Origin of the sequence: Hamadaea sp. NPDC051192, from assembly GCF_040682475.1 — a bacterium.
GTDB lineage: Bacteria > Actinomycetota > Actinomycetes > Mycobacteriales > Micromonosporaceae > Hamadaea > Hamadaea flava.
In genome coordinates this window covers 1-41,166 of sequence record NZ_JBFBAZ010000066.1, presented here as the reverse complement: position 1 = coordinate 41,166, position 41,166 = coordinate 1, and the positions used below count along the sequence as shown (strand labels likewise).

The following is a 41,166-nucleotide window of genomic DNA, read 5'->3' as shown; positions in this document are numbered from 1 at the left end:
TGGGGTTGGTCCCGCCGAGGCCGCCGTCGCCGTATGCGTTGCTGCCGGATCGCCACGAGCGGATGCTCAAAGGCGCCTTGAGGCATTCGAAGGGCGAGGGCGGGCCGGGCGGCCGCGTACAGGTCGAGGTCGACGGAGAAGAGCGTCCCGCGCCGTTCCAGGCGTACTTCGGCGACGTCGACGTGGTGCAGTTCGAAGCCGCGTCCGACGTCCAGCAGGTCGCTGACCGGGTTCACGGAGGCGAATTCCAGCGCCGCCTCTCGCGCTGCCGTGTCGCAGAGGCGGTGGGACCAGCCCGAGAGCCAGACCCGTTCGCCGTGCGCCTCGACGCAGAGCACCACGGCGACGTCGTCAGCGCCGAGGGCGCCATCACAAGAGGTCGACAGGGCGCGGGAGAGTCCGCCGCCCGCGCGGCACAGCAGGATCGGGTTGCCGTCGGAGTCCAGCGCGTGGCGTACGCGGAAGGGGGCAGCGGTCCAGGCCACCTGCGCGGTGCCGGGGTGGCGTCCGTCGGCGACTGTCCGGGCCACCACTTCCGAAGCGAGCATCACGAGCCTCCTGGGATCAGGTTAGGGTATCCTTGGTTAGGTTAGCCTAAGCAAGGAGGAAGTGTGAACCAGTCCCGCCCGAAGGCGCGCCGCTCGCGTGCGCTGGGCATCGCGCTCACGCCGAAGGACGTGAAGTACTTCGAGCGCCGGCCGTTCCCGCCCGGCGTACACGGTCGTGCCCGGAAGAAGCCCAGCGACTACCAGGTACGGCTGCTGGAGAAGCAGCGGCTCAAGGCGCAGTACAACGTGAGCGAGAAGCAGATGCGCAAGGCGTTCGACCTGGCTCACCGCAAGGCCGGTAAGACCGGCGAGCTGATGGTGACGCTGCTGGAGGTCCGCCTCGACGCGCTCGTGCTCCGGGCCGGTTTCGCCCGCACCATCTACCAGGCGCGGCAGATGGTGGCGCACGGCCACATCGCCGTGGACGGCCACAAGGTCGACATTCCCAGCTACCGGCTCCAGCCGTACCAGACCATCACGGTCCGCTCGAAGAGCCGCGAGAAGACCCCCTTCCTCGTCGCCGCGGCCGGCGCGCACGTCGGCGCGCGGACCGCCCCGTACTTGTCGGTCGACGTCGCCGGCCTCAAGGCGACCCTGCTGCGCGCGCCCGAGCGCGCCGAGGTCCCGGTCATCTGTGACGAACAGCTGGTGGTCGAGTTCTACTCACGCTGACGATCACGGCACACCCCGCGGCCGCCGCGCCCGCCAGCGCGACGGCCGCGGTCGCGCCGGTGGCCAGCGCGACCGCCCCGAACACCGCCGGTCCCAGGCCCTGCGCGGTCATCAGGCCCGAGGACAGCATCCCGAACGCCTGACCCCGCATCGCTTCCGGCAACGCGTCGACGAAGCTCCGCTGAAGCCCCAACGTGTACGCGAAGCCGGCGCCGGACAGGAAGAGCAAAGCGGCGGCGACCGCCACGGACACCTCGAAGCCGAGCAGAGCCAGGGGCAGTCCCAGCAGCAGAACGAGCGGCGCGGCCAGCCGTTCGCGCGTACGCGGGGCGACGAACCGCCCGACGACGAGGTCGCCGGCGAACATCCCGACGGGCAGGCAGGCCAGCAGATACCCGGCCGTCCCGGCCGGGAAGTCCCGCTCAGCCGCGTACGCGACGAGCAGTCCCTCGGCGCCGACCGAGAACGCGGGCGGGAGCCATTGCGCGAACATCAACCGGCGTACCGCGCGATCCCCGAGCAGGGTGCGGTTGGCCTGCCAGCTGTGCTTCATCACGCTGCCCGCGGCGGCGGGGACGGCGGCCAGGTTCGGCATCCGCAGCCGGATCACGATCGCGGCGATCGCGTGGAGCACCACGCTGACCAGCAGCGCGTGCTGCGGGCTGCCGAGCGCGGCGATCGCCGCCCCACCGCCGGCCAGGCCGACGAGCTGCGCCGCCGAGCCCGACATCGACGACAGCGCCCGCCCCAGCACGTACGCGTCCCCGGTCAGCGTCTCGGCGATGACCCGCGCCGAAGCGCCGCCGAAGACAGGCACGAAGGTGGCGATCACCGCCACCAGCACGAGGCAGGCCCAGGCCGGGAGCGGGACCGTCGCCAGGAGCACCGCCGACACGCATTCCACGGCGTACCCGAGGAAGATCACGAAGCGGGGGCGGACACGGTCCGCAAGCGAACCGAAGAGTGTGGAGCCGAAGAGCTGGGGCAGGAAGCCCGCGCCGAACGCGAGCGCGCCCAGGAGCGGCGACGACGTGGTCGTGTAAATGAGCACGGACAGGGCGAGGATGCGCAGCGAGTCGGCCGTGATCGCCAGCGAGCGGGTCACGAACAGCAGCCGGTAGATCGGATCGGCGAGGACCTCGCGGTAGGTGGCGCGCTGGGCCTCGGGTTCGAGCAGTGTGGTCACGCGGACAGCCTGCGCAGAACGGCGGCCGGGTTCGAATGATTCGCCCAGGGGCGTAAGGTCGACGGGTGCTGCGTTTCGAGGTCGGGCCAGATGACCTGCTGCACAGCCGGTTCGCCCTGTCCCCCGCGATGGACCTGGCCAGCGTGCTGCGCCGGCTGGCCGGGTTCGACCGCCACCCCGGTACGCGTCCCTCGCTGGACCGGCTGCGCCCGGCCTTCGAGCGCCTGCGGCGGGAGACCGAGCTCGACGCCGTCCTGGCGCTCCAGTACGCACGCGGCGGCCCGAACTTCATCGCGCTGCCGCCGCAGGGACTGGCCCAGACCTGGGCCGACGACCTCGCCGCCACCCGGGCGACCTCGTTGCGGCAGGCCCGCGCGGAGATCGCCGACTGTCTGCGGCGGCGGCCGACGGAGGATTCCCGGGTGCTGGCGATCCTGCGCAGCCGGAACGTCGTCGAGCGAATCGCCGAGGCCCAGGACGCGGCCTGGCACGAGCTGATCGCGCCGGACTGGCCGCAGCTGCGGGCGATCTGCGAACGCGACGTGGTCCACCGGGCGGGACTGCTCGCCCGATCCGGTTGGGCGGCCGCCCTCGACGGACTGCATCCCGAGGTGGCCTGGCGCGACGGCGGGATCGACGTCCGGCCGCTCGATTCGGGCCGGATCAGCCTCGACGGCGACGGCCTGTTGCTGATCCCGTCCGCGCACATCTGGCCCGGGCTGGCGGCGTACTCGGACTCGCCGTGGCCCAAGGCGCTCATCTATCCGGCTCGGGGGGTCGCCGCGCTGTGGGAGCGGCAGCCGCCCACCGCCCCGGACGCGTTGGCCGACCTCTTAGGACGGTCGCGGGCCCGGTTGCTGCTGGCCCTCGACGACCCGGCCAGCACCACCCAGCTCGCCCGCTCCCTCGGCCTGGCCACCGGGGCGGTCGGCGATCACCTCGCCGTCCTGCTGCGAGCGGGGCTCGTGCGGCGGGCCCGGGACGGCCGGTCCGTCCTCTATGGGCGTACGCCCCTCGGCGACGCCCTCGCCCGCTCCCTCTAGCGACGCCCGCGCGCTCGCGCTCCATGTAGGTGCAGATCACGGTTACGCGTGCTTCCCCGCGCCCGGGTTACCGGCGTAACCATGATCTGCATGCGGTGGGAGCTGCGTTTCTTCGCAGGTTAAAACTGCGTGACTGAATTGTTATCGCCAGCAACAAACCTCGCTCTTGCGCGGACGCCTCGCGACAACATACGTTGCCGGGCACAACAAACCATCGTGTGACCGGTCACACGTTTGGCCCGACCGGGCTCCGGATCTCGGTCGGGTCAGTCCCTAACCCGCGCCCCGCCCACCCCCCTGAGAGGAAACCGAGCGAAGATGCGCAGGAGCCTCCTTGCCCTGACCGCCGTCGGCGTCATGACGGTCGGCAGCCTCGCCGCCTGTGGCGGCAACGACGACAACACCGGTTCGGGCAGCACGAAAGAGCCGAAGATCGGCGTCATCCTTCCGGACAGCAAGTCCTCGGCCCGCTGGGAGACGGCGGACCGCAAGTACCTCGAAGCCGCCTTCAAGGCCGCCGGCGTGAAGTACGACATCCAGAACGCCCAGAACGACAAGGCGGCGTTCCAGACGATCGCCGACCAGATGATCACCAACGGCGCGACCGTCCTGATGATCGTCAACCTGGACTCCGGCACCGGCAAGGCCGTCATCGACAAGGCGCGCCAGCAGGGCGTGGCGACCATCGACTACGACCGCCTGACGCTCGGCGGCGGCGCGCAGTACTACGTCAGCTTCGACAACGAGGCCGTCGGCAAGCTGCAGGGCCAGGGCCTGGTCGACTGCCTGACCAAGAAGAACGTCACCAAGCCGGTCATCGCCGAGCTGAACGGCTCGCCGACGGACAACAACGCGACGCTCTTCAAGAACGGCTACGACTCGATCCTCAAGCCGAAGTACGACAGCGGCGAGTACGTCAAGGGCCCGGACGAGTCCGTTCCGGAGTGGGACAACGCCACCGGCGGCACGATGTTCGAGCAGATGCTGACCCGGCAGAAGGGCAAGATCGACGGTGTCCTCGCGGCCAACGACGGTCTCGGCAACGCGGCGATCACCATCCTGAAGAAGAACAAGCTGAACGGCAAGGTCCCGGTCACCGGCCAGGACGCGACCGTGCAGGGCCTGCAGAACATCCTCGCCGGCGACCAGTGCATGACGGTCTACAAGGCGGTCAAGAAGGAGGCCGACAACGCGGCCGCCCTCGCGATCTCGCTGGCCAAGGGCGAGAAGAAGGAGACCGGCAAGACGGTCAAGGACCCGACGACCAACGCCGAGGTGCCCGCGGTCCTGCTCGACCCGCAGGCGATCACCTTCGCCAACGTCAAGGACGTCGTCACCGACGGCTACGTGACCAAGGCCGAGCTGTGCACGGCCGAGTTCGCGGCCAAGTGCGCCGAGGCTGGAATCAGCTGATCGGAGTCTTCCGCTCGTCCGGCTCGCCGGCGTCTGCTGACGTCGGCGAGCCTTCCTCCGCCCGTCCCCCCGTCGCGGCGCCCCACCCCGAGGAGAACCACCCGTGAGCGAGACCACCGCCCCTCCACTGTTGGAGCTACGGGGCGTGAACAAGAGCTTCGGCCCCGTGCACGTGCTGCGGGACGTCGACTTCACCGTGCGGGCCGGCGAGGTCACCGCACTCGTCGGCGACAACGGCGCCGGCAAGTCCACACTGGTCAAGTGCATCAGCGGCATCTACACCACGGACACCGGCGAGGTGCTGGTCGGCGGTGAGCGCGTGCACATCCACGGCCCGCGGGACGCCGCCCACCACGGCATCGAGATCGTCTACCAGGATCTCGCGCTCTGCGACAACCTCGACATCGTCCAGAACATGTTCCTCGGCCGGGAGAGGCGCAGCGGGCTCATCCTCGACGAGCCCACCATGGAGCAGCTCGCCACGCAGACGCTGGCCGGGCTGTCGGTGCGTACCGTGCGATCGGTCCGCCAGCTGGTCTCCAGCCTCTCCGGCGGGCAGCGCCAGACCGTCGCCATCGCCAAGGCCGTGCTGTGGAACAGCCGCCTGGTCATCCTCGACGAGCCCACCGCCGCGCTCGGCGTCGCACAGACCGCCCAGGTCCTCGAACTGGTACGCCGCCTGGCCGACAACGGCCTCGCCGTCGTGCTCATCTCGCACAACATGAACGACGTCTTCGCCGTCTCCGACCGGATCGCCGCCCTCTACTTGGGACGAATGGCGGCCCAGGTCAAGACGACCGACGTCACCCACGCCCAAGTCGTAGAGCTGATCACCGCCGGACGCAGCGGCAGCCTCGGACTGCAGCCGGAGGAGGCACTGTGAGCACCGCGACGACCACCCCGACGGTGGCCACGCCCGAGCGCGCCGAAAGCCCGCTCATCGCGTACGCGAAGAACTATGGCCGGAAGTTGCGCGGCGGCGACCTGGGCGCGTTGCCCGCCGTGGCCGGGCTGGTCTTCCTGTGTGCCCTGTTCACCATCCTGAACCCGGCGTTCCTCGCGCCGCTCAACATCGCGAACCTGTTCACCCAGGCCGCGCCGATCACGGTCATCGCGATGGGCCTGGTCTTCGTCCTGCTCCTGGGCGAGATCGACCTGTCGGCCGGCTTCACCTCGGGTGTGTGCGCGGCGGTGCTCGCGATCCTGCTGACCAACGAGGGCTGGCCCTGGTACGCGGCCTGCGGCATCGCGATCGTCACCGGCGCCGCGATCGGGGTGCTGCTCGGCTTCCTGGTCGCCAAGGTCGGCATCCCGTCGTTCGTGGTGACCCTCGCGGCCTTCCTCGCCTTCCAGGGCGTGGTGCTCCGGCTGCTCAAAGAGGGCACCAACATCTCCATCCGGGACAACCAGACGGTCATCATCGCGCTGGAGAACGAGTACCTGTCGCCGATGCTCGGCTGGGCGTTCGTGGCCATCGCCGTGCTCGGCCTGGCCGCCGTCCAGATCGTCACGAAGCTCAAGCGCATGAACCGCGGCCTCGCCTCGGACCCGTGGGAGATCGTCGCGCTGCGCATCGGCAGCCTCGCCGTCCTGCTCGGCGTCGCGGTCGCGGTGCTCAACGAGGAGCGGTCTCGCAACCCCGCGATCTTCGGCTCGCTCAAGGGTCTGCCGATCATCGTGCCGATCATCACCGTCCTGCTCGTCTTCTGGACGATCGTGTTGCGCCGCACCCGGTTCGGCCGGCACGTCTACGCGGTCGGCGGCAACATGGAAGCGGCCCGCCGGGCGGGCATCCGGGTGGACACCATCCGCATCGCGGCGTTCGTCATCTGCTCGTCGATGGCGGCGATCGGCGGCATCGTCGCGGTCAGCCAGGCACGGTCGGTCGACCCGAACACGGGTGGCTCCAACGTCCTGCTGTACGCCGTCGGCGCGGCGGTCATCGGCGGTACCAGCCTCTTCGGCGGCCGGGGCCGCATCCTGGACGCCATTCTCGGCGGCCTCGTCGTGGCGGTCATCGTCAACGGTCTGGGGCTGCTGGGCCTGAGTTCCTGGGTGAAGTACGTTTTCACCGGCTCGGTGCTGTTGGCCGCCGCGGGCGTGGACGCGTTGTTCCGCCGTCGTTCGGCGACCTCCTGACGAGCGTCGACAAGACTGTCCGGAAGGGACGCTGAATGCGGGCGGGACCGAGCCAGGAGGAGATCCGGCGCCAGAACCTCGGGGCGCTGCTGCGATTCGTGCACGTGCGCGGCCAGATCTCCCGCGCCGAACTCACCTCCGAACTCGGTCTCAACCGCTCCACCATCGGCGCGCTGACCGCGGAGCTCGCGGCCGTCGGCCTCGTCAGCGAAGAGGCGCCTCGGGAGACCGGACGCGCGGGTCGTCCGTCCCTTGTGGTCCGCGCGTCCTCCGAGCTGATCTACGCGTACGCCGCGAGCGTGGGCGTCGACCGGATCAGCGCGGCCCGGATCGGGCTCGGCGGCGTGATCATGGATCGCCGGGAGGCCGAACGCCCCGCCGAGGACGTCGTCACCCCGCTGCGGGAGTTCATCGAGTCGATGGAGGCCAGCGTCGGGCCGGGCGCCCGCTGCATCGGCGCCGGGGTCGCCGTCTGCGGCCTCATCCGCCGCGAGGACGGCGTCGTCCGGCTCGGCCCGCATCTGGGCTGGCTCGACCAGCCGGTCGGGGCGGCGTTGGGCGAGAAGCTGCCCGACCTGCTCCCGAGCGTGGTCGTCGGCAACGTGGCCGACCTGTCGGCGCTGGCCGAGCACACCCGGGGGTCCGCGCAGGGCTGCTCGAACATCATCTACGTCTACAGCGACGTCGGCATCGGTGCGGGGATCATCGCCGGGGGCCGCCGCGTCACCGGCCACGGCGGCTACGGCGGCGAGGTCGGCCACATGGTGGTCAACCCGAACGGCCGCCCGTGCGGCTGCGGATCCCGGGGCTGCTGGGAGACCGAGATCGGCGAGGAGTCGCTGCTACGGCACGCGGGCCGGTCGGGTCAGCGCGGGCGGGACGCCGTACTGGCCGTGGTGGACGCCGCCGCCCGGGGTGACGCCGAAGCCCAGGCGGCCGTCCGTCACGTCGGCGACTGGCTCGGATTCGGCGTGGCCAACCTCGTCAACATCTTCAACCCGGAGCTGGTCGTCTTCGGCGGCACACTCCGCGATGTCTACCTCGCTTCCGCCGCCCAGGTACGCAGCCGCCTCAACCACAACGCGCTCGCCGCCTGCCGGGAGCACGTCCGGCTGCGTACGCCCCAACTCGGCGACGACGCGGCCCTGCTCGGCGCGGCCGAACTGGCCTTCGAACAACTCCTGGCCGACCCCCTCGCCTAACCCCCGCGCGGACGCCGCGCCGTCGCGCGGCGCCGCGGCAGATCCATGCGCGGGGGTGGCGGCGTCGCGGGAGGGACGGGCCGTACCCCCGCGGGTATCCGACCAGATGATCTATTGGTTATCGGGTTTGTTCGAGCCAGCTCGCGTAGAGGCGGGCGTAGACCGAGCCCTCCTGCGCCACCAGGTCCTCATGCGGTCCACGTTGGACGATGACGCCCTTGTCGACCACGATCACCTCGTCGGCGGCCTGCGCGGTGGACAGCCGGTGCGCGATGGCGACGGTCGTCCGGCCGCGGGTGACCGCGTCGAGCGTGCGCTGGAGGCGGACCTCGGTGGCCGGGTCGACCGCGCTGGTCGCCTCGTCGAGGACGAGCAGGTCGGGGTCGGCCACGTAGGCCCGCGCGAGCGCGACGAGCTGCCGTTCGCCGACGCTGAGCGACTCACCCCGTTCGCCGACCGAGGTCGCGAGCCCGTCCGGCAGTCCGGCGAGCCAGTCGCCGAGCCCGAGTTCCTCGAAGGCGGCGGTCAGATCGTCGTCGGTCAGCGCGGGCCGGGCGAAGCGCACGTTCGCGCCGATGGTGTCGTCGAAGAGGAAGCCGTCCTGCGGCACCATCACGACATGCGACCGCAGCGACTCGAACCGCACGGTCGCCAGGTCCACACCGGACAGCAGGACCCGGCCCTCGGTCGGGTCCATCAGCCGGGTGAGCAGCTTGGCGAAGGTGGTCTTGCCGCTGCCCGTCTCGCCGACGACCGCGACCTTGGTCTTGGCCGGGATCTCCAGGTGCACGTCGTGCAGGACGCGCGGCCCCTCCGGATAGTTGAAGCTCACCTGCTCGAAGGTGAGGTCGAGCGCGCCGGACGGCAGGTCGACGCCGTCGTGCGCCGGGTCGGCGACGTCCGGCTTCTCGTCGAGGACGTCCAGCACCCGCCGCCAGCCCGAGATCGCGTTCTGCGCCTCGTTGAGCACCTCGGTCGCGATCTGCACCGGCTGGATGAACAGGGTGACCAGGAACAGGAAGGCGACCAGCTCGCCCAGCTCCAGCTGCTTGCCGACGCCCAGCAGCACACCGACGATCACGACCGCCGACATCGCCAGGCCGGCGGCCAGCTCTCCGGTGGAGAAGCTGGTGACGCTCATCCGCAGCGCGCGCTTCTGGGCCTTCTCGTAGCTGCCGATCGTCTCGTCGAGTTTCTCCTGCGTACGCGCGCCGACGCCGTAGGCCCGGATGACCGCCGAGCCGACGACCGCCTCGGAGACCGCGCCGTAGAGAGAGCCGACCCGCTTGCGGACCTCGACGTAGAACGTCGACAGGACCGGCTGGAACTTCTTGATCAGGTACGCCGAGGGCACGAACGCGGCGAGCACCACCAGCGTCAGCTCCCACGAGTAGAACGCCATGACGGCCGTGGTGACCAGGATCTGGCCGCTGTTGACGAGCAGGATCACGCCGCCCCACTGGAGGAACTGGGTGATCGAGTCCACGTCGGAGGTGACCCGGGCGACCAGGACGCCCCGGCGCTGCGTCTGCTGGTGCAGCATCGACAGGTCGTGGATGTGCCGGAAGGTGCGTACGCGCAACGACGCCAGCGCGGTCTCCGAGACGGTGAACAGCCGCTTCATCATCAGGTAGCCACAGGCGGTCGTGCAGACCAGGATGGCCACCGTGAGCAGCGCCCCGATCGTGATGCGCCCCAGATCAGGCCCGCCCGGAGCCTGCAGTCCCTCGTCGATGCCCTGCTGAATCGCGATCGGCACGGCGACCCGGCCGACCATCGACAGGATGGCGAGCCCGAGCGTGCCGAGCAGGCCGGTCCGCAGTTCCGGCGAGAGCGACAGCCCCCGTTTGAGGGTCTGCCACGTCGTCGCGGTCGAATCGGTAACGGCCGCCGTGCTCATCGGACGATCTCCATCGCTGTGTCGGGCTCCTCGAGGTCGTCTTCGGGCTCCTCCGCGTCATAGGACCGGTCCCGTTCGGCTTCCGCCTTCTCGTACGCGGTCACGAGGCCCGCGTACCCGGGGACGCTCTCCAAGAGTTGCGTGTGGGTGCCGTGCGCGACAACCCGGCCTTGCTCCAGATAGATGACTTCATCCGCTAGGGCGATGGTCGCCCGCCGGTACGCGACGACGAGGATCGTCGCGCCGCCCGAGGTCGAGCGGAGCGACCGGAGGATGGCCGCCTCGACGCGGGGGTCGACGGCGCTGGTCGCGTCGTCGAGGATCAGTACGCGTGGCTGCCCGGCCAGGGCGCGAGCCAGCACCAGGCGCTGCCGCTGTCCACCGGAGAGGGTCGTGCCGCGTTCGCCGAGTTCGGTGTCGAGCCCGTCCGGCAGCCGTTCGACGAACGGCTTGACCTGAGCGGTGGCCAGCGCGGCCCAGGTCTCGTCGTCGCTGATCGGCGTGCCGTCGGGGCGCAGCCGGTCGAGGGTGACGTTGGCCCGGACGGTGTCGTCGAAGGCGAATGAGAGCTGCGGGACGAGTGCCACCGCCGCGGCCAGGTCGGCCGCGGCCAGCTCAGTCGCCGGTACGCCGCCCAGCTTGATCTCGCCGGAGTCGGGGTCGAGTAGCCGTGAGGCCAGCGTGGCGACGGTCGACTTGCCGGAGCCGGTCGGCCCGACCAGGGCCACCGTCTTGCCCGGTTTCACCTTGAACGTCACGTCGTGCAGGACGCGCTCGCCGTCGACATAGGAGAAGTCGACGCGGTCGAAGGCGATCTCGGCCGGACCGTCGCCCGGGACACCGCTTTCCCCGTACGCCATCTCGCCGGTCGCGGTCAGCACGCGCTGCACCCGGTCCCAGCCCGCGACCGAGCGCGGAAGTTCGCCGAGCACCCAGCCGATCGAGCGGACGGGGAAGGCCATGACCGTGAACAGCAGGGTGACCGAGATGAGGTCCTGCAGCGAGATCGCCCCCGACTGCACCCGCCAGGCGCCGGCCACGAGCACGGCGAGGGTGCCGACGCTGGGCAGGCTCTCCAGCGACGGGTCGAAGACGCCGCGCAGCCGGCCGACTCGGATGAGCGCGTCCCGCAGCTCGCCGGCCTTGGCCGCGAACCGCTCGGTCTCGGCCTGCTCCCGGCCCATCGTCTTGACGACGAGCGCGCCGTCGAAGCTCTCGTGGGCGATCCCGCTGACCGAGGCCCGCAGCGACTGCGCCTTGGCCTGGCGGGGGGCCATCCGGCGGGAGTAGACGACGTTGAGGCTGAACAGCGCGGGGAAGACGGCCAGCCCGACCAGGGCGAGGACCCAGTCGGTGAAGAAGAGGACGACGACCGCCGCGACCATCATCACGATGCTGCCGAGGGCGAACGGCAGCGGCGCGATCGGCCACCAGGTCGCCTCGACGTCGGAGTTGGCGTTGGAGAGCAGCGATCCGGTCGAGTGCCGGGCGTGCCAGGCGGGCGGCAGCTCCAGGTAGCGCCGGGTCACCTTGCGCCGGTACAGCGCCTGCAGCCGGAACTGCATGAACCCGGAGCCGAGCCGCCGGCCGAAGATGCCGATCACCTTCCCGGCGCTGACCGCGAGGACGAGACCCGCCGCGAGCAGGAGCGTGCCCCACTCGTAACGCTCGGTGGCGAAGGCCGGCTCGACCACGTGACCGACCACGTAGCCCAGGGCGTACGCCGTGCCGATGGTCAGCAGCCCGAACACCACGCTCCCGATCGTCGCGATCGTGAAGATCTTCGGTTCATGCTGGACGCCGGCCCAGAGAACTCGCAGGCCGCGACCGATGACGTCGCGTCCTGTGATCTCTTTTCGGCCATCCTCCGTTGTGCCTCTGCCTGCCGCGCTCTCGGCCACCACGCCCCGCTTGTCCCTCGTAAGTTCCTAACCCGGTGTTCATCCTTACTGAGAGTGCGCGCCGAAGCTATCCGGAATCCGCTGTGGGTGCCGTCACAATCCGGCCAGCGAAGGCTCCTCCGAACACACAACGCAGCCGAAACGATACGGGCGGGTATGGCTTCACCGGAGGCGTGCGGCTACCCTTCGGTAACGCTAGAGAAACGTGGCGCACGTCACCCCGTGATGGCACAGCAACGATAGAGCAACGACACATTCACAGCAGCGATAGCGCTTCGGAGGGCAGCTCGGCCATGACCACGACCCAGGTTCCCTACCGGTCGATTCCGGAGATGTTCTTGAGCCGGGTGGCCGCCACCCCGGGCAAGGAGGCCTTCGGCGGCCCCGGCCCCGATGGCGAGCCGCACTACCTCACCTGGGCCCAGGTCGGCGACCAGGCCCGGCAGATCGCGGCCGGCCTGACCACGCTCGGCATCGGGCAGGAGGACCGGGTCGCGATCCTGGCCGGCACCCGGCTGGAGTGGATCCTGGCCGACCTCGGGATCATGTGCGCCGGCGGCGCGACCACCACGGTCTACCCCACCACCGAGGCGGAGGACGCCTGCTACATCATCGCCGACTCCGGCTCGAAGGTGCTGATCGCGGAGAACCCGGCGCAGGCGGCGAAGCTCACCGCCGCCCCGGTCCCGTCGATCACCCACGTCGTGCTGATCGACGGCGAGGCCGACCCGGCGGCGGGCGTACCGCAGCTGACCCTGGCCGACCTGGAGCTCCAGGGCGCGCAGGCGCTGGCCGAGAACCCCGGCCTCATCGACGACATCGTCGCGGGCATCGAGCCCGATCACCTCGCGACGCTGATCTACACGTCCGGCACGACCGGCCGGCCCAAGGGCGTCGAGCTGCTGCACCGCGGCTGGTGCTGGGAAGGCGTCGTGCAGGGCGAGGTCGGCGTACTGATCCCGGAGGACCTCCAGTTCCTCTGGCTGCCGCTGTCGCACTCCTTCGGCAAGACGCTGATCTGCGGCATCATCCACGTCGGCGTGAAGACCTATGTGGACGGCCGGGTCGACAAGATCGTCGAGAACCTCGGCATCGTCCGCCCGACGCTGATGGCGGCCGCCCCGCGCATCTTCGAGAAGGTCTACAACCGGGTCGTCACCGGCGTACAGGAGGACGGCGGCGCAAAGCTGAAGATCTTCGGCTGGGCCGTCCGCGTCGGCAAGCAGAAGGTCGAACTGGAGCAGGCGGGCAAACCCGTCCCCGGCGGGCTGGCCCTGAAGTACAAGGTCGCCGAGCGGCTGGTCTTCAGCAAGCTCCAGGCCCGGCTGGGCGGGCGGATCCGCTACCTCGTCTCCGGCTCGGCTCCGCTGTCGGTCCCGATCGCGGAGTTCTTCGCCGCCGCGAGCCTGCCCATCTCGGAGGGCTACGGCCTGACCGAGTCGAGCGCGGGCAACTGCGTCAACCGGCCCGGCGCGCTGCGAATCGGCACGGTCGGCCCGGCCCTCGGCGACCTGGAGATCAAGATCGACACCGACGGCGAGGTGCTGCTGCGCGGCGCGCCGATCATGCGCGGCTACCACAACCTGCCCGACGAGACGGCCGCCGCGTTCACCGAGGACGGCTACTTCCGGACCGGCGACATCGGCGAACTCGACGAGGCCGGCTTCCTGAAGATCACCGACCGGAAGAAGGACCTCGTCAAGACGTCCGGCGGCAAGTACATCGCGCCCAGCCACATCGAGGGCGTGTTCAAGGCGCTGTGCCCGCTGGTCTCCCAGGTGCTCGTCATCGGCCAGTCCCGCAACTACTGCACGATGGTCGTCACCCTCGACCCGGACGCGGTCACGTCCTGGTCGCACGGCGGCCCGCTGGACGGCAAGGGTTACGCCGAGATCGTCGCGTCGAAGGAGGCCAACGAGGTGGTGGCGGCCGCCGTCGCCGACCTCAACGGGCGGCTGAACCGGTGGGAGACCATCAAGAAGTTCGCGATCCTGCCGCGCGACCTCACCATCGAGGACGGCGAGATCACCCCGTCGCTGAAGCTCAAGCGCCGGGTGATCGAGGCCAACTTCAAGGACGAGATCGAGGCGATGTACGCCGGCAGCCTCGCCGAAGTCTGACAGCCGCCCGTTCTTTGCCCCGTTGATCATGGAGTTTGCCCCCTCGACACACCGTCGAGACGGCAGTTAACTCCATGATCAACGGGGTGGAGCGAGGCGGGCGAGCGTAAGCGAGCCGCGGGGTGAGGGACGGCGGGGCGAGCGGCGGGGCGAGCGGCGGGGCGAGCGGGGTCAGGCGATGAGGGCCTGTTCGGCGGCGTAGATCACCCGGTCCGGGGCGCGGTCGAGGTCGAAGCGCGCGGCGGCGATCCGGTCCACCGCGTCCACCAGATCCTGTTCGGGCAGCGTGAACGGCAGGCGCAGGAAGCGCTCCAGCGTGCCGTCCACACCGAACCGTGGCCCCGGCGCCAGGCGTACGCCATGGCTCTCGGCGGCGCGCGCCAACGCGCTGGAGACGGGCGCGTCGAGTTCGGCCCACAGGGTCAGTCCGCCGTCCGGGACGCTGACCCGCCATTCCGGCAGCCGCTCCGCAAGCGCCTTGAGCAGGGTGTCGCGCCGGGCGCGCAGGCCGGGCCGGCGGGCGTCGACCACCTCCGGCCCGTACGCCAGGAGCCGGACCGCCACGAGCTGGTCGAGCACGGGGCTGGCCATGTCGACGCCGACCCGGACCGCGGCGAGGCGCTGGACCAGTGGCGCGGCGGCCCGGATCCAGCCGATCCGCATGCCGCCCCAGTACGGTTTGGACAGTCCGCCGATCGTCATCACCCGGCTGTGCCGGTCGAAGGCGGCCACCGGCGGGGGCATCGTGGCGCCGTCGTCGAACAGGTGCATGTCCACGAAGGACTCGTCGATGACGAGGTCGACCCCGGCGCTGTGTGCCACCGCGGGAAGCTGTTCGCGCAGCTTGACCGGCATCAGATGACCGGTCGGGTTCTGGAACTCGGGCACCAGGTACGCCAGCCGCGGCCGGGTCTGCCGCAGGGTGTCGAGCAGCAGCTCGCCGTCCCAGCCGTCGTGGCCGAGCCCGTACGTCGCGATGCGCGCCCGGGCCCCGGCGAGCGCGGCGAGCGCACCCGGGTAGGTCGGCGACTCGGTGAGCACCGGCGCCCCGGGGTGCACGTGCAGCCGGATGACCAGGTCGAGCGCGTGCTGGGTGCCGTTGGTGATGAGGATCTGTTCGGGCCGGGTCGGCAGGCCGCGCGCGGTGTATCGGTCGGCGACCACCTCGCGCAGCACGTCGAGGCCGCATGGCCAATAGCCGACCTGCCCCAGGTACGCCGGCAGGTCGTCGACGGCGGCCCGGGCCGCCTCCACCAGCTCGGGCGGGGCGGACGGGGCCGCGCAGCTCAGGTCGATGATGCCCGCCTCGGCTTGCGGCGCCGGTCCCCACAGCCCGCTGGCCCCGACGCGCATGCCTTCGGGGAGCGTCGTCCAGCTGCCCGAGCCGCGGCGGCTCGCGAGGTGGCCGGAATCACGCAGCTCCCGGTACGCGGCCGAGACCGTCGTCCGGGAGATCCCCAGTGCTTCGGCCAGTTCGCGCTCGGCCGGGAGGCGTACGCCCAGGGCCAGGCGGCCGTCGGTGAGCAGGCCGCGCACGGCTCCGGCCAGCGCCAGGTAGTCGGGGCTGCGCCGGCGGGCCGGCAGCGCGTGCCATTCGCCGAGCAGACGAGCCAGCTGGCCACCGCGTACCAAGCCACTCATGAGGCCACCTCCCGTCAATTGGCCACTTTACGACAGGCCACTCGGCCCTAGAGTTGCACGCATGCGCTTTGGTGACAAGACCGTCAGCCGGCTGATCCGCCTCGTGACCGGCCTGGCGCTGTACGGCGTGAGCATCCAGCTCATGATCGCGGCGCACCTCGGCAACCAGCCGTGGAGCGTCCTCGACCAGGGCTTGCACACCAAGACCGGGCTGACGATAGGCACCATCGTCGTCCTCGTCGCGGCGGTCGTGCTGCTGTGCTGGATCCCACTCCGGCAGAAGCCCGGTCTGGGCACCATCGCGAACATGCTGCTGATCGGGCCGTTCGTCGACCTGACCGCGCTCGTGCTCCCCGAACCCCGGGCGATGTGGGTACGCATCGGCTACCTGCTCGGAGGCGTACTGCTCAACGCGGTCGCGACTGGCCTCTACATCGGGGCCCACTTCGGCCCCGGCCCGCGTGACGGGTTGATGACCGGCCTGGCCAAGCGCGGCCTGTCCATTCGGGTCGCCCGGACCTCGATCGAGGTCGTGGTCGTGGTGATCGGTTTCCTGCTCGGTGGCACGTTCGGCGTCGGAACGGTGCTCTACGCGCTCGCCATCGGGCCGCTCGCCCAGGTCTTCATCCCGCTGTTCGCCGTCCGGAGCACCCCCGCCGTCACCGCCTCGACCGAGGCCGCTCCCGAACCCGCTCCCGCTGCGGCGTGATCAGCCGGCTTGGGTGACGATGTCGTTGACGATCTTCAGGGGAACAGCGCGGTCGGTAGCCGGAGACTGGGCGTACAGGACCACGAGGTAATCCTCGCCGGACCGGCTGAACACGTGCGCGAGGTCGAGCACCCACAAGCCCCGCGCGTCCTGAGGCGTCTCGACATGCCAGGTCCGGGCGGTGTCGCGTACCGGGGTGCCCGCCTGCGCGAGCCAGCTCAAGGCCCACTCGCGCATCCGCGCCGTGGTGCAGTCACGCTCGCAGCGCACCAGGCTCAGGACCACCGCCTGCTTGCTCGCCACGGACTTCTCGTCCACGCACACCTTGCGGTACGCCGTAGGGGCGGCCGGGAGAGTGTCGCCGTTGACGCAGTTCCACTCCTCGGGCAGCCGGAAGGCGAAGGGCCAGCCGGGGAAGGCGGCCGTGTAGGTGGTGTCCCGGGCGACGTAGACCGGTCCCAGCACCGGCTTGCCCGAAACCTGCCGTAGCGAGGGCTGCTTCGTCGAGGTGAGCCAGGTCGGCGCGGGCGCCGGGCTCGGCGTACGCGTACTCGACGCCGACGACGACGGGGCGAGCGCGGCGGCCGACGGGCGTACCAGCGCCGCGGCGTCGATCGCGTTGGCCCGCTTGGCCAGCAGCACGCCGGAGGCGTACCCGACCGCGATCAGCAGGGGCAACGCGCCCAGCAGCACCCACAGCAGCGTCTGCGGGCGAGGTCCGGGCGCCGGTGGCCGCAGCACGGTGTTCGTCTGGGTCACGTCCGGGACGCTACCGCACCAGGAGAGATCGGAGAACGTCAGATTCTGACCGGATGTCCGGCCGCCGCGAGCGCGCCCTTCACCTCGGCGATGGTGACCTCGCCGAAGTGGAAGACGCTCGCCGCGAGAACGGCGTCGGCGCCGGCGTCGATCGCGGGCGGGAAGTCCTCCGCGCGTCCGGCGCCGCCGCTGGCGATCACCGGGATGTCGACCGCCGCCCGGACGGCGGAGATCAGTTCCAGATCGAACCCGCCCTTGGTGCCGTCGGCGTCCATCGAGTTGAGCAGGATCTCCCCCGCGCCCAGCTCCTCGGCCCGGCGCGCCCATTCGACGGCGTCGACCCCGGCCGGTTTGCGCCCGCCGTGCGTGGTGACCTCGAAGCCGCTCGGCGCGTGCGGCAGGCGGTCGAGCGTACGCCGGACGTCGAGGGACAGCACGAGCACCTGGTTGCCGAACCGCTCGGCGATCTCGCCGATCAGTTCCGGCCGGGCCAATGCCGCGGTGTTCACGCCGACCTTGTCCGCGCCCGCGCGCAGCAGCACGTCGACATCGGCCACGCTGCGGACGCCGCCGCCGACGGTGAGCGGGATGAACACCGTCTCCGCCGTCCGCCGGACGACCTCCAGCATCGTGCCGCGCCCCTCGGAGCTGGCGCTCACGTCGAGGAAGGTCACCTCGTCGGCCCCGGCCGCGTCGTACGCGGCGGCCAGTTCGACCGGGTCGCCGGCGTCCCGGAGGTCGGTGAAGTTGACGCCCTTCACCACCCGGCCGGCGTCGACGTCGAGGCAGGGGATGACCCGTACGGCAACCGTCATGTCCTCGAAAGTACAGGCTCCGGCGTCGCGGCCCGGTCCGAGTCCGGCGGCTGAGACGAACGCGTCATCCGCCGCAGCGCGCCGAGCAGGATGCCGCCGACCACGAGCAGTCCGCCGAGGATGTCGGTGGGTTCGAGCCGCTCGCCGAGGAAGAGCGCGGCGCTGGACATCCCGAAGAAGGGGACGAGCATCGAGAACGGCGCGACGGTTCCCGCGCCGTACCGGCGGATGAGCACGCCCCACAGCCCGAAGCCCACGATGGTCGACAACGCGCTGGTGTACGCGATCGCCCCGAGCGCGGTGCCGTCGATCCCGCGCACCGCCGCGAGGTCGGCGTCGAGCCCCTCGACGGCGACGGAGATCCCGAGCAGCGGCAGGCCGCCGACCGCGCCGACCCACATCATGAAGCGCGCCATGTCGGGCGGGGCCGCCCGGCGCATGATGACGTTGTTCAGCCCCCAGAACACCGCCGACCCGAGGACCAGGGCGAAGGCGAGCGGCGGCCGTTCTCCGCCCACCCCGGCGGCGACCACGGCCATGCCACCGGTCGCCAGTGCCAGCCCGGCGAGCTGCCGGGGCCCGGGGCGTTCCCGCAGCAGGGGCATGGCCAGCAGGACGGTGAAGATCGCCTGGCTCTGCAGGACCAGTGAGGTCAGCCCGGCCGGCATTCCCTCGGCGATACCCCAGAAGAACAACGAGAAGTGCAGTACGCCCAACGTCAGCGCGGAGGCGACCACCCAGCGCCACGGCACGCCCGGCCCCCGGCGCAGCACGAGCAGTGGCAGGCCGACCGCGAGCAGCCGCAGCGCGCAGAACAGCAGCGCGGGCATCCGGTCGAGGCCGAGTTTGATCGAGATGAAGTTCAGGCCCCAGACGGCGGCGATGCCGACGGCCAGCAGAATGTCGCGCGGTCGCATGGCCTTATCCCAGCTCACCGCACGATGTAGCACCAGCGAATTGTTCTTCATGCTGAGTTAAGCTCCGCTACATGGATCTGGGACGGCTCCGTGCCCTCGACGCGGTCGCGACCTACGGCAGCGTGCTCGCCGCCGCCGACGCCCTGCACATCACCCCGTCGGCGGTCAGCCAGCAGCTCGCCAAGCTCGACCGCGAGACCGGGACCCGGCTGCTCGAACGGGACGGGCGCGGATTGCGGCTGACCGACGCCGGGCACATCCTCGCCGACCACGCCGCCCGGGTGCTCGCCGCCGTCGACGAGGCCGAGTCCGCGCTGGCCGCGTACCATCAGGACGTCACGGGCACGGTGACCATCGCGGCGTTCGCGACCGCCTGCCGGGGGCTGCTCCCCCGCGCGCTGGCCGAGCTGGCGGGCAAGCATCCGCAGCTGACCACCCGGATCGCCGAGACCAACCCGTACGAGGCGATGGACGCGCTGATCCGGGGCCGGGCCGACGTGGCGGTGGCCGACGACTGGCCGGAGATCGGCCTGGTCCTGCCCGACGGAGTGGCCCATGTGACCCTCGGCCACGACCGCGCCGACCTCATCGTCCCTAGTGGACACCGGTTGGCCGGTGCGCCGGCCGGCCCGCTGGCCCGAGCGGTCGGCGAACGCTGGATCGCCTCGCCGCCCGGCACGATCTGCCACGACTGGCTGCTGCGGGTGCTGCCCGGCGTACGCCCGGACTTCCTCGTCGGCGAATTCGAGACCCAGCAGACCCTGGTCGCTGCCGGACTCGGCGTCGCCCTGGTGCCCCGGCTGGCGCGTACGCACACCGTCCCGGGCACGGCCGTCGTCGCCGTCGACCCCGTGCCGACGCGCCGCGTCGTCGTCGCCTGGCGCAAGGCGACCGAGGTACGCCCAGCGCTCGGCGCGACCGTCGCGGCCCTGCGTACCGCATGGTCCGACCGCGCCACCGCCTAGCTATTCACACCAGCGCTCGCGCCGCCTCCGCGCCGCTCCCGCACCGTATTCCGCGCTGGATCAGGGTTCCGGGTCGAATCTTGACCCAAGATTCGACCGAGAACCCTGATCCAGCCCTGACGGCGTGGCGCATGACAGTGACGCACTCATGGGTATAACAACGGTCATGGCCCCCAAGACGCCGCGCAGCGCCGAACCCGGCCGGCTGCATCGCGACCGCCTGCTCCGGCTGCTCAAACGTGCTCCGCGTCGCCCCGCCGACCTCGGTTTCCGGGCCTGGGCCCGGGTCTTCCGGCGTACGATCGCCGAATTCGTGGCCGACGACCTGGGTGACATGGCCGCGGCCCTGACCTACTACGGCATCCTGTCGATCTTCCCGGGTCTGCTGGTCCTCGTGGCCGCGGTGGGCCTGCTGGGCGACTCGACCGCGAGCGCCGTGGAGGCGAACATCCGCGAGCTGACGCCCGGACCGGCCCAGCAGATCATCGCCGACAGCATCGACAACCTGCGGGAGAGCCGCCAGACCGCCGGGCTGCTGGCGGTCGCCGGTCTGGTGATCGCGTTCTGGTCGGCGACCGGCTACATCGGATCGTTCATGCGGGCGGCGAACCGGATCTTCGACGTGCCCGAGGGCCGTCCGTTCTGGAAGACGGTGCCGGTGCAGCTGGCCATCACCGCGATCACCGGCGTCTTCCTCGCGGTCAGCGCGCTGGTCGTCGTCTTCACCGGACGGCTGGCCGCGCAGGCCGGCAAGGCGCTCGGCTTCGAGGAGGCGAGCATCCGCGTCTTCGACGTGGTGAAATGGCCCGCGCTGATCCTCGGCGTGACGATGATGCTCGCGCTGCTCTACTGGGCCACCCCGAACGCGCGGCAGGGCGGTTTCCGCTGGATCACGCCGGGGAGCCTGTTCGCCGTGGTGCTGTGGATCGCGGTGTCCGCCGGGTTCGCCTTCTACGTCGCCCATTTCGGGTCGTACAACAAGACATACGGAACCCTCGGCGGGGTGATCGTCTTCCTCGTCTGGCTGTGGCTGACCAATGTGGCGGTTCTGCTGGGCGCGGAGTTCGACGCCGAACTCGGCCGCGCGCGGGCGATCGCGGCCGGACTGCCCCCGCGTGCCGAACCGTATCTGCCTCTCCGCGACGTGCCTAAGCAGCACGAACTCCAAGAACTCACGGACGATCACCTGACGGAGGACAACCCCTCAGCCTAGCTACACAACGTCAACGTGTCGTCACCCAAATGCGACTCCGCTGTCGTTAGATCGGCGACACCCATGTGACGGATCGGCGACTGTGAATAGTGATCGCCCCGTCACAGAATGCTCCGCATGACCGACCCCGGGCCCGGCCCCATCGAGGCGGCCACCGCCCGGCTGCTCGACTGGCTGGGGCGGACGGCCGGTGTCACCGCGCGCCTGGCCGACCCGGACGCGCCCGTTCCCAGGGTGTCGATTGTGGACAGCGCTGCAACGGGCGGCGACCACCACGGCAGCCCAAAGCCTGGCAGCGTCACCGTCTACCTCCTGGAAGTACGCCCGGCGCGCCAGACGCGCGGCACCGGTCCCCGCGAGCCGTACCGGTTCACCGTGCGCTTCCTCGTGACGGCGTCCGGGATCGACGCGGTACGCAGCCTCGACCGGGTGCTGACCGCCGCCGTCCACGCCGGGGAACCCGAGATCCTGCTGACGGCCGGCGATCCGGCCCTGTGGCAGGCGTTGGGCGTACCGCCGCGACCGGCGCTGCTCGTCGACATCCCGGCGATCGTCGCGTACGCCGAGCAGCCGGCCCCGCCGGTGCTCCACCCGTTGAAGATCGAGCACGTCGCCCGGCGGACGCTGGCCGGAACCGTCGCCGGTCCTGGCGACGTCCCGCTGGCGGCCGTCCGCGTCGAGGTGCTCGGCACGACGCTGGCCACCGTCACCGACGCCCAGGGGCGGTTCACCGTCGCGGGCGTGCCCGACACCGGCGAGGTACGCCTCCGCCTGGTCGGCCGGGGCCGGATCTTCGTCGCGGCCGTCGATCCCGGCGAGCCGGACCTCGTCCTCCGCTGCGACCTGCCTACCCGCTAAAGCCTCACGACTGAGGAGTTCACATGCCCAACTACTTCTCCCCCGGCATCTACGTCGAGGAGGTGCCCAGTGGCGCGCGGCCGATCGGCGCGGTGGGCACCAGCACGGCGGGCTTCGTCGGGGTCGCCCCCAACCCGAACGCCGTCTCTGACCGCGCGGTCCCGGTCAACAACTGGACCGAGTTCCTGAACGTCTTCGCCTCGGGTGTGGACAACCCGCAGGGCACTCCGTTGTCCCGGGCGGTCTTCGGCTTCTTCGACAACGGCGGCACCCGGTGCTGGGTGGTCAACGTCGGAGCGAACGGCCAGATCAGCGGCACCGGCCGCAAGCGGGCCGGCCTGCAACTGCTGGAGACGGTCGACGAGCTGTCGATCGTGGCCGCGCCCGGATTCCACGGCGCGGTCGCGACCGAGGCCCTGCTGAGCCTGGCCGAGCGGCTGCGCACCATGGTCGCGATCTGCGACCCCGCGCCGGACGTCGACGACATCGCCAGCCTGACCCGGGTCGGCACGCCCACCGACAAGCCGGCCAAGCCGCCGAAGCCCGACGACCCCGCGCCGGCCGCTCCGTCGCCGGAGGACGTCGGCAACCGGCCGCGCCAGTCGGAGTTCGGCACCTTCTACTACCCGTGGATCACCGTGCGCGACCCGCTGACCGGGGAACTCGTCGACACCCCGCCGTCCGGGCACATCGCCGGGGTCTGGGCGCGTACCGACGCCCTGCGCGGGGTGCACAAGGCCCCGGCCAACGAGCCGGTCCGGGGCGCGGTCGACCTCGCCCGTCAGCTGACCCGCTCGGAGCAGGACGTGCTCAACCCCAAGGGGGTCAACTGCATCCGGTCGTTCGCCGCGGAGGGCATCCGCGTCTGGGGCGCCCGGACCCTGGCCGCCGAGGCGAGCGAGTGGCGCTATCTCAACGTACGCCGGCTGACGATCTCGCTGGAGCAGGCCATCGCCAACGGCACCCGGTGGATGGTGTTCGAGCCCAACGACTTCTCGCTGTGGCGGTCGATCCGGCGGGACATCGGCGCCTTCCTGACCCGGGTCTGGCGCGACGGGGCGCTGCTGGGGCGTACGCCGGAAGAGGCGTTCTTCGTGAAGTGCGACGAGGAGACCAACCCGGTCGACGTCCGTGACGCCGGCATGGTGGTCGCGCACATCGGCATCGCGGTGGTCAAGCCGGCCGAGTTCGTGGTGTTCAAGCTGAGCCAGTGGGCCGGCGGCACCGAGACCGAGACGATTGGGAGCTGACAATGGCACAGGCCACCCCGCAGCCGGGCGCGCCGGTCGACCCCTACCGCGCGTACAACTTCAAGCTGCTCATCAACGGCGTCACCAACGGGCACTTCACCGAGGTCTCCGGGCTCGAGTTCACCATCCAGCGGCTGGCGTACCGGGAGGCGGGCAACGACCGCATCCGCTACGTGCCCGGCCAGGTCGACTACGAGCCGATAACTCTCCACTTCGGACTCACGTCGTCCCGCGAGATCTGGGACTGGGTGAACGGCGCGGCCAAGGGCACGGTCAGCCGCCGCAACGTGTCCATCGCCCTGTACGACGCGGCCGGCACCACCGAGGTGCTGCGCTGGAACGTCATCAACGCGTGGCCGACCCGGTGGCGCGGTGCGCACCTCAACACGCTCGCGCAGGAGATCGCGATCGAGTCGATCGCCCTCGCCTACGAAAGCCTGGAACTGGAGACCGGCAGTGGCACGGCGGCGAAGCCCACTTCCTAGCCGGGGAGTGCTCGCGCGGGTGCTGCTGGCGGCGGCCGCGCGGCTGCAACGCGCCGCGTCGGCCCTGCAGCCGCCCGTGCCGCCGGTCCTGCCGCCCGCGCCGCGCCGGCCCGGCCAGCCTCCCGAGCACTGGCTCGCGCTGGTCACGGCCCACGCGCCCGGCCTGCTCCGCGACGGTTCCGCTCCAGACGAAGGGATACGCACAACGGCGTACCCGGAGTCGCCGGTTCCGTCCGCCGACCCCATCCCACCCGCCGCCCTCCCACCATCCCGTCGTTGGCAGCAGATCACGGATATGCATGCTTCCGTGGCCCAAGATTCCAGGGATATCCCTGATCCGGTGGTAACGGCGGCCCGAGCGGGGACGCCGGTGGCGGCTGCGGTGGTGACGCCCGGGCGGGACGCGCCGGTGGGCCCGGCGCGGTGGCCGTCGTTGCCGGGCGAGCCGCCGGTCGCACCGGCTCGGCGGTCCGGCAGCGCCGCAGGCGAAGTGCCTTCGGCAAGGGTCACGACGACACCGCCGCTACCAGTGCCGCCCGCGATCCGGCCGTCGTCCCCGCACCGGCCGTCGTCCCCGATCCGACCGTCGTCCCCGATCCGGCCGTCGTCCCCGATCCGGCCGCCGTCCCGCGCTCCCCTTGGGCAGCGGATCACGGATAAGCCTGCCTCCCGGGCCCAAGATTCGACCCAGATCCCTGATCCGATGGTGACGGCGGCCCGAGCGGAGACGCCGATGGCGCCGGCGTGGCGGGCGTACCACCCGCCGGAGCTGGACGGGCCGGAACTGAGCGCGCTGGAACGGAGCGGGCCGGAACTGAGCGTGCCAGAGACAAGTACGCCGGAGGCGAGCGGGCCGGAGCCGGTGGCGGATCCGTGGCCGCAGTTGCCGGACGACGCCGAGCTGTGGAGTGCCGTGCCGCCGTTGTTCACCACCGACCGGCTGGCCCGGCTCGACAAGGAACAGGCGGGTGCCTGATGGAACGGGTCGCCTTCCTCATCGACGAGACCGGAGTACGCGTGGACTGCCTGCTCAATCCGGAGACCGTCCAGGTCACCCGGCTGGCCGGGGTACGCCCGCGGTCGTCGGCGGCCGGGCAGATCACCGGGCAGGGGCTGGCCGACGATCCGTTGGTGTTCACCGGCGGGGGGCGTACCGAGCTGACCCTGGACCTGTTGTTCGACATCGACTTCGTGGAGTCGCAGACCCGCCCCACCGACGTACGCGCCCTGACCCGTCCGCTGTGGATGCTCGCGGAGAACTCGGCGACCGAGCACGGCTGGGTACGCCCGCCGAAGGTGTTCTTCGCGTGGGGCAAGGCCTGGCTGGTGCCCGGGATCATCGTGGCCATCGCGGAGCGGTTCGACGCGTTCACCCTCACCGGTACGCCGAAGCGCTCCTGGCTGCGGTTGAAGCTCGTCCGCGTGGCGGAGTCGGCCGATCAGGCGCAGGCCGGCTTCGAGGAGGAGCTGGCCGCGGCCAGTACGCCAGCCCCGCCCGGCACGGCGATCGTGGCGACCGGCGACGGCCGGGCCACCGGCGAGGACGGCGTCCAGGGTGGCACCGGGGTGCGGTTCGACCTGCTGGCCCACGACGCGCTGGGGTCGCCGCTGCGGTGGCGGCTGCTGGCCGAGCACAACCGCATCACCAATCCGTTCGAGGTCGAGGCGGGCACGGCGCTGGCCGTACCACCGAGCACGGGCAAGGCCGGTGATGCCCAATGACCGCCGTGACGCCCCGGGCGCTGTCGGTGCAGGTGAAGGGGATGCCGCTGCCGCCGTCGGCACTGACCCGGCTGGCCGGCGTACGCGTCTCGGCCCGGCTCGACCAACCCGGTCAGTGCGAGCTGACCTTCACCGCCGATCCCGGTTCGGGCGCCGACCCGGCGACGTTCCCGCTCGGCGCGACGCTGGCCGTACGCCTGGACGACACGACCGACGACCTGTTCTCCGGTGAGGTGACGGCCGTCGAGATCGAGTACGCCGCCGATGGCGCGGCGCTGCTGCGGGTGCGGGCGTACGACCTGTCGCATCGCCTGCGCAAGCATCAGGAGCTGCGGGTCTTCGAATCGGTGACGGTCGCCGACCTCGCCGGTGAGCTGGCCGGGAAGGCCGGCCTGAGCGTGGACGCAGCGCCGGGGAGCCTCTCGGGCGAGCCGCCAGGAGTGCGGTCAGTCGACGGCCCCCGGATCGAGCGGCTGCTGCAACACCGGCAGACCGATCTGGAACTGCTCGTCGAGGTCGCCGGGCGGGCCGGGCTGCACCTGGCGGTCGACGGCGACACCCTGCGTCTGATCACTTTGGACGGCTACGGCTTCCCGGTGCCGCTGGACCTCGGCTCCTCGCTGATCGGCGTACGCGTCGAGGCCAATCTCGACCAGGCGGCCGGTGACAGCACGGCGCTCGGCTGGCATCCGCAGCGGGCCGAGCTGATCGAGCAGTCCGCCGGTTCGGCGCGGTCGGGCCGCAAGATCCCGCTGCGCCCCGATCCCGGCGACGTCGGGGCCGACGGTACGCGTACCGCGGTCAACCAGCCCGGCCGCAGCGACGACGAGCTGGCCGCCCTCGCGCAGGCCTGGCTGGACACCCGGACGGCCGCCTGGGCGACCGCGACCGGCACGGCCGACGGCGACGGGCGGCTGCGGCCGGGGCGGCGGATCGCGATCGGCGGGGTCGCCGAACGGTTCTGCGGGGTGTACGTGCTGACCGAGGTGGTGCACACCCTCGACGCCGCCGGGCACCTGACCCGGTTCTCGACCGAGCCGCCACCGGTTCCCGCGCAGTCGTCGGCCGCGGTGCTGACCCTGGGCTCGGTGACCGATGTTGATGATCCCGATCGGCTGGGCCGGGTGCGGATCGACCTGCCGGCGTACGGGGGTCTCGACGCGGGCTGGCTCGCCGTCGCGCTGCCGGGCGCGGGCCGCGGCAAGGGCATCGTGGCGCTGCCCGACCCGGGGGACACCGTGCTCGTGGCGTTGCCGGGCGGCGAACCGGCGGCCGGGATCGTGCTGGGCTCGTTGTTCGGCGCTGTCGAGCCTTACGACGCCGGGATCAACGACGGCAAGGCACAGCGCTGGTCGATGCGCACGGCGTACGGGCAGAAGATCGTGGTCGACGACGGTGGCCGCAGCCTCCGGCTGGAGACCGAGGTGGGCAGCTATCTGGAGCTGACCCCGGACCTGACCACGCTGCACGCCGCGACGCCGCTGGTGCTCCAGGCGCCCGGCAAGGCGATGGTCATCCGGGCCCGGACCGTCGACTTCCAGCACGCCGACGCGCCCGAGGACCCGCAGGCGGCGGCCGATCAGGCCGCCGCCGCGGCGAAGCAGAGCGGCTGAGGGGAGGCACGGCGATGGAGTGGATCGACCTCGAGTCGGTGATCAAGTGCGACCACGACGGCCGGGTGACCAACCTGGCGTCGCAACAGTGGGTCACGATCGGCGGTATTCCGGTGCTGGTCGCCACCGATCCGGAAGGGCGCGACATCGTCGCCTGCCCCAACTACGGCCCGGTCGTCAAGCCGTGCGCGAAGACCTTGAAGGTCGCCGTCGGCTACAGCGAACGCCTGAAGATCGACGGCCACCAGGTCGTGCTGTCGCACCTGGACGGCCTGACCGACGGCACCCCGCCCGGTTTCGTGCACTACAAGGTCCGTGATCCGAAGCAGACGTACGTGAGGTCCGACCTATGAAGGCGATCCGGTTCCTGGGCGCCGGGTTCGACGCGGCCGTCACCGGCGGGCTCGGGCTGACCTCGGCCGGGACGCTGGCCATGACCGAGGGCGACGAGAGCGTGCGGCAGGCCCTGTTCCTGCTGCTGTCGACGACGCCGGGCGAGCGGCTGATGCGCCCCGGCTACGGCTCCCGGCTGCATCGGTTGGTCTTCGCGCCCAACGACGACACCACCGCCGGGCTGGCCATCCACTACGTACGCCAGGCGATCGCCCGCTGGGAGCCGCGCGTGGACGTGCTCGACGTCGACGCCCACCCGGATCCGGACGCGCCGTGGCGGCTGCTCATCCGGCTCGACTACCGGGTGAAGGCGAGCCTGTCGCCGGGCGTCCTGGCCTTCTCGGTGGATCTCGACCCCTATGCCCAGCCCGGCTCCGAAGACGCGGGAGACCTCCGATGACCCTGCCCGTGCCCAACCTCGACGACCGCACCTTCCTCGACCTCGTGACCGAGGCGCGCGACCGGATCCGGCGTACGCACCCGGACTGGGATCTGTCGGTGCACGATCCCGGGATCGCGCTCGTCGAGGCGTTCGCACACCTCACCGAGGTGATGGTCTACCGGCTGAACCAGTTGCCGGAGAAGGCGTACGTGGCGTTCCTGAACCTGCTCGGCGTCAGCCGGCACGCCCCGGCCGCCGCCTGGGCCGACGTGACCTTCACGCGGACCGGGTCCGACCAGGGCACGATCCGGATTCCAGCCGGCATCCGTGTGGCTGCGGCCCGGGGCGCCGACCCGCAGCCGGTCGTCTTCGTCACCACCGAACCCGCGCTGCTGGCCGCCGGCCAGGCCGAGGTCACCGTCCGCATGCACCACTGCGAGCTGGTCGAGGCCGAACTGATCGGCACCGGCACCGGCGAACCCGGTCAGGTCCTGCGGGCGGCGCGCGCGCCGCTGGCTCATACCGCCGAGTCGCTGGACCTGCTGCTCGGGGTGGAGGTCCCGGCCGGTTCGGTGGAACTGGGCGCGGCCGCCCGCGAACACGACGGGCGTACCTTCGAGATCTGGCGGCCGGTCGCCAACTTCGCCGAGGCGGGCCCGGCGTCGAAGGTCTACGTCGTCGACCGCTCCACCGGCACCTTCACCTTCGCGCCCGCCGTCGATCTGCGTACCCCGGAGAACTCCACCGGCCTGGCCGCCCTCGCCGCGGTGCCGCCCGCGGGCCGTCAGGTGCGAGCCTGGTACCGCGCCGGCGGCGGCCCGGCGGGCAACGTCGCCGCGGACACCCTGACCGGGCTGCGCGACCCGCTGCCCGGCGTGAAGACGACCAACCCGCAGCCCGCACGCGGCGGCCGGGCGATGGAGTCGATGGACTCCGCGATGCTGCGCGGGCCGTACGAGTTCTTCGCCCAGCAGCGCGCGGTCACCGCGCGCGACTACGAGATCCTCGCGGCCAAGTCCGGCGCGATCGCCCGCGCCCGCGCCTTCACCCGCGCCGACGTCTACAGCTTCGCGCGGCCCGGCGAGGTCGAGGTGGTGCTGGTCCCGTCGGTCCCCGACGAGGCCCGGCCCGGCGGTCGCCTGCCGGTCGCGGTGCTGCACGACCACGAGGTCGAGGAGGCGCGCGACCGCGCCGAGGCCGACCTCGAACGGCGCCGCTCGCTGGGCACGAGCTGCCGGGCCACCTGGGCGCGCTACAAGGCCGTCTCCATTCAGGCCACAGTGGTGGTACGCCGAGAGGAGGACGCCGAGGCGGTGGCCCGTCGTATCCACGACCGGCTGTACCAGACGCTCAGCCCGCTGCCGACGGCGTTGAACCCGACCGGCTGGGCGTTCGGCGAACCGCTGCGTGCCTCCAATGTGTACCGAATGTTGGAGCAGGCCGAGCCGGGTGTGCGCTACGTCGACGACGTCCGCTTCGTGGTCGCCGAGGCGCCCGACGCCACCGTACGCTGCCTCGCCGCCGACCAGTACCAGCCGCGTACCTGGTATGCGGGGACCGGCGGAGTGCTGTTCCGGTCGACCAACGGCGGCGCGGGCTGGGAGGCGGTCGGCCGGTTCGACGGCGAGACGGTCGTCCGCGTCGTGCCCGCCCCGGCGCCCGCCCGCCCCGGCATCGTGCCCCGGCCCGGTTCGGTCGCGGTGCTGACCCAACGCGAAACCGGTTCCCGGGTGCACCTGACGACCGACCTGGGCGAGACCTGGACCCAGCTGTCCGGGCTGGACTCCCAGGCGCAGGACGTGGCGTGGCTCGACCGGGACGGCGTCGGCATCCTGCTCGTGGCGACCGACACCGGGCTCTACGAGGTGCCGCTGCTGCCCGGCTCGGTGCCCCTGCCGATCCAGGTCGACGCCACCGACGCCGACCGCGGCTTCTACTCCGTACGCACCTTCGTCTCCGAACGCGGCGTGGCCGGAGTCGCGCTGGCGTCGATGGCCAACTTCGGCGTCTACCTGTCGACGAACGCGGGCCGCAGCGGCTCGTACGCCAACGTCGGGCTGGCCAACAGCGACTGCCGGGTGCTGGCCGTCCAGTACGACGGACCGGCGACGCTGCTCTGGACCGGCACCGGTGAGGCCGATCCGAAGAAACCGGGGCACGGCTGCTATCGGACCCGGCTGTTCGAGACCGACGTCAAATGGCAAGGCCTGGCGAGCGGGTGGACCGGCGGCACCTGCCGGGCGCTCGACTTCGCCGGCGGGCTGGCCGTCGCGGCGACCCAGAGCGGCGGCGTGCTGAGCCTCGACACCCTGGCCAGCGAGCCCAGCTGGAAGACCGTGTCGGTGAACTGCGGCCTGCCGTTGCGCGACCGTACGCGATTCGTCCCGGTCGACGCGGTCGCCGCCGCCGTCGTCCCGGCCACCTCGGCGGCACCCGCCGTCGGCCGGGCCACCGTCGGCACGGCCGGCACCGGCGGCACCTCCGCCGTCGAACGGCTGATCCTGGCCGGCGGCGCGAACGGCGTCTTCCGCAGCGCGGCCGCGGTGGAGTGGACGCCCAGCGCCAACCAGTCCACCGCCGACGTCGTCACCGTCCCCGACACCTGGCTGCTCTGCTCCGGCGAGCACGACATCAAGGTGGTGCAGCAGGATGCGCCGAGCGGCGATTGAGCGGCTGCTCCCAGCCGCGTACCAGCGGGCCGCCGTCCCGGGCAGCGTGCTCGGCGCGCTGCTCGACGCGATGGAGACCCTGCACGAGCCGGACGAACGGCTGCTCGCCGACGTCGACTCGCTCTTCTCGGCGTACCGGACCTCGGAGGCGCTGGCCGCATACCTGACCCGGTGGGTCGCCCTGGATGAGGTGATCACCTCCCCGTCCGGGGCCCGGCTGCCGATCCGCCCCGGCGACCTGCGCAACCTGGTCGCCATCGGGGCACACCTGGCCCAATGGCGCGGTACGCCCTACGGGATGCGCCGCGCCCTGGAGGTCGCGACCGGCGTACCGGGGTTCACCGTGGTCGAGCCCGCCGATCGTCCCTTCCACCTGATCGTCCGCGTACCCCCGGCCGCCGCCGACCGGCTGGCCCTGGTCACCCGCCTGGTCGCCGTGGAGAAACCGGCCGCCACCACCTTCGAGGTGGTCGTCGAACCTGCCCTGCCCCCCATTCCTACTGCTTAGGAGCACCCTCATGACGACCGAGTGGGCCGTGGTCCCCCTCGCCGAGCAGTTCACTCTGAACGCCGAGAACGCCGGCGAACTGAAGTTCAGCGTCACCAATCCGGGCGCGGCCGCCGACACCGTGGTCTTCGATGTGATCCCCGGTGACGGCGCGCAGCGCGACTGGTTCTCCGTCGCCGAGCCGCAACGGCGGGTCGGCCCCAACGAATCCGTCGAATTCCTGGTCAAGCTCAAGGTCCCGGCCGGCACCGCGCCCGCCCGCGCCGACGTCGTCGGGCTGGCGTACTCGGCGAACACCGCGCCCGAGGAGTCGTCGCGGACCAGCGGCCGGGTCGCCTTCGAGTGGAAGCCGAAGGAGAAGCCCAAGCCGATGTGGCCGTGGATCGCCGCCGCGGTGGCCCTCGTGCTGCTCGTCGGCAGCATCGTGACCTGGCTGATCGTGTCGAACAAGGGCAAGCCGGAGGTGCTGCCGAGCACCAGCCCGTCGCCGTCGGCCTCGCCCACCCCGGTCACCCCGATCAACCTCACCTGGGAGGCCGAGAGCCTGGTCCCCACCGCGCAACTGTTCCGCAAGAACGCCACAACCGCCGTCGTCGTGCAGGACAACTGCTGCAGCTTCGCCTGGAGCGGCAACCGGCAGCTGTGGTTCCAGGCGCACGCCGTGGACGAGACCCTGTCGGTCACCTTCCAGACCGACCACGAGGCCACGCTCGCCCTGCGCACCGTACGCACGACGTCGTTCGACTACGCCGACACGGTGTGGACTGTGGACGGTCAACTCGTCGGCGGCACGTTCGCGGGCTACACCGCGGACGTCCGCAAAACCGGGCTGCTGACCGTCGGCTCGTTCAAACTGGCCGCCGGCAACCACACGCTGACCCTGCGCATCGTCGGCAAGAACGCGGCGAGCGGCGGCTACTTCGCCGGCGTCGACCAGATCGTGATCACCTCCAGCGGCATCTTCATCAATCCGGGAGACCTCGTGCTCATCACGAAGATCCCGTTGCTGAAGCCGTGAGCACGAAGCAGAAGGTGCTGCTGATCGGCCTCGCCGTCGTGCTGATCGTCCTCTTCGTGCTGGCTGTCGGGCTCGGCGGCCGGCGCGGGGAGGGCGACGCCGCCGATCCGCCCGATTTCCTGAGCTGGCTCGGCAGGTTCGGGGCCAAGCAGTCCGCGGTGGACCCGACGACGGTCACCGCGCCCTGCGCGGTCGACGGCAAACCCGCCACCTTCACGTTCACCGGCTCGTGCACGCTGACCGTCGCCGACCCGGGCGGACTGAAGACCCTGACACTGCGCAGTTCCAAGACGTTCACGGTCAAGGCGCCCGCGCCCGGCGGAGCCGACGTGCACGTCAAGGACACCGTCGACCCGTCGCCGCAGCCGTCGCCGACCCCGGATCAGGCGGTCGCCCAGATCGCCGTCGACACCCGAACCGAGATCGAGCTGATCTGCCCTGGTCTCGGCACTCAGTGCACCGTCGTCGCGACGGCCGGATGACCGGGAGGAGACATGGGCGAACTACGCAAACCGTTCCTGCTCCTGGCCTTCCTGGCGGTCACGCTCGTCGTGCTGGTCGAACTCGGCTCCGGGCTGATGCTCGGCGGGCTCGACGCCTCCGGCGCGCTGGCCCACACCGCCGACGGCATGGACGTCGACCTCGGCGACATCGGCAACGTCTCGGAGCCACCCGGCCGGGGCATCATGTACCTGGCCTTCATCGACATCATCGCGCTCTACACGACCGGCCTGTTCACCCTGAGCCTGGTCGTGCCCGACCGGGTGCAGGGCCGAGTGCAAGGCATCGCGACCCTGATCGGCTCGATCATCCTGATCATCGTCTCGATCGTCATGCTCATCATCGCGTTCATCGAGCTGATGGTGATGATCTCGCTGGTCTTCGCGTTCCCCTTCGGGACGATGGCGTACCTGGCGATCTGGGGATTCTTCCCGGTCGCGAAGGCCTCGGTCATCGTCGGCCTGCTGATGTTCCTCAAGCTGGCCTGGGCGATCCTGCTGATCCTGGCCCAGCCGCGGTTCCTGCAGAACAAGGGGCTCGTGCTGCTGATCCTGACCTCACTGGTCTGCACGCTGTGCCTGGAGTTCCTGCACGGCCTGCTGCCGCTGATCTTCGTCAGCATCCTGGACGACATCGGCGCGATCATCTTCGCCGTCACCGGGATCGTGTGGGGCATCGTGCTGCTCATCGGCTCGATCCCCGCCATCGTCAAGGCGGTACGCGTCACCGCCGCCCTCACGAAAACCTGATCCGCCGCAGATCAGGGATATGCAGCTGTCCGAGCGCCTCGGAAGCACGCACATCCCTGATCCAGCGGTGTCACCCGGCCGGGTGATCAGGCGTCGAAGGCCGGCTTCGCGCCGAGCAAGTCGTCCTTCGCGGTGGCGGCCGCCTTCCTGGCGGAGTCGCCGGCCTGCGGCGAGTCGCTCAGCTCGGCCTCGACCTCGTCGATCAGGACGGCGAGTTCTTCGTCGACAGCCTTGTCACGGCTGCGCTTGCGGCGCACCGCGTACGCCGTGACTGCGGCCGCCGAACCCGCGGCGATGACGCCGGCCGCGATGTACGTCTTCTTGCTGGGCATCTTGGGCACGTCCCCTTCCCGAGATCCTCCCGTGGTCCCGCGGATCAACCTAGCGGCCCTTCTGGGCGGTTCGCAGAAAAACGGCGATTTGTCGGCACGGACGGCGTACGGGCAGGATAAGGGCATGACGCATGTTGCGGTGACCGGAGGAAGCGGAAAGCTGGGCCGGGCAGTCGTGGCGGATCTGCTCGCCCACGGCTACGAGGTGCACGTCCTGGACGTCGTGCCGCCGAGCGACCCCAGAGCCCGGTTCACCCGGGTGGACCTGACCGACTACGGGCAGGTCGCGGGCGCGCTGAGCGGCGTCGACGACCGGTACGCCCACCTCGACGCGGTGGTGCACCTGGCGGCCCTGCCCGCACCCGGCGTCGCCCCGAACGCGGTGATCTTCCACAACAACGTGACGGCCAGCTACAACGTCTTCGAGGCGGCACGGGTGGCCGGCATCCGCAACATCGTCTGGGCGTCCAGCGAGACGCTGCTCGGCCTGCCGCTGGACACCCCGCCGCTCGCCATCCCCATCGACGAGACGCATCCGCCCCGGCCGGAGTCGGCGTACTCGCTGGGCAAGCTCGTCGACGAGACCATCGCGGGACAGTTCTGCCGATGGGACCCTCGACTGAAGATGATCGGGCTGCGGTTCTCCAACGTCATGGAGCCCGGCGACTATCCCCGCTTCCCGGGGTTCGACGCCGACGCACGGCTGCGCAAGTGGAACCTCTGGGGCTACATCGACGCCCGCGACGGCGCCCAGGCGGTCCGCAAGGCGCTCGAATACACCACACCCGGCCTGGAGGTCTTCATCATCGCCAACGCCGACACCGTGATGAGCCGCCCGTCGGCGGAGCTGGCCGCCGAGGTCTTCCCCGACGTCACGGTGACCCGGGAGGTCGCCGGCACCGAGACGCTGCTCAGCATCGACAAGGCTCGCAAGGTGCTCGGCTACGAACCCGAGCACAGCTGGCGTACTCAGGCCTGAGCCGCCACCTGCTCCTCATAGCGCTGCCGCAGCCGAGCCGGCACCGCGCTGTCGGCGAACCCGTTCACCCGGGCCTGATACCGCGCCGGGATCAGCGCCTTGACCCGCTCGGGATAGCCCGCCCCGGCCTGCGCGATGCGTACCACCGGCGGCTGGCTCAGCTGCACGGCCACCGGACCGGAGATCCGGGCCGACTGGTCCCACGGCGTACCGGGTGGCGCGGCCGCGCACAGGTAATACGCGTACGCCACACGCACCTCGGAAACGCGCTGGGCGTCCGGCGGTTCGAAGCCGAACGGCTCGGCGGCGCACAGCACCCGGTCGCCGGCGGTCACCTCGTGCCCGTGATTGTGATGCTCAGCCGGCGACACCCGCTCCAACGCCGCGACCACCTGGGGCGCGAGCCCGGCCAGCACGTCCTGTTCGGACGGTACGCGCAACGGCCCGGCCACGCCCACGGCGAGCAGCCCGAGCACGGTCAGCCCGGCCTCGACCCGGAGCCAGAAGCCGTTACGCCGCAGCCACTCACGCATTGGCGCATTCTAATGCGTACGCCTCCGAATCAGGCCAGCGCGAGCGCGCTGAACGTCACCGCGAACGACATCGGGCCCGCCGTCAGGTCGTACGCCGGCAGCGTCTTCGGCCCGCACGACGCCGACCCGATCCCGTGCTGCGCGAGGTCGACGTTGACCCACACCCGCTCTCCGGCGACGAGGTCTGGTGCGTGCTTGGCCGCCGCCAGCTGCTCCGACGTCCACCGCCGGGCGGTGAGCTGGAAGACCGGGTCGCCCTCGATACGCAGGCCGAGCCCGGAGAAGTCGGTCAGCTCCGCCCAGCGGACGTCCATGCGGGAGCCGTTCTCCTGCGGCATGACGTACGGCGTCTGCAGCTTGTCGACGGTCGACTCGAAGCGGCCGATCCGCGCCGCCTGCCGGACGTCGGCGTACGCCTCTCCGGGGCCGCCGCCGTACCAGGTCACCGCGTCGATCAGACCCGGCAGCCCGAACCGCAGCCCGAGCCGGGGCAACACGACCGGCCAGTCCCCGTCCGGCTCGACCGACAGCTCCAGGCGCAGCCGCTCGTCGTCGCCCGTCCACCGGTAGGTCGCGAACAGCCCGAAGTCCGCTGCGGCCGCCGCGGCCCGCGTACGCACCACGAGCGCGTCACCATCCAGAGTGGACGAGATGAGCCGCTCCCGTACGCGGTCCAGCCCGTGCTGCCGCCACGCGTCGGCCAGTTTGCCGTTGAACCCTTCGTCGTTGTCGGTCGGCGCACGCCAGACGTCCAACCGGGGCGGGTGGAACGTGACCCCGCCGATGCCGGTGAGCCGCCCGTCGGTGAACCGCCCGGGGCCGACCCGCTGCAACGAGGGCTGCCGTCGCGTCGCGTTGAGCGGCCTAGGAGACCAGGCGACCGCCTGCCACTGACCCCACGCGATCTCGTGCTCAGCGGGCGCCCATGGGGTGTCCTTGGCGAGCACCGCCCGCACCGTCCAGTACGCCTCCCCCGCCGGCGTGCCCTTCGGCGCGGGCGGCAGCGGCAGATCCGCGTACGCCCCGGCGGCGAGCGGCGGGCAGGTCAGCTCGCCCGCGCCCAGGACCACCCCCTGCACCTGGTACGACCAGCGCAGCCGGATGTCGGTCAGCTCGGCGAAGTCATACCGGTTCGTGACGCGTACGGCGTCTCCTGACGGGGCCCGCGTCAGCCGGATCGGCTCGACGACCTTCTTGAACTCCAGGAGCCCGGGCGACGGCGTACGGTCGGGGAAGACCAGCCCGTCGCAGACGAAGTTCCCGTCGTGCAACTCCTCGCCGAAGTCGCCGCCGTAGCCGTAGATCTCCCGGCCCTCGGCGTCCCGGGTACGCAGCCCGTGGTCGATCCACTCCCAGATGAACCCGCCCTGGAGGCGGTCGTGCTGCTCGAAGAGCTGCTGGTACTCCAGGATGCCGCCGGGTCCGTTGCCCATGGCGTGGCCGTACTCGCACAGGATGAACGGCATCTGGCGACGCCGCGCGTCCAGCTCCGCGTCGTCGAGCGCAACCTCCGTGCCCTGCCCGATCAGGGCGACTTCGTCCTGGTGGGCGTACATGCGGGAGTAGACGTCGACGTACCGGCAGGACCAGTCGCCCTCGTAGTGCAGCGGACGGGTCGGGTCGAGCTCCCGGATCGCCGTGGCCATGTGTCCGAGGTTCTCGCCGACGCCCGCCTCGTTGCCGAGCGACCACAGGATGATCGAGGGATGGTTCCGATCCCGCGCGACCATCCGGACCGCCCGGTCGACCAGGGCCTCCCGCCAGGCTGGATCGCCGGTCGGATTACGCCGCCAGCCGGTCTCCTCGAAGCCGTGCGTCTCGAGGTCGCACTCGTCGATCACCCAGAGACCCAGCTCGTCGCACAGGTCCAGGAACCGCGGATGCGGCGGATAGTGGCTGGTCCGGACGGCGTTGATGTTGTGCCGCTTCATGAGCAGCAGGTCCGCCCGCATCAGCTCCTCACTCATGACGCGGCCGTGATCGGGGTCGAACTCGTGCCGGTTGACCCCCCGGAGCAGGATCCGCCGTCCGTTCACCCGCAGTACGCCGTCCACGATGGACACCGTGCGGAAGCCGACCTGCACCACGGCCCGCTCGGTCGCGGTCGCCACCTCGACCCGGTACAGCCGGGGCGTCTCGGCCGTCCACGGCTGCACCGGGCGGCTCACCGACTCCCCGGCCGCCACGTCGATGCCCAGTTCGGCGCAGGTCACCCGGGCGTCGCCGGCCGGCCCCTCGACCACCAGCGTGCCCAGGCCGGTGCTCTCCGCGTACAAGCTGGTGACGCGAATGTCGGGCAGACCAGCCGGCGGCCGGGCGATCAGGGTGACGTCCCGGAAGATCCCCGGAAGCCACCACATGTCCTGATCCTCGACATACGTCCCTGCGGACCACTGGTGCACGCGGACCGCGACCACGTTGCCGGTCGGCCGCAGCAGGTGGCCGACGGCGAACTCGACCGGCAGCCGCGAGCCGAACGTGATGCCCAGCTCGACACCGTTCAGCCAGACCTTGCCGCACGACTCGATGCCGTCGAACCGCAGCACCGCGTCACCGCCGGGCCAGTCCGCCGGCAGGTCGAAGCCGAGCCGGTGGTCGCCGGTCGGGTTCTCGTCCGGCACGAACGGCGGGTCGATCGGGATGGGAAAGCGCACGTTCGTGTAGATCGGGCGACCCCACGCACCGTCACCGTGCAACGGCCAGTGCGACGGCACCGGCAGATCGGCCCAGCTCGCGTCGTCGAACCCCGGGTCCGCGAAATCCTCGGGCGCGCCCGCCCGCGGATGCCAACGGAACCGCCAGGTCCCGTTCAAACTCAACCGGGGCGCGTCGGAGACGACGTGCGCGCGCGGCGTGAGGCCGCCGGTGCCGGGCGAGATGACCTGGTGGTACGCCACTGGAGCTCCCGTTGTGCGAGGTGGTGCGCGGTCGTGCCCCGCCAATGTAGCCGACTGATCTTGGTGGGGCCGTCGGCCCAGGTCAGTAGCGCTTGATGAACCGGATCAAGTCAGCCTGAACCGCCGACCACTCGGCGTGGAACGACAGGGGCGCCGCGCTGGCGGGGGTCTGCCCGGTGCGGAGGACACGATTGACGAAATCGACCAGCGCCGCCCGGCCGAATCGCTGTTCCAGCCGGTAGACGGCCAGGAAGGCGACGCCGTAACGGCCGTTGGCCGCGGCGACCGAAGCGTTGTCCGCCGGGGAGATCCCGGGCAGCTTTCCGTTCCAGCCCGAGTCCACGAAGCGCCGGGTCACCGAGGTCGCGTCCCAGGTCAGACCATGTTCGGCCGCCTCCGCGTAGCCCTCGATCAGCCACCAGTTGTTCGACCAGTAGTACGTCCCGTACGCCGACGCGGTGTGGGTCAATTCGTGCCGCATGACGCCGGGCAGATAGGACGCGCTGATCTCGGCGCTGTTCAGCACGACATCGGCGCTGTACGGGCCCGTCGAGATCGAGTAGCCGATCGCCCATTTCGCGCGCTGCCCGCCGAACCACGTCTTCCACTCGCCCTTGCTCGCGAGGTAGACCCGATACTGGTCCGGCGTCCGGCCACCGACGGCGTACTGGTCGGCTTTGGCCGCGCCCTGCTCGGCTGCGGCCAGGGCAGCCGGCAGCCGACCGCGGAGCGAGGCGGTCGCGGCGACCATCGTCCGCGGCCCGATCGCCACGTACAGATCGGCCACCTCCCACGGATGCGTGTTCTCGTACCAGTGGCTGCCGGTCTTGCTGGGACTCAGGGCGATCAGCCGAGGCCCGTCCGCGGTGTCCTGCCAGACCGATGGCTCGACGACGCGCACCGCGACGCAGTCCGGCCGGACGAAGCACACGTCGATGTTCAGCGCGACCTTCCATTGCCCCGGTTTGTCGCCGCCGAGCAGCGCCCCAGCGTTGACCCGGTACACCGAGGCCTTCATCGCCGTCAGGTTGCGGTACTGCCGCCGCAGCATCGACGTCGCCCCCGGCGACGTCGCGACCTGCAGGTACGTCTCCTGGTCCTGGGCCAGCAACGCCCCGGCGAGCTTGGTCAAGGCCGCCGCCACGCCGTCACGGACCACCAGCATCCGCAACGCAGTCGTGTCCCCGACGGAGGTGGGGATCGTCGGCTTCGGGGACGGCGTCGGCATGGGCGGCAGCACGATCGAGTGCCGGTCCGGCCGGAACGCGTACGCGGCGGCGGCCGCCCCCGGCAGGCCCACGATCAGGGCGAACGCGACCAGCAGCAGCACTACCCGGCGGGCGGTCGAACGGCGCGCGGTCACCGGGGACGGCGTCGGGGGATCAAGATCAGCGGAGGACACCGGCGGAGCTTAGGGCTCGGCCACCTGTTCGCGCTGCCCCCGGTGGGCGTACCCGGAAAAACGGTCACCGCTTCCAGCCCGCGCTGGATCAGGGTTCTAGGTCGAATCTTGGGCCAAGATTCGACCTAGAACCCTGATCCGCCCGGAGAGGGCGTACGCGCAGGGAGGGCGTACGCGCGGGGAGGGCGTGCGCGCAGGGAGAGGGCGTACGCGTCAGGCGCGGTCGAGGCCCCGGCGCGTCAGCAGCGGCTCGATCTGCGGATCACGGCCCCGGAAGCCCCGGAAGAAGCTGAGCGCGTCCGCCGTGCCGCCCCGCGACAGCAGCTCCGTGCGGAACGTGTCGCCACTGCTCCGGAGCAGACCGCCCTGCTCCTTGAACCACTCGACGGTGTCGGCGTCGAGCACCTCGCTCCAGATGTAGGAGTAGTACCCGGCGCTGTACGCCGACCCGGTGAAGATGTGCGCGAAGTAGGTCGTCCGGTAGCGCGGCGGCACCGCCGGCACGTTCACCCCGGCCTTCGTCAGCGCGTCGGCCTCGAACGCCACCACGTCGTCGAGCAGCCCCGGCGCTTCCAGGTCTTCCACGGTCAACGTGTGGTACGCCAAGTCCAGCAACGCGGCCGCGAGGTACTCGGTCGTGGCGAAGCCCTCGTTGAACTTCGCCGCCGCCTGCAGCCGGTCGACGATCTCCTGCGGCAGCCGCTCACCGGTCTGGTAGTGCGTCGCGTAGTTGCTGAGCACCTCAGGCCACAGCATCCAGACCTCGTTCACCTGGGAGGGGAACTCCACGAAGTCGCGCGGGACACGCGTACCGGTGAACTTGGGGTAGCGGACGTTGGAGAAGAGCCCGTGCAGCGCGTGCCCGAACTCGTGGAACATCGTCCGCACCTCGTCCAGCGTGAGCAGCGTCGGCTCACCGGCCGGCGGCTTGCTGATGTTGAGGTTGTTCACGACGACCGGCTTGGAGCCGAACAGGTGCGACTGGGTCACCAGGCTGTTCATCCAGGCGCCGCCCCGCTTGGAGTCGCGGGTGTAGAAGTCTCCGTAGAACAGGCCGAGCGCCGTCCCGTCCTCGTTGAACACCTCGAAGACGCGCACGTCCGGGTGGTAGCCGGGCAGGTCGTGGCGCTCGCTGAAGCCCAGGCCGTAGAGCTTGCCGGCGGCGTGGAAGACGCCGTCGACGAGCACGCGCTCCAACTCGAAGTACGGCCGCAGCTTGCTTTCGTCGATGTCGTAGCGCTGCTTGCGGACCTTCTCGGTGTAATAGGCCCAGTCCCAGGCCTCGACCGCGAAGCCGCCGCCCTCCGCGTCCACGACCGCCTGCAGGTCGGCCAGCTCGGCCTCCGCGTTGGCCACCGCCGCCGGCGCCAGCTTCGCCAGCATGCCCAGCGCGGCGTCCGCGGTCCGCGCGGTGTTGTCCTCGATCTGGTACGCCGCGTGATGCGGATAGCCCAGCAGTCGCGCCCGTTCGGCGCGCAACTTGACGATCCGGCGCACGAGATCGGACGTGTCGTTGTCGTTGCTCTGCGCTCCGCGTACCACCGAGGTCTGATGGATCCGCTGGCGCAAGCCGCGGTCGTGGAGCGACGCGAGCGGCGGCTGAGCGGTCGGGAGGATGAGGGTGAGCGCGTAGCCGTCGAGGTCGCGGGCCTTGGCCGCCTCGTGGGCCGACGCGATCGCGTCGTCGGAGAGCCCGGCCAGCTCGGCGGCGTCGGTGACGACGACGGCGCTG

At 71.0% G+C, this 41,166-nt stretch carries 37 protein-coding genes and 1 pseudogene; 25 read left to right on the top strand and 13 right to left on the bottom strand.

Going from position 1 to position 41,166, the window contains the following annotated elements; genetic code table 11:
• A pseudogene (locus AB0M47_RS25450) lies at window positions 1–548 on the bottom strand (hypothetical protein); the annotation flags it as partial.
• A 63-nt stretch (window positions 549–611) separates the two neighbouring features.
• Here AB0M47_RS25450 and rpsD point away from each other — a divergent pair.
• A complete protein-coding gene (rpsD, locus tag AB0M47_RS25445; RefSeq protein WP_363418351.1) occupies window positions 612–1,220 on the top strand; it encodes a 30S ribosomal protein S4 in 609 nt (202 codons plus the stop codon).
• On the opposite strand, the gene AB0M47_RS25440 is transcribed toward rpsD, so the two are convergent.
• A complete protein-coding gene (locus AB0M47_RS25440; protein WP_363418349.1) occupies window positions 1,177–2,406 on the bottom strand; it encodes an MFS transporter in 1,230 nt (409 codons plus the stop codon). The two genes, rpsD and AB0M47_RS25440, sit on opposite strands and share 44 nt — an antisense overlap.
• Before the next feature lie 65 nt (window positions 2,407–2,471).
• Here AB0M47_RS25440 and AB0M47_RS25435 point away from each other — a divergent pair, with 65 nt between their 5' ends.
• From AB0M47_RS25435 to AB0M47_RS25415, 5 genes are all read left to right on the top strand, one after another.
• Entirely contained in the window at window positions 2,472–3,449 is a 978-nt protein-coding gene (locus AB0M47_RS25435; RefSeq protein ID WP_363418347.1) for a DUF5937 family protein, read from the top strand.
• Between the two features lie 318 nt (window positions 3,450–3,767).
• Complete coding sequence (locus AB0M47_RS25430) at window positions 3,768–4,862, top strand: substrate-binding domain-containing protein (RefSeq protein WP_363418345.1); 1,095 nt, start codon at window positions 3,768–3,770, stop codon at window positions 4,860–4,862.
• 103 nt (window positions 4,863–4,965) lie between these two features.
• Window positions 4,966–5,745 (top strand): ATP-binding cassette domain-containing protein, encoded by a 780-nt coding sequence (locus AB0M47_RS25425; protein ID WP_363418343.1) that lies wholly within the window; start codon window positions 4,966–4,968, stop codon window positions 5,743–5,745.
• A complete protein-coding gene (locus AB0M47_RS25420; protein ID WP_363418341.1) occupies window positions 5,742–7,001 on the top strand; it encodes an ABC transporter permease in 1,260 nt (419 codons plus the stop codon). Before AB0M47_RS25425 ends, AB0M47_RS25420 begins: the two co-directional genes overlap by 4 nt.
• Before the next feature lie 35 nt (window positions 7,002–7,036).
• Window positions 7,037–8,203, top strand: a complete 1,167-nt coding sequence (locus AB0M47_RS25415) for an ROK family transcriptional regulator (protein ID WP_363418339.1) — start codon at window positions 7,037–7,039, stop codon at window positions 8,201–8,203.
• Window positions 8,204–8,321: 118 nt separating this feature from the next.
• Here the strand turns inward: AB0M47_RS25415 and AB0M47_RS25410 are convergent, their stop codons facing one another.
• Both AB0M47_RS25410 and AB0M47_RS25405 read right to left on the bottom strand, forming a co-directional pair.
• Window positions 8,322–10,103, bottom strand: a complete 1,782-nt coding sequence (locus AB0M47_RS25410; RefSeq protein ID WP_363418337.1) for an ABC transporter ATP-binding protein — start codon at window positions 10,101–10,103, stop codon at window positions 8,322–8,324.
• Complete coding sequence (locus AB0M47_RS25405; RefSeq protein ID WP_363418353.1) at window positions 10,100–11,953, bottom strand: ABC transporter ATP-binding protein; 1,854 nt, start codon at window positions 11,951–11,953, stop codon at window positions 10,100–10,102. The genes AB0M47_RS25410 and AB0M47_RS25405 overlap by 4 nt, the downstream gene beginning before the upstream one ends.
• Before the next feature lie 344 nt (window positions 11,954–12,297).
• Between AB0M47_RS25405 and AB0M47_RS25400 the strand changes: the two genes are divergently transcribed.
• Window positions 12,298–14,124, top strand: a complete 1,827-nt coding sequence (locus AB0M47_RS25400) for a long-chain fatty acid--CoA ligase (protein WP_363418335.1) — start codon at window positions 12,298–12,300, stop codon at window positions 14,122–14,124.
• Window positions 14,125–14,295: 171 nt separating this feature from the next.
• Here AB0M47_RS25400 and AB0M47_RS25395 read toward each other — a convergent pair whose 3' ends face one another.
• Window positions 14,296–15,765, bottom strand: coding sequence for a PLP-dependent aminotransferase family protein (locus AB0M47_RS25395; RefSeq protein ID WP_363418333.1), 1,470 nt, complete (start codon window positions 15,763–15,765; stop codon window positions 14,296–14,298).
• Between the two features lie 61 nt (window positions 15,766–15,826).
• Between AB0M47_RS25395 and AB0M47_RS25390 the strand changes: the two genes are divergently transcribed.
• Window positions 15,827–16,474, top strand: coding sequence for a hypothetical protein (locus AB0M47_RS25390; protein WP_363418331.1), 648 nt, complete (start codon window positions 15,827–15,829; stop codon window positions 16,472–16,474).
• On the opposite strand, the gene AB0M47_RS25385 is transcribed toward AB0M47_RS25390, so the two are convergent.
• Genes AB0M47_RS25385 through AB0M47_RS25375 form a run of 3 tightly spaced genes read right to left on the bottom strand, consistent with a single transcriptional unit; the run spans window position 16,475 to window position 18,965 of the window.
• A complete protein-coding gene (locus tag AB0M47_RS25385) occupies window positions 16,475–17,233 on the bottom strand; it encodes a hypothetical protein (protein WP_363418329.1) in 759 nt (252 codons plus the stop codon).
• A 38-nt stretch (window positions 17,234–17,271) separates the two neighbouring features.
• Complete coding sequence (gene hisF, locus AB0M47_RS25380) at window positions 17,272–18,048, bottom strand: imidazole glycerol phosphate synthase subunit HisF (protein WP_363418327.1); 777 nt, start codon at window positions 18,046–18,048, stop codon at window positions 17,272–17,274.
• On the bottom strand, window positions 18,045–18,965 hold the full coding sequence (locus tag AB0M47_RS25375; protein ID WP_363418325.1) for an EamA family transporter: 921 nt from the start codon (window positions 18,963–18,965) through the stop codon (window positions 18,045–18,047). The genes hisF and AB0M47_RS25375 overlap by 4 nt, the downstream gene beginning before the upstream one ends.
• 71 nt (window positions 18,966–19,036) lie before the next feature.
• Here AB0M47_RS25375 and AB0M47_RS25370 point away from each other — a divergent pair, with 71 nt between their 5' ends.
• The 16 genes from AB0M47_RS25370 to AB0M47_RS25295 all read left to right on the top strand — a co-directional run bounded on the left by AB0M47_RS25370 (window position 19,037) and on the right by AB0M47_RS25295 (window position 33,291).
• Window positions 19,037–19,930 (top strand): LysR substrate-binding domain-containing protein, encoded by an 894-nt coding sequence (locus AB0M47_RS25370; RefSeq protein WP_363418324.1) that lies wholly within the window; start codon window positions 19,037–19,039, stop codon window positions 19,928–19,930.
• A gap of 166 nt (window positions 19,931–20,096) precedes the next feature.
• A complete protein-coding gene (locus AB0M47_RS25365; RefSeq protein ID WP_363418322.1) occupies window positions 20,097–21,143 on the top strand; it encodes a YihY/virulence factor BrkB family protein in 1,047 nt (348 codons plus the stop codon).
• A 117-nt stretch (window positions 21,144–21,260) separates the two neighbouring features.
• Window positions 21,261–22,001: a carboxypeptidase regulatory-like domain-containing protein gene (locus AB0M47_RS25360; RefSeq protein ID WP_363418320.1), complete on the top strand. Its 741-nt coding sequence runs from the start codon at window positions 21,261–21,263 to the stop codon at window positions 21,999–22,001.
• A gap of 23 nt (window positions 22,002–22,024) precedes the next feature.
• Window positions 22,025–23,251, top strand: coding sequence for a phage tail sheath subtilisin-like domain-containing protein (locus AB0M47_RS25355; RefSeq protein ID WP_363418318.1), 1,227 nt, complete (start codon window positions 22,025–22,027; stop codon window positions 23,249–23,251).
• Between the two features lie 2 nt (window positions 23,252–23,253).
• Window positions 23,254–23,736: a phage tail protein gene (locus tag AB0M47_RS25350; protein WP_253761625.1), complete on the top strand. Its 483-nt coding sequence runs from the start codon at window positions 23,254–23,256 to the stop codon at window positions 23,734–23,736.
• Between the two features lie 423 nt (window positions 23,737–24,159).
• Window positions 24,160–24,396 carry a hypothetical protein gene (locus AB0M47_RS25345; protein ID WP_363418316.1) on the top strand — a complete coding sequence of 79 codons (237 nt, stop codon included), beginning with the start codon at window positions 24,160–24,162 and terminating at the stop codon, window positions 24,394–24,396.
• A 73-nt stretch (window positions 24,397–24,469) separates the two neighbouring features.
• Window positions 24,470–24,712 (top strand): hypothetical protein, encoded by a 243-nt coding sequence (locus AB0M47_RS25340; RefSeq protein ID WP_363418315.1) that lies wholly within the window; start codon window positions 24,470–24,472, stop codon window positions 24,710–24,712.
• Window positions 24,712–25,458, top strand: a complete 747-nt coding sequence (locus AB0M47_RS25335; RefSeq protein ID WP_363418314.1) for a hypothetical protein — start codon at window positions 24,712–24,714, stop codon at window positions 25,456–25,458. Before AB0M47_RS25340 ends, AB0M47_RS25335 begins: the two co-directional genes overlap by 1 nt.
• Window positions 25,455–27,071 carry a phage baseplate assembly protein V gene (locus AB0M47_RS25330; protein ID WP_363418312.1) on the top strand — a complete coding sequence of 539 codons (1,617 nt, stop codon included), beginning with the start codon at window positions 25,455–25,457 and terminating at the stop codon, window positions 27,069–27,071. Before AB0M47_RS25335 ends, AB0M47_RS25330 begins: the two co-directional genes overlap by 4 nt.
• A gap of 14 nt (window positions 27,072–27,085) precedes the next feature.
• Window positions 27,086–27,424, top strand: a complete 339-nt coding sequence (locus tag AB0M47_RS25325) for a hypothetical protein (protein WP_363418310.1) — start codon at window positions 27,086–27,088, stop codon at window positions 27,422–27,424.
• Window positions 27,421–27,864 carry a GPW/gp25 family protein gene (locus tag AB0M47_RS25320; protein WP_363418309.1) on the top strand — a complete coding sequence of 148 codons (444 nt, stop codon included), beginning with the start codon at window positions 27,421–27,423 and terminating at the stop codon, window positions 27,862–27,864. The genes AB0M47_RS25325 and AB0M47_RS25320 overlap by 4 nt, the downstream gene beginning before the upstream one ends.
• Window positions 27,861–30,515, top strand: a complete 2,655-nt coding sequence (locus tag AB0M47_RS25315) for a putative baseplate assembly protein (RefSeq protein WP_363418307.1) — start codon at window positions 27,861–27,863, stop codon at window positions 30,513–30,515. Before AB0M47_RS25320 ends, AB0M47_RS25315 begins: the two co-directional genes overlap by 4 nt.
• Window positions 30,496–31,023 (top strand): phage tail protein, encoded by a 528-nt coding sequence (locus AB0M47_RS25310; RefSeq protein ID WP_363418305.1) that lies wholly within the window; start codon window positions 30,496–30,498, stop codon window positions 31,021–31,023. Before AB0M47_RS25315 ends, AB0M47_RS25310 begins: the two co-directional genes overlap by 20 nt.
• Before the next feature lie 10 nt (window positions 31,024–31,033).
• Window positions 31,034–32,041, top strand: a complete 1,008-nt coding sequence (locus AB0M47_RS25305) for a hypothetical protein (protein WP_363418303.1) — start codon at window positions 31,034–31,036, stop codon at window positions 32,039–32,041.
• Entirely contained in the window at window positions 32,038–32,523 is a 486-nt protein-coding gene (locus tag AB0M47_RS25300) for a hypothetical protein (RefSeq protein WP_363418301.1), read from the top strand. Before AB0M47_RS25305 ends, AB0M47_RS25300 begins: the two co-directional genes overlap by 4 nt.
• Window positions 32,524–32,535: 12 nt before the next feature.
• On the top strand, window positions 32,536–33,291 hold the full coding sequence (locus tag AB0M47_RS25295; protein ID WP_363418299.1) for a hypothetical protein: 756 nt from the start codon (window positions 32,536–32,538) through the stop codon (window positions 33,289–33,291).
• An 86-nt stretch (window positions 33,292–33,377) separates the two neighbouring features.
• Here the strand turns inward: AB0M47_RS25295 and AB0M47_RS25290 are convergent, their stop codons facing one another.
• Window positions 33,378–33,632: a hypothetical protein gene (locus AB0M47_RS25290; RefSeq protein ID WP_363418297.1), complete on the bottom strand. Its 255-nt coding sequence runs from the start codon at window positions 33,630–33,632 to the stop codon at window positions 33,378–33,380.
• A gap of 115 nt (window positions 33,633–33,747) precedes the next feature.
• On the opposite strand from AB0M47_RS25290, the gene AB0M47_RS25285 reads away from it, so the two are divergent.
• Window positions 33,748–34,602, top strand: coding sequence for an NAD(P)-dependent oxidoreductase (locus AB0M47_RS25285; protein WP_363418295.1), 855 nt, complete (start codon window positions 33,748–33,750; stop codon window positions 34,600–34,602).
• Here the strand turns inward: AB0M47_RS25285 and AB0M47_RS25280 are convergent.
• The 4 genes from AB0M47_RS25280 to AB0M47_RS25265 all read right to left on the bottom strand — a co-directional run.
• A complete protein-coding gene (locus tag AB0M47_RS25280; RefSeq protein WP_363418293.1) occupies window positions 34,593–35,135 on the bottom strand; it encodes a hypothetical protein in 543 nt (180 codons plus the stop codon). The two genes, AB0M47_RS25285 and AB0M47_RS25280, sit on opposite strands and share 10 nt — an antisense overlap.
• A 29-nt stretch (window positions 35,136–35,164) precedes the next feature.
• Window positions 35,165–38,032 (bottom strand): glycoside hydrolase family 2 TIM barrel-domain containing protein, encoded by a 2,868-nt coding sequence (locus AB0M47_RS25275; protein ID WP_363418291.1) that lies wholly within the window; start codon window positions 38,030–38,032, stop codon window positions 35,165–35,167.
• Window positions 38,033–38,114: 82 nt separating this feature from the next.
• On the bottom strand, window positions 38,115–39,434 hold the full coding sequence (locus tag AB0M47_RS25270; protein WP_363418289.1) for a hypothetical protein: 1,320 nt from the start codon (window positions 39,432–39,434) through the stop codon (window positions 38,115–38,117).
• Between the two features lie 213 nt (window positions 39,435–39,647).
• The coding region (locus AB0M47_RS25265) for a M3 family metallopeptidase (protein ID WP_363418287.1) at window positions 39,648–41,166 on the bottom strand (1,519 nt) is incomplete at its 5' end.

What these genes read in the sequence shown, in the direction of transcription:
- AB0M47_RS25430 (WP_363418345.1), top strand. Translation starts at nt 3,768, where the DNA reads ATGCGCAGGAGCCTCCTTGCCCTGACCGCCGTCGGCGTCATGACGGTC.
- AB0M47_RS25415 (WP_363418339.1), top strand. Translation starts at nt 7,037, where the DNA reads ATGCGGGCGGGACCGAGCCAGGAGGAGATCCGGCGCCAGAACCTCGGG.
- AB0M47_RS25410 (WP_363418337.1), bottom strand. Translation starts at nt 10,103, where the DNA reads ATGAGCACGGCGGCCGTTACCGATTCGACCGCGACGACGTGGCAGACC.
- AB0M47_RS25400 (WP_363418335.1), top strand. Translation starts at nt 12,298, where the DNA reads ATGACCACGACCCAGGTTCCCTACCGGTCGATTCCGGAGATGTTCTTG.
- AB0M47_RS25395 (WP_363418333.1), bottom strand. Translation starts at nt 15,765, where the DNA reads ATGAGTGGCTTGGTACGCGGTGGCCAGCTGGCTCGTCTGCTCGGCGAA.
- AB0M47_RS25390 (WP_363418331.1), top strand. Translation starts at nt 15,827, where the DNA reads ATGCGCTTTGGTGACAAGACCGTCAGCCGGCTGATCCGCCTCGTGACC.
- hisF (WP_363418327.1), bottom strand. Translation starts at nt 18,048, where the DNA reads ATGACGGTTGCCGTACGGGTCATCCCCTGCCTCGACGTCGACGCCGGC.
- AB0M47_RS25375 (WP_363418325.1), bottom strand. Translation starts at nt 18,965, where the DNA reads ATGCGACCGCGCGACATTCTGCTGGCCGTCGGCATCGCCGCCGTCTGG.
- AB0M47_RS25370 (WP_363418324.1), top strand. Translation starts at nt 19,037, where the DNA reads ATGGATCTGGGACGGCTCCGTGCCCTCGACGCGGTCGCGACCTACGGC.
- AB0M47_RS25365 (WP_363418322.1), top strand. Translation starts at nt 20,097, where the DNA reads ATGGCCCCCAAGACGCCGCGCAGCGCCGAACCCGGCCGGCTGCATCGC.
- AB0M47_RS25360 (WP_363418320.1), top strand. Translation starts at nt 21,261, where the DNA reads ATGACCGACCCCGGGCCCGGCCCCATCGAGGCGGCCACCGCCCGGCTG.
- AB0M47_RS25355 (WP_363418318.1), top strand. Translation starts at nt 22,025, where the DNA reads ATGCCCAACTACTTCTCCCCCGGCATCTACGTCGAGGAGGTGCCCAGT.
- AB0M47_RS25350 (WP_253761625.1), top strand. Translation starts at nt 23,254, where the DNA reads ATGGCACAGGCCACCCCGCAGCCGGGCGCGCCGGTCGACCCCTACCGC.
- AB0M47_RS25340 (WP_363418315.1), top strand. Translation starts at nt 24,470, where the DNA reads ATGGCGCCGGCGTGGCGGGCGTACCACCCGCCGGAGCTGGACGGGCCG.
- AB0M47_RS25335 (WP_363418314.1), top strand. Translation starts at nt 24,712, where the DNA reads ATGGAACGGGTCGCCTTCCTCATCGACGAGACCGGAGTACGCGTGGAC.
- AB0M47_RS25330 (WP_363418312.1), top strand. Translation starts at nt 25,455, where the DNA reads ATGACCGCCGTGACGCCCCGGGCGCTGTCGGTGCAGGTGAAGGGGATG.
- AB0M47_RS25325 (WP_363418310.1), top strand. Translation starts at nt 27,086, where the DNA reads ATGGAGTGGATCGACCTCGAGTCGGTGATCAAGTGCGACCACGACGGC.
- AB0M47_RS25320 (WP_363418309.1), top strand. Translation starts at nt 27,421, where the DNA reads ATGAAGGCGATCCGGTTCCTGGGCGCCGGGTTCGACGCGGCCGTCACC.
- AB0M47_RS25315 (WP_363418307.1), top strand. Translation starts at nt 27,861, where the DNA reads ATGACCCTGCCCGTGCCCAACCTCGACGACCGCACCTTCCTCGACCTC.
- AB0M47_RS25310 (WP_363418305.1), top strand. Translation starts at nt 30,496, where the DNA reads ATGCGCCGAGCGGCGATTGAGCGGCTGCTCCCAGCCGCGTACCAGCGG.
- AB0M47_RS25305 (WP_363418303.1), top strand. Translation starts at nt 31,034, where the DNA reads ATGACGACCGAGTGGGCCGTGGTCCCCCTCGCCGAGCAGTTCACTCTG.
- AB0M47_RS25295 (WP_363418299.1), top strand. Translation starts at nt 32,536, where the DNA reads ATGGGCGAACTACGCAAACCGTTCCTGCTCCTGGCCTTCCTGGCGGTC.
- AB0M47_RS25285 (WP_363418295.1), top strand. Translation starts at nt 33,748, where the DNA reads ATGACGCATGTTGCGGTGACCGGAGGAAGCGGAAAGCTGGGCCGGGCA.
- AB0M47_RS25280 (WP_363418293.1), bottom strand. Translation starts at nt 35,135, where the DNA reads ATGCGTGAGTGGCTGCGGCGTAACGGCTTCTGGCTCCGGGTCGAGGCC.